The sequence below is a fragment of the Streptomyces sp. NPDC012637 genome (assembly GCF_042954805.1).
GTDB lineage: Bacteria > Actinomycetota > Actinomycetes > Streptomycetales > Streptomycetaceae > Streptomyces.
The window spans coordinates 1-56,873 of sequence record NZ_JBIBDS010000009.1 but is presented as its reverse complement, the minus strand read 5'-3'; the positions used below and the strand labels follow the sequence as shown (position 1 = coordinate 56,873).

Sequence of the window (56,873 nt, the reverse complement as noted above, 5' to 3'; positions counted from 1 at the left end):
GCCCACGTGCGAGAACGGCTGCATCCGCCAGTCCAGGCCCTGAGGCAGCGTCAGGAGCAGGGCGGTGTCCTGCTCCTGCGCCTCCAGGGTGTCGTCGGCGGGGCCGGCGGCGGCCGCGGGCCGGCCGGTGCCGGTGCACACCGTCAGGACGAAGGGGTTCCACGGCGTCGGGCAGAGCGCGTGCTCCGGCAGGACGTCCTCGTCCGCGAGCAGCGCGATCGGCTGCTCGCAGTCCGGGCAGATCACCCGGTACATCTCAAAGGTGTCGTAGGCGTCGAGCTCGTCGGCGGTCTCGACGGAATCAACAGGCTCCTGCATGGAGAATCTCCCCCTCGGACGGGTCGGCCGGATCTGAGTGGCCTCGACCACAGCAAGCAATTCCCATGCGGCCCCCCGCATAACCGTGAGGTCACGCCCGAGAAGCCGGTATGCCTGTGGTGTTCGTCACATGCCCGGCGTAAGTGCCCCGCAGATGCGCCGGAGATGCCGCGAAAAGCGCCCCGCGCGCCGGTCCGGGCGCCCCGGCGCCGGCGCACGAGCCGCCCCGGCTGTGCCCCGGGACCGCCGGGGCAATAGGGTCACCGCATGGAGGAGCTGGATCGTCAGATCGTCGAGTTGCTCGTCAAGGACGGGCGCATGAGCTACACCGACCTGGGCAAGGCCACCGGCCTGTCCACCTCGGCCGTGCATCAGCGCGTCCGCCGTCTTGAACAGCGCGGCGTCATCCGCGGCTATGCCGCCGTCGTCGACCCGGAGGCCGTCGGCCTGCCGCTCACCGCCTTCATCTCGGTGAAACCCTTCGACCCCAGCGCCCCCGACGACACCCCGGACCGGCTCGCGGACATCCCCGAGATCGAGGCCTGCCACAGCGTCGCGGGCGAGGAGAACTACATCCTCAAGGTGCGCGTCGCCACCCCGCTGGAGCTGGAGCACCTGCTCAGCCGCATCCGCTCGCAGGCGCACGTCTCCAGCCGCACCACGGTGGTCCTCTCCACCCCGTACGAGTCCAGGCCGCCGCGCGTCTAGGCCGGCCCTTCCGGATCCTGGCCGGGTCCGCGGCCTGTCCGGCCCGACCCGGAAGAGGTCTGCCCGGCCCCGGCCCCGAAGAGACGGCCCAGGATGCCTGGACGCCACCCGTGTGAACCCACCGGTAAGGAGCGCGTCCGGTACGCCCTAGCCTGGTGGGATGAGCGCGAACGAACACCGCACCGTGCTGCTGCGCGGTGGAGAAGTCCACAGCCCCGCCGACCCCTTCGCCACCGCCATGGTGGTGGAGCGCGGGCACGTCGCCTGGGTGGGCTCGGAGGGCGCCGCCGACGCCTTCGCCTCCGGCGTGGACGAGGTGGTCGACCTGGAGGGCGCGCTCGTCACTCCGGCGTTCGTCGACGCCCATGTGCACACCACCGCGACCGGTCTCGCGCTGACCGGCCTCGACCTGTCCTCCGCCGCCTCGCTCGCCGAGGCCGCGGACCGGATCCGCTCGTACGCCGCCGCCCGCCCCGCCGACCGGATCCTCCTCGGCCACGGCTGGGACGCCGCCCGCTGGCCCGAGCGCCGGCCGCTGACCCGTGCCGAGCTCGACGAGCTCACCGGCGGCCGCCCGCTCTACCTCACCCGCATCGACGTCCACTCGTGCGTCGTCACCACCGCGCTGCTCGACCTGGTGCCGGGCATCCGCGACCTCGACGGCTTCCACGACGGGCAGCAGCCGCTCACCGGCGACGCCCACCACGCCGTCCGTGCCGCGGCGTACGCGGCGCTCTCCCCGCAGCAGCGCACCGAGGCCCAGCGGGCCGCCCGGAACCACGCCGCCTCGCTGGGCATCGGCACCCTGCACGAGTGTGGCGGGCCCGAGATCTCCTCCGAGGACGACTTCACCGGCCTGCTGGACCTCGCCCGCAGCGAGCCCGGCCCCCGCGTGGTCGGCTACTGGGCCGACCTCGACATCGAGCGGGCCCGCGCCCTCGGCGCCCTCGGCGCGGCCGGAGACCTGTTCGCCGACGGTTCCCTCGGGTCCCACACCGCCTGCCTGCACGAGCAGTACGCCGACCACTCCGGCTCCGGCACGGCCCACCTCGACGCGGCGGCCGTCGCCGCCCACGTGGTCGGCTGCACCGAGGCCGGGCTCCAGGCCGGTTTCCACGCCATCGGCGACGCCGCCGTCGACGCGGTCGTCGAGGGCACCAGGGCCGCCGCCGAGAAGCTGGGCCTGGCCCGGATCCGGGCCGCCCGGCACCGCGTGGAGCACGCCGAGATGCTCAGCCCCGAGGCGATCGCGGGCTTCGCCGAGCTGGGCCTCACCGCCTCCGTGCAGCCTGCCTTCGACGCGTACTGGGGCGGCGACGAGGGCATGTACGCCGACCGCCTCGGCGTCGAGCGGGCCCGCGCCCTCAATCCGTACGCCGCGCTGCTGCGCGCCGGCGTGCCGCTCGCCTTCGGCTCGGACAGCCCGGTCACCCCGCTCGACCCGTGGGGCACCCTGCGCGCCGCCGCCTTCCACCGCACGCCCGAGCACCGGGTCTCGGTCCGCGCCGCCTTCACCGCGCACACCCGGGGCGGCTGGCGGGCCGTCGGCCGCGACGACGCCGGCACCCTGGTGCCCGGCGCGCCGGCCGACTACGCGGTCTGGCGCACCGGCGAGCTGCTCGTTCAGGCGCCCGACGACCGGGTGGCCCGCTGGTCGACCGATCCGCGCTCCGGAACGCCCGGTCTGCCTGATCTGTCCCCTGGTAGTGATCTTCCGGTGTGCCTGGAGACGGTCGTCTCCGGGCAAACCGTGTTCGTACGGCCGAACGAGTGACGTCGGGACATTTCGAGCCCCCGCTCGAACTTCTCCGGACTCGCCCGCGACCTGCGGATCTTCCGCGTTGTCCTGCAGAGACGGTTCATCACCGCAGGTCAAACGGGTGTTGACAGCGGGCCGCCACCGGCCGGTAGGTTCGGCGCGTCCACCAAGGACGTCCGACCGGTTTCAAACCTCCACGCAGGCACCGAACGCCGCCCGCGCCTCGGGGGCGAGGGAAGGTTTTTCCGGCGGAGGGTGCGACCCGGGTGGGGCCCCGGCGTTCAGTAGACAACGGCCTCGGTCGATCCGCAGCCAGCGGGTCCCGGGTCGGCCCGAAGGACGCCGGGCCCCGATCCCGCACCCCGTGCGTGCGGCTCGCTATGGTGGGGGCTCGCGTATGTATCCGAAGGGGCAGTAGTGAACGACGGTGGCCAGAGGCGTTACGGCCCGCTCGGCAAGGCCTTGGTGATCATCCCGACCTTCAACGAGGCGGACAACATCAAGCCGATCGTCGCGCGGGTACGGGAAGCCGTTCCCGAGGCGCACGTTCTCGTCGCCGACGACAACAGCCCCGACGGCACGGGCAAGTTCGCCGACGAGCTCGCCGCGGACGACGACCACGTCCACGTCCTGCACCGCAAGGGCAAGGAAGGGCTCGGCGCCGCGTACCTGGCCGGCTTCCGCTGGGGCATGGACCACGGCTACGACGTCCTGATCGAGATGGACGCCGACGGCTCCCACCAGCCCGAGGAACTGCCCCGGCTGCTCACCGCCCTCAAGGGCGCCGACCTGGTGCTCGGCTCCCGCTGGGTGCCCGGCGGCCGGATCGTGAACTGGCCCAAGTCCCGCGAGTTCATCTCGCGCGGCGGCAGCCTCTACTCCCGGCTCATGCTCGACGTGCCGATCCGCGACGTCACCGGCGGCTACCGGGCCTTCCGCAAGGAGACCCTCCTCGGCCTCGGCCTCGACGACGTGGCCTCGGCCGGCTACTGCTTCCAGGTCGACCTGGCCCGGCGCGCGGTCGCCGCGGGCTTTCACGTCGTGGAGGTGCCCATCACCTTCGTCGAGCGGGAGATCGGCGACTCCAAGATGAGCCGGAACATCGTCGTCGAGGCACTGTGGCGGGTCACCGGCTGGGGGCTCTCGGCCCGGGCGCAGAAGGTCGGCAAGCTGCTCGGCCGCAAGTCGTCCTGATCCTTCCTTTACGACGTTCCCACAGGCCGCCAGGCACACTGGGGGCATGACGACCGGCGCACCGCCTCCCCTCGCCCCCAAGCGCTCCCGCGCGCGCACGTTCCTCCCGCTGGGCCTCGCGGTCTGGCTGGTCCTGGAGATCTGGCTGCTCACCGTCGTGGCGAACGCGGCGGGCGGGTTCACCGTCCTCCTGCTCCTGGTCGGCGGGGGCGTGCTCGGCGCCGCCGTGATCAAGCGGGCCGGCCGCCGGGCCTTCGTCAACCTCACCGGGACCTTCCAGCGGGCCCAGGAGGCGGCGCAGCGCGGCGAGATGCCCACGGCTCCCGACAAGACCGCCGCGGCCGACCGCAACGGCTTCCTGATGCTCGGCGGCCTGCTCCTGATGATCCCCGGTCTGATCTCCGACGCGGTCGGTCTGCTGCTCCTCGTCCCGCCGGTGCGCGCCGCCGTCGGGCGGCTCGCGGAGCGCGCGGTGGAGCGCCGGATGGCCGCCGCTCAGCCCGGCAGTCTCCAGGACGCCTTCCAGCAGGCCCGTATCCACCGCCCGGACGGGAAAGTCGTCCAGGGCGAGGTCATCCGCGAGGACGCGGCCCAGGGGCCGCCCCGGGCCCAGGAGTCCCGCCCGCCGCTGACGCCTTGAGCCGACACCCTGAGCCGACACCCTGAGCCGACACCGTGACGCCGTCCGGCGTGACGCCATGACGCCGTAACGCGTAAGGGCCGGCGCGCAGGCTGCCGGCCCTTACGACACGTGCGGCGCCTCACGCCTCCCTACGGCCTCCGTCGCCTCCGTACGACGGGGAAGGCCGGCTCCCACGCGGCCGTACGCCGCGGACAGGGACGCGAACGCCGCGGGGCCCGGTACACGATGTGTGTACCGGGCCCCGCGGCGTTGCTCTGTCAGGCCGTGCGGCCGTCCGTCAGGCGGACTTGCGGCTGTCGCGCGGATGCACGGCGATGTTCATGGCGCCGGACCGAAGGACCGCCAGCCGCTCGGCCAGCACCTCCTCCAGCTCCTCGCGGGTACGCCGCTCCATGAGCATGTCCCAGTGCGTACGCGCCGGCTTGCCCTTCTTCTCCTCGGGGCCGTCCCCGTCCACCAGGAGTGCCTGGATTCCGCAGACCTTGCACTCCCACTCCGGCGGAATTTCCGCTTCCACGGAGAAGGGCATCTCAAAACGATGGCCCTTCTCGCATGCGTACTCCACGGCCTGGCGCGGGGCCAGATCGATGCCGCGGTCGGTCTCGTAGCTGGTCACCACGAGGCGCGTGCCGCGAAGAGCTCGCTCACTCATGAATCGTGCCTCCCGGGCTTGTCGCCCACAGGACAGGTGTCGCTGTCGTCGTCATCCGGTCAACGTCCGGTCGGCGGTAAAGATTCCCGTTCCGGGTCATGCGTCGCCCGTCGTGCCGCCCCTTTTTGTACCCACCAGTGCCCGTTTTGTCACATCTGGCAGCGGATGTCACCTAACGTCTTCACCAAGTCAGCACGCAGTAACGGTCCGCCTGGCAGGCCAAACGCGTACACTACCGCCCTTTCACTCCTGCGTCTAAATCCGGGCAGGTACGGGGTTGCCCGCGGCGGCCACCGCGGCCCGGACCGGCACCCTCGCCAGGAGCACGAAACCGATGCCGAAGAAGATCACCAGAGAGATGATGGCATCCCGATAGCTTCCGGTCAGCTGATACGCGAGACCGAACACCAAAGGACCCAGCCAGCTCAGTCCCCGGTCGCTCATCTCGTAGGCCGAAAAGTACTCCGCCTCCTTGCCGCGCGGCACCAGATGCGAGAACAGGGACCGCGACAGCGCCTGGCTGCCGCCCAGGACCAGACCGATCGCCGCGGCCAGGCAGTAGAAGAAGACCGGCGCGCCGGCCGGCAGGAAGTAGCCGGCCCCCAGGATGGCCGTCCACAGCGCGAGCGAGGCCAGGATCGTCCGCTTCGCGCCGTACACCCGCGCCATCCGGCCCATCCCGAGCGCCCCCGCCACCGCCAGGACCTGCACGAGGAGGACCGCCGTGATCAGCGTCGTCTGGTCGAGGCCCAGTTCCTCGGAGCCGTACACCGAGGCCTGTGAGATCACCGTCTGCACGCCGTCGTTGTAGATCAGGTACGCCAGCAGGAAGGACAGCGTCAGCGGATGGCGTCGCATGTCCCGCAGCGTGGCCCGCAGCTGCTTCCAGCCGCTGCCGACCGCGCCCTCGCCGGCCGCGCCGCCGGTGCGCGCGATCCGCCGGTCCCGCAGCCTGCGCAGCGGCACCAGCGTGAAGGCCCCCCACCACAGACCGGCGGAGGCCAGACAGATCCGCACGGCCATCCCCTCCGAGAGGCCGAAGGAGTCGTGCCCCGAGTACAGGACCAGGTTGAGCACCAGGACCAGCGCGCCGGAGGTGTAGCCGAAGGCCCAGCCGCGCGAGGAGACCGTGTCCCGCTCGTCCGGCTCGGCGATCTGCGGCAGGTACGCGTTGTACAGCACCATCGAGACCGACAGCGAGGCGTTCGCCACGATCAGCAGGAACGTGCCGAGGAGATAGCGTTCGCCCGCCAGGAAGAACATGCCCGTCGTCGCCGCGGCGCCCGTGTACGCCGCCGCGGCGAGCAGCGGCTTCTTCCGGCCCGTGCGGTCCGCCACCGCGCCCACCAGCGGCATCGCGAGCACCGCGACGACGATCGAGGCCGACACGGCGTACGCGAAGAGGGAACCGGCCCGCACCGGCACGCCCAGCGGGTGGACGAACCCTTCGGCGTCCGCCGCGGCCTTCGCCACCGAGGTCAGGTACGGCCCCAGGAACACGGTCACGACGCTCGTGGAGTAGACCGAGCACGCGAAGTCGTAGAAGTACCAGCCGCGCTGCTCGCGCCGCCGCTCGGCCGGATCGGCGGCGTGGCCGTCCGGCTGCTCGGTGGTGTCGACATCGGTCAAGGCCGCGCCCCCTCGTTCGTCCCCGTGGTGGTACGCGCGCCGGGTCACGTCCGGCGGATCGTGGTCAGGTCCGTCGGGCAGGCCCTAGGCCCACGTTCCCCGGTCGGTCAGGACGGCGCGCAGCGTCTCCAGATGATCGGTCATGATGCCATCCACGCCAAGGTCCAGGAGGGCGTGCATCCGGTCCGGCTCGTTCACCGTCCACACGTGGACCTGCAGACCGCGCGCGTGCGCCTCGCGCACGAAGCGCCGGTCCACCACCGGGATGCCGGCCTGCCGCTCCGGTACCTGCGCGGCCACCGCGCCCGCGCGCAGCGCCGCCGGGATGCCCAGCGAGCGCAGCCGCAGCCCGAGCACGCCCGTCACGCCGTAGGAGGTGGCGAGCCGCGGGCCGGCGTGCTTCTGTGCCCGGGCGATGCGCCCCTCGGTGAAGGAACTCACACAGACCCGGTCCCATGCGCCGGTCCTGCGGATGAGGTCGAGCAGCGGTACGAGCGCCGACTCGGTCTTCAGGTCCACGTTCCAGCGGGCCTCCGGGAACTCCTCCAGGAGCTCCTGGAAGAGCGGCAGCGGCTCCTTGCCGGCCACCCGGGCCTCCTGGACCGCAGCCCACGGCAGGTCCCGTATCCGGCCGGCGGCATCCGTGACCCGGTCGAGGGTCGAGTCGTGGAAGGCGACGAGCCGGCCGTCGGCGGTCGTGTGGACGTCGGTCTCGAAGTACCGGAAACCGGCCGCGGCGGCCCGCCGGAAGGCGGCCGCCGTGTTCTCCAGGCCGTCCGCCGTGCCGCCGCGGTGGGCGAAGGGGATGGGCGCCGGGTGGTCGAGGTAGGGGTGGCGTACGCGAGTCACCGCCGCAGTATCGCCTGCTCCGGTGTCCCCGAGGCAACGACGGTGCTGACCCGGTCCGGCTCGGGGACGGCGAAGAGGCGCAGGAAGAACTGGGCGAGCGGGCCGATCGCCACCGCGTAGAGCACCGTCCCGGCGCCGACGGAGCCGCCGAGCAGGAAGCCGGTCGCGACGACGAGCACCTCGATCGCCGTGCGCACCAGGCGGATCGAGCGGCCGGTCAGCCGGTGCAGGCCGGTCATCAGGCCGTCGCGCGGGCCGGGGCCGAAGCGGGCCGCGATGTAGAGACCGGTCGCGACCCCGTTCAGGACGATGCCCGCCGCCATGGTCGCGATCCGCGCGGGCAGGCCGTGGACCTCGGGGAGCACGGCCAGCGAGACGTCCATCGCCGCACCGATCACGAGGACGTTGGAGACCGTGCCCAGGCCGGGCCGCTGCCGGATGGGTATCCACACGAGCAGGATCAGCGCCCCGAGGACGGTCGTCACCACGCCGATGCTCAGTCCGGTCCGCTCGGAGAGACCCTGGTGGAGGACGTTCCACGGCTCCAGGCCGAGCCCGCTGCGCAGCAGCAGGATCGAACTGAAGCCGTACAGCGCGAGCCCGGCGTAGAGCTGGACGAGCCGGCGGGTCAGGTGCCGGCCGCGGAGACCGGAGGCGATGGACAAAGGACTGCCCCCCTGTGTGACGGCCCGATCGAGGGCCTGGGTGGTGGATGTGGACTGGCTCATGACACTCTGTGGCGGGGGACAAGCGGCCAACCATGGCCAATTCGCGGAAGGTGGACTGATTTCCATGGCCCAGTGGACTTCGGCCGTGGGGCCTGCGCAGCTCGCCCGGCAGCTCCAGGCCCAGCAGCCCCGGCCCGCCGCGCCCGGCGCCCGCAAGCCGCCCGCCTACCGCGCCCTCGCCGACGGCATCCGGCTGCTCGTCCTGGAGGGCCGTGTCCCGGTCGCCGCCCGGCTGCCCGCCGAACGCGAACTGGCCCTCGCGCTCACCGTCAGCCGCACCACCGTGGCCGCCGCCTACGAGGCGCTGCGCGCCGAGGGCTTCCTGGAGTCCCGGCGCGGCGCCGGCAGCTGGACCGCTGTTCCGGCCGGCAACCCGCTTCCCGCGCGCGGCCTGGAACCGCTGCCGCCCGAGTCGCTCGGCTCCATGATCGACCTGGGCTGCGCGGCGCTGCCCGCGCCCGAGCCCTGGCTCACCCGCGCCATCCAGGGCGCCCTGGAGGAGCTTCCGCCGTACGCGCACACCCACGGCGACTATCCGGCCGGACTGCCCGCGCTGCGGCAGATGCTCGCCGACCGCTACACCGAGCGCGGCATCCCCACCATGCCCGAGCAGATCATGGTCACCACCGGCGCGATGGGCGCCATCGACGCGATCTGCCACCTCTTCGCGGGCCGCGGCGAGCGGATCGCCGTCGAGTCGCCCTCGTACGCCAACATCCTCCAGCTGATGCGCGAGGCCGGCGCGCGGCTCGTGCCCGTCGCCATGGCCGAGGGGCTCGCCGGCTGGGACCTGCCGCGCTGGCGCCAGGTGCTGCGCGACGCGGCGCCCCGCCTCGCGTACGTCGTCGCCGACTTCCACAACCCGACCGGGGCGCTCGCGAGCGAGGACCAGCGGCGGCAGCTCGTCGAGGCGGCCCGCTCGGCCGGCACCGTCCTCGTCGTCGACGAGACGATGACCGAGCTGTTCCTCGACGACGACCTGGAGATGCCCCGCCGGGTCTGCGCCTTCGACCCGGCCGGCGCCACCGTCCTCACCGTCGGCTCGGCGAGCAAGGCCTTCTGGGCGGGCATGCGGATCGGCTGGGTGCGCGCCGCGCCCGACGTCATCCGCTCCCTGGTCGCCGCCCGCGCCTACGCCGACCTCGGCACCCCCGTTCTCGAGCAGCTGGGCGTGAACTGGCTGATGCGCACCGGCGGCTGGGAGCAGGCCGTCGGGCTGCGCCGCAGCCAGGCCCGCGAGAACCGCGACGCGCTGGTGGCCGCCGTCCGCAGGGAGCTGCCCGACTGGGAGTTCGAGGTGCCGCGCGGCGGCCTCACCCTCTGGGTCCGCACCGGTGGGCTCTCCGGCTCGCGCCTCGCCGAGGTCGGCGAGCGCGTCGGCGTCCGGGTCCCCTCGGGGCCACGCTTCGGCGTGGACGGCGCCTTCGAGGGCTACGTCCGGCTGCCGTTCACCGTCGGCGGCCCGGTCGCCGAGGAGGCCGCGTCCCGGCTCGCCGCCGCGGCCCGCCTCGTGGAGTCGGGCGCGGGCGCGGGCGGCGAGGCACCGCGGTCGTTCGTGGCGTAGTCCGGGCGGCGAGGCACCGCGGTCGTTCGTGGCGTAGTCCGGGTGAGAGGGCCGGAGAACGTTCGTGGCGTAAGCCGGGCGAGAAGGTTCGAGAAGGTTCGTGTCCTGGTCCGGGCGAGAAGGCACGAGAAGGGCGGCCGCACCTCCACGGGTGCGGCCGCCCTTCCGTGTGTGCGCGGGCTCCGGTCGCTCAGCCCTCCGCCGGGACCGGCGAGGGCACCGGGGCCGGCCCCGCGTCCTTGCGGGGCGTCGGCGCGGTGTCCGTGTCGAGGTCCGGCACCGGGGCGGGCTCCGGGGCCGGGACGGGCGCCGGCTCGATCGCCGCGATCGTCGCCGTACGGCGTTCCGGCAGCAGCTCCAGGACGGCGCGGCGGTGGGCCTCGCTGGTGGCGTCGTCGTACGGGTCGGGCGTCGCCGGGACCTGGAGGCGCAGCACCGGACCGGTGCCGAGGCGGGCGTAGCCGCGGCCGGGCGGGACGTCGGGCACCGGTGTGGTGTGCGGTCCGGCGCCCAGGACCGCCGCGATCTGCTCCGGCGAGGCGGGCCCGAGCACGACCCGGGCCCGGGTGTGGCTGCGGACCGTCTCGCCGAGCGCGTCCAGGCTGTCGAACTGCTCCGCGACCACGACCGTCACGGACGCGGCCCGGCCGTGCCGCAGCGGCACCTGGAGCAGGTCCTGCGGGTCGGGCCGGCCGTCGGCGGCGGCCAGGTGGCCGAGGACGCTCGGCCGGTCGAGGAGGATCCACAGCGGGCGGCGGGTGTCCTCGGGTGCGGGGCGGCCCGACTGGCGGGCGCGGTTCGCGGCGATCAGCCGCCGCTCGGTCTCGTGCGAGGCCCATTCCAGGCTGGCCAGGGCGCCCGAGAGCCCGCACTCGACGGCGAGCACGCCGTCCCGGCCGACCAGGCACGCGTACTCGCCGGTGCCGCCGCCCTCGACGATCAGCACGTCGCCGTGCGGCAGGGCCTGGAGCGCGACGGAACGCAGCAGGGAGCTGGTGCCGCTGCCCGGCTGGCCGACGGCCAGCAGGTGCGGCTCGGTGGAGCGGGGGCCGGTGCGCCACACCACGGCCGGGGCGTCCTCGGTCCCGTCCGAGGCGCGGACCGGCACGGTCCGCTGCACGGCGTCCGCGTCGGTGAAGCCGAGCACGGTCTCGCCGGGCACGGTGACGAAGCGCTGGGCGGCGATGGTCGTGGGCAGTGCGGGCAGCACTCGCATGGTGAGCCGGTTGCCCTCCTCGTCCCAGTCGAAGTGGTACTCGCGGCCCCGGCCCGACTTGGCGTGCAGCAGCTGCTCGATCCGGGCACGGGCGGCCGGCTCGCCGTCGGTGAAGTAGGGAGGGTAGGAGATCCGCAGCCGGGTGAGCCGGCCGTCCTCGTCGAAGGCGTGGTCCCCGAAGGCCGCGCTCCAGTCGCCGCCGTGGGCGAAGAGCGGCTCGGGGTCGTCCGGCAGCGAGAGGTACGGCACCAGCGCCTCGTAGAGGCCCTTGAGCCGGGCGATCTCCGCGTCGTCGGGCCCGGTCTTGACGACCGGGCGCTCACGTCCCTGCCAGGCGGCCGCTCCCATCAGCGCGACGAGCGCGAGGAGCGGGCCGTACGGCACGAGTGCGACGACCAGGACGCAGGCCGCGACCAGGAACAGCGTGGGACCGCGCCGCTCCTTGGGGGTCGCGGCCCACTTGGCGCGCGCGGTCGCGGCCAGCTTCCGCAGACCACGCGAGATGGTGATCAGCGGGTGGAGCACGTCGGTGGCGCTGTCGGCGGCCGTTCGCGCGATCTCTCGGCTGCGAGCGATCTGTGCGCTGCCGCTGCTCAGAATGCGGGGAAGTGGTCGCCGGGCCACGTCGTACTCCTGAGGTGGTGGAAGGGGATGAGGGCCGTCAGAACTTGATCCCGCCCAAGAGGCTGGCGAGGCTCTGGCCGCCGGCGGTGATGCTGGGGGCGATCGCGGTGCCCGCGAGGTAGAAGCCGAAGAGCGCGCAGACGAGGGCGTGCGAGGCCTTGAGTCCGTCCTTCTTGAAGAACAGGAAGCAGATGATGCCGAGCAGGACCACGCCTGAGATGGACAGGATCATGAGGTGTTCTCCTGGTTGAGGGGACAGTCACCTTGAGTCCTTCCAGGTTCACAGCAAGTATCTATGTGATTAAAGGTGCATATGGGTGAATCGCTGGCGATTTCACTTGACCGGCGGACGCGGGTGTCCCTCCGGGTGGCGAAACGCGCCGGGTGCGGTAGTGCACCGGCCGGGGACGGGCCGCGGTTGATCCTTGCCGCGCAGGAGCCCCCTCATGTCGTCCGACGGGCAGTACCCTGTCGATTCACTCGTACGGCCGCGCCCGCCGTGCGGGCCGAGCACGAAGGGTTGTGAACGATGAGCGAGAACGAGACGCCGGACCCCGAGGTCGTCGAGCTGGCCTCCAAGGTCTTCGACCTGGCGCGCGCCGGGGACGCGGTGACCCTGGCCGCCTACCTCGACGCGGGCGTCCCGGCGGACCTCACGAACGGCAAGGGCGACTCGCTCGTCATGCTCGCCGCCTACCACGGCCACGCCGAGGCGGTCACCGCCCTGCTCACCCGCGGCGCCGACGCCGACCGTGCCAACGACCGCGGCCAGACCCCGCTCGCCGGCGCCGTCTTCAAGGGCGAGGACGCGGTCGTCCGCGCCCTCCTCTCCGGCGGCGCGAATCCGGAAGCGGGAACTCCGTCCGCCGTGGATACCGCGCGGATGTTTGGGAAGACGGAACTCCTGGAGCTCTTCGGAGTTCGCTGACACCCCAGGTGAACGACGTGTGAACCCCAGGTGAGACGGCGCCGTAAATGTGGTCGCGGTGGCGAAATGGGTGGGTCATCATGACGTCGGGCCCGCAGGGGGCCACCGACGAGAGGCAGAGGAAGATGGTCACTGGCAAGCGCAGGACGACGGGCGGCCCGACATGTTGCCGCGCGGCCTAGGCGAACAGCCTGACCCGGTTCATCCCGGATTCCCCCCGGTCGTGTCGACAGCTTGATGTGAGGCGTCTTCCATGTTCGATCCAGTCATAGCGCCGAGCGGCACCTTGCTCGGTCTGCTGCAGCGGGGCCGCGGCGACGGCACCCTCCACGCGCTCGCCGCACCACGTGCCGAGGCCCTCGCGGCCCTCAACCACTGCGTGCTCGCCGACCCCCGTCACGACTGGCGGGTCGAGAACCGCTCCCTCTACTACGCGCGGCTCTACCTGGACCTCCACGGAGGTCTCGAGGAGATCGAGGCGCACCTCTTCGGAGCCGAGGACCACCTCGACGACGAGGAGTCCAGGACCGGGCTCGCGCTCGCAGTCCTCGGCCACCTCGCCGCCTACGGACGCCGCGACGCCCTGCTGCTCCTGCGCCGCTACGCCGCCGACGGCAGCAACTGGGCCTGGGCGCTCGACGAGCTCGCGCTGCGCGACGACGACGCGGGCCTGCGCGCCCTCGCCGAGCCCGTGCTCGCCCGCTTCCCGGCCACGCCCGAGGGCGAGGCCGAGCTCGCCGCCACCGTCCGCGACGCCTTCGAGCCGCGGCCCTGGCGACTGTGGGCCGACGACCCCCGCGAGTCCGTCGGCGCGCGCATCCGGGCCGCCCGCGAACAGGGCTCCTTCGACCGCTGGCAGCGCCAGCTGCGCCCCAGCGGGCCCCGGCCCGGCTGGAGCGTCCAGGCCGTCCTCGACTGGGCCCAGGAAGGGCACGAGCGCGGCGCCGAACTGCACGGGCCCGCCGCCCGCTGTCTGGTCGCCGTCGCCGGACCCGACGACCGCGAGACGATCCTCGCGGCCGCCCGCAGCGGCCCGGACGGTGCCCGCTGCGCCGCCCTGCACTACCTCGCCGAGGCACGGGACCCCGCCGTCCTCGACCTCGTCGAACGCGCCGTGGGCGACGGCTCCCGCGTCGTCGCCGAGGCCGCCGTCACCGCGTACCGGCGCATGAGCGGCGAAGCCGCCGTCGACCGCGCCCGCGGCTGGATCCACCGCCCCGACGAGCTCGGCGCCGCCGCCGCCGGGACGCTCGCCTGCCGCGGCGGCTCCGAGGACTCCCCCCTCGTCCTCGGCGCCCTCCGCGAGACGGTGCGCTCCCAGGGCCCCGACGCCCCCGCCCTCTACTCCCTCGTCGACGGCGCCGGACGCCTCGGCATCGTCTGCGCGGCCCCCGTGCTGCGCCACGTCTACCGCGAGACCGCCTCCTCCCACCTCCGCGGCCGCACCGCCCGTGCCCTCGCCGCCACCGACTCCGGCTTCGCGACCGGCTTCGCCGTCGAATGCCTGTGGGACTGCGAGGAGACCACCCGCGAGGTCGCCGCGCTGCACGCCGAGACGGGCGACGTGCGCGTCGCCGAGCGCCTGCGCAGGCTGGCCGCCGATCCCGCCGAGGAGGCGGAGGTCCAGGACGCGGTGCGCAACCGGATAGGGCCGGACCTCGACCTCCAGGTCTGACCTCCGCGGGTGACGTCCCGGCGTCGGACCGTCGTACGGGGGTGGCCCACCGGGCCGCCCCCGACGCCGTCCGCACCCGCCGGGCCGCCGCCCGGGGAAAACGCTCATGGGACGTTTCCCGGCCGTCCAGATCCACTTTGACGGGGACACGCCGGGTCCGACGACAACACGGGTATGCGTGTCGTCATCGTCACCGAGTCCTTCCCGCCCGATGTCAACGGTGTGGCCCACACGGCCCTGCAGACCGCCCGCCACCTCGTCCGCCGCGGCCACGACCCCCTCGTCGTCGCCCCCGCGGCCCCCGCATCCGCCCCGGGAACGGACGCCGACGCGCCGTGCCCCGTGATCCGGGTCCCGTCCCTCCCGCTGCCCGGCTATCCCCAGGTCCGGGTCGCCCTGCCCAGCCGCCGCGTCGCCGCCGCCATCGCCGCGCACCGGGCCGACCTGGTCCACCTCGCCAGCCCCTTCGTCCTGGGCGTGCGCGGCATGACCGCCGCCACCCGTCTCGGCCTGCCCGCCGTCGCCGTCTACCAGACCGACCTCGCCGGATACGCCCGCACCTACATGGGCGCCGGAGAGGCCGCCGCATGGCGCCGGCTGCGCGCCGTGCACGGCGCCGCCGACCGCACCCTCGCCCCGTCCACCGCCGCCGTCCGGGACCTGGAGGCACACGGCATCGAGCGGATACGGCTCTGGGGACGCGGGGTCGACACCGCACGGTTCCGGCCCGGGCTGCGCGACGGGGCTCTGCGCCGAAGACTCGCTCCCGGCGGCGAGGTCCTCGTCGGCTACGTGGGGCGGCTCGCGCCCGAGAAGCGCGTCGACCTGCTCGGCGGGGTGTGCGGGATGCCCGGCGTCCGGGTCGTGGTGGTCGGCGACGGCCCCAGCGAGCCCGGCCTGCGGACCGCCCTGCCGGGCGCCGCCTTCCTCGGCCGCCGCACCGGAGACGAGCTGGCGCGGATCTTCGCCTCGCTCGACGTGTTCGCGCACACCGGGCCGTACGAAACCTTCTGCCAGACCGTCCAGGAGGCCATGGCCAGCGGCGTGCCCGTCGTCGCCCCGGCCGTCGGAGGCCCGCTCGACCTGGTCGCGCACCGCCGCACGGGCCTGCTCGTGCCACCCGGCGATCCCGACGAGCTGCGCACGGCGGTGGCCGCGCTGGCGGCCGCGCCGGAGCTCCGGGCGGTGTACGGGGCGGCCGGCCGGGCCGCGGTCGGGCGCCGCACCTGGGAGGCGATCGGCGACGAGCTGATCGGCCACTACCGGGAGGTGCTGCGCGAGCGGACGGTGGTGGCGGCGTGAACCGCACCGGCACGCGGGTCCCCGGCGCGCGGGGGAAGGGCGCCGAGCAGCGGGAGAAGGGCGGCGGGCTGCGGATCGTCCGGCTCGCCAACTTCGTCACCCCGACCTCCGGGGGACTGCGCACCGCCCTCGATCAGCTCGGCCGCGGCTACCGGGCGGCGGGCCACGAACCCGTCCTCGTCGTACCCGGCGACACGGCCGGCGACGTCGAGACGGAACAGGGCCGGGTGATCACCCTGCCCGGGCCCGCGGTACCCGGCACCGGCGGCTACCGCGTCCTCTCCGACCGGCGCGGCCTGCGCCGGCTCCTCGAGGAACTCGCGCCCGACCGCCTGGAGGTCTCCGACCGGACCACCCTGCGCTGGACGGGCGAGTGGGCGCGCCGCGCCCGGGTGCCGTCCGTGATGGTCTCGCACGAGACCGCCGACGGAGTGCTCCGCACCTGGGGCGTCCCGCCCGCGCTCGCCGCACGGGCGGCGGACCGGCTCAACCGCCGTACCGCGTGGGCCTATTCGCGGATCGTGTGCACGACGGAGTGGGCGGAGCGGGAGTTCGTACGGATCGGGGCGCGGAACGTCGTCCGCGCGCCGCTCGGGGTGGACCTGGACCGCTGCCGGCCGGAGCGGCGCGGCACGGCCCCGCGTGACCGGTACGCGGACGGCGAGCGGGTGCTACTGGTGATGTGCTCGCGCCTCTCGGTCGAGAAGCGCCCGCTCGTCGCGCTCGACGTGCTGGCCGTGCTGCGTGCCGAGGGCGTGCGGGCGGCGCTGGTGGTCGCGGGAGAGGGGCCGCTGCGGGGCGCGATGGAACGCCGTGCGCGGGAGCTGCGGCTGCCGGTGCGGTTCCTCGGCCACGTCGCCGACCGCGAGGCCCTGGCCGACCTCCAGGCCGCGGCCGACGTGTGCCTGGCGCCGGGACCGGCCGAGACGTTCGGCCTCGCGGCCCTCGAAGCCCTCGCCTGCGGCACGCCGGTCGTCTGCAGTGCCTCCTCCGCACTCCCCGAGGTCGTGGCGGACGCCGGTGCCTGTGCCGCCGACGACCCGGCCGCCCTCGCCCGCGCCGTCCGCACGGTCCTCGACCGCCCGGAGCCCTTTCGCCGCGCCGCCGCCCGCGCCCGTGCCGAACTCTTCTCCTGGCCCCGCGCCACCGCGGCCTTCCTGTCGGCCCACGACGCACCCCCGAACCCCGTCCTCGGCGCCCCGCGGCAGGAGCTCGCCCGATGACGACCGAGGCCGAGGCGTCGACCGGGCGGGCTCCCACGGGAGTGCCGGGCCGGCCCGGCACCGACGCGACGCGGCCCTCCGCCGCCGTTCCCGCCGTCACCCGCTTCGTCGTGCTCGGGGACTCCCTCAGCGAGGGGGTCGGCGACCGGGTCGGGGCCGGCTGGCGCGGGTGGGCGGCGCTGCTGGCCGAGGGGATCGGGGGCGGCCGGGAGGAGGTCGCGTTCACGAACCTCGCCGTCAGCGGGGCGCAGAGCCGGGACGTGGCCGAGACGCAGCTGGGCCGAGCGTCGGCGCTGCGGCCGCAGCTCGCGTCCGTCGTCGTCGGGGTCAACGACACGCTGCGCCGCACCTTCGACATCGGGCTGCTCGCCCGCCGTCTCGACCGGGTGTGCGCCGAGCTGGCGGCGGGCGGCGCCGTGCTGCTCACCGCCTGTCTGCCCGACCCCGGCCGGATGCTGGGGCTGCCCGCGCCGCTGGCCCGGCCGCTGGCCCGGCGGCAGCGGGCCGTCAACGCCGTGGTGCACGCGCTGTCCGAGCGCCACGGCGCCGTGCACCTGCACCTCGACGCGCCCGCGTGGACCGCGGACCGCTCGCTGTGGAGCGCCGACCGGCTGCACCCCGGCGAGCGCGGCCACCGCGCCATCGCCGCCGCCTTCCACCGGCTCCTCGCGGAACGGGGCCTCGCCCACGGCACGGCGCCCTCCACCGAACCCGAGGAGCCGCCGCCCACCCGCGCGGACGCACTGCTCTGGCTCGCGACCGCCGGCACCGCCTGGGTCGTACGCCGCTGCGGCGACCTGCTGCCGCAGCTGCTCCTGCTCGCCGCCACCGAGATCCGGCACGACGCCACCGGCTCCCGCGCCCTGCTCGACGCCCGCGCCGAAGCCGCCCTCTCCCACGCCCTCGCCGCCACAATGAGGGCATGACCGGACGCTGGGAGTTCTGGATCGACCGGGGCGGCACCTTCACGGACGTCGTGGGCCGGCGCCCCGACGGGCGGCTCGTCACCCGGAAGCTGCTCTCGCACGACCCTGCCCGCCCCCACGACGCCGCCGTCGCGGGCATCCGGCTGCTCCTCGGCCTCGGACCCGACGAGCAGGTCCCCGCCGAGCGGGTCGCCGTGGTCAAGATGGGCACCACCGTCGCCACCAACGCCCTCCTGGAACGGCGCGGCGAGCCCACCCTCCTGCTCGTCACCACCGGCTTCCGCGACGCCCTGCGCATCGCGTACCAGAACCGCCCCCGCATCTTCGACCGCCACATCGTGCTGCCCGAGGCGGTGTACGCGCGCGTGGCCGAGGTCCCCGAGCGGGTCGACGCCCACGGCGCCGTCGTCACCCCGCTCGACGAGGACGCCGTCGCCGCCGCCCTGGCCGCCGCCCACCGCGACGGCCTGCGCTCCGCCGCCGTCGTCCTCCTCCACGGCTACCGCCGGCCCGAGCATGAGCTGCGGGTCGCGGAGCTCGCCCGGGCCGCAGGTTTCACCCAGGTCAGCTGCTCCCACGAGGTCAGCCCGCTGATCAAGCTCGTCCCGCGCGGCGACACCACCGTCGTCGACGCCTACCTCTCGCCGATCCTGCGCCGTTACGTCGACGAGGTCGCCCGCGAACTGGCCGGAATCCGCCTGATGTTCATGCAGTCCAACGGCGGACTGCGCGAGGCCGCGCACTTCCGCGGCAAGGACGCCGTCCTGTCGGGACCGGCGGGCGGCGTCGTCGGGATGGCCCGCACCTCGCGGCAGGCCGGTCACGACCGGGTCATCGGCTTCGACATGGGCGGCACCTCCACCGACGTCTCGCACTACGCGGGCGAGTTCGAGCGCGAACTCGGCACCCAGGTCGCCGGGGTGCGGATGCGCGCCCCGATGATGAGCATCCACACGGTCGCCGCCGGCGGCGGCTCCGTGCTCCATTACGACGGCCAGCGCTACCGCGTCGGCCCCGACTCCGCCGGCGCCGTGCCCGGCCCCGCCTGCTACCGCCGCGGCGGCCCGCTCACGGTGACCGACGCCAACGTGATGCTCGGCCGGATCCAGGCCGCGCACTTCCCGGCCGTGTTCGGCGAGCACGGCGACCAGCCGCTCGACGCCGACGTCGTCCGGGAGCGCTTCACCGCCCTCGCCGCCGAGATCGGCGGCGGCCGCACGCCCGAGCAGGTCGCGGCCGGATTCCTGGAGATCGCCGTCCTCAACATGGCGAACGCCGTCAAGAAGATCTCCGTGCAGCGCGGCCACGACGTCACACGCTACGCCCTCACCTGCTTCGGCGGCGCCGGCGGCCAGCACGCCTGCGCCGTCGCCGACGCACTGGGCGTCGACACCGTCCTCGTACCGCCGCTCGCCGGGGTCCTCTCCGCGTACGGCATCGGGCTCGCCGACGCCACCGCCATGCGGGAGCGGTCCGTCGAGGCAGGACTCGACGCCGAGGGCACCGGCGAGAGCGTCACCCGCCTCTGCGAAGAACTCGCCGGCCACACCCGCGAGGAGCTGCGCGCCGACGGACTGCCCGACGACGCGATCACCACCCACGCGCGCGTGCTGCTGCGTTACGCGGGCACCGACGCGAGCCTCCCGGTACCGCTCGCCGGGCCGGAAGAGATGAGGACCGCGTTCACGGCCCTTCACCGCAAGCGCTACGGCTTCACCATGGACGCGCCGCTCGTCGTCGAGGCCGTCTCCGTGGAGGCCGTCGGCAGCGCGGGACCGCACGGGCCCGTCGCCGTACCGCAGGGCACGCGGGAGGGCGGCCTCGCGCCCCGGGACACCGCCACCGCGTACAGCGGGGGAGCGCCCGCCCCGACACCGCTGCACCGCCGTGAGGACCTGTGTCCCGGTGACGGCGTCACCGGCCCCGCGATCCTCGCCGAGGCCGACGCCACCACCGTCGTCGAACCCGGCTGGCGGGCCACCGCCACGGACACCGGCCACCTCCTGCTGCGCCGCGTCGCGCCCCGCCCCGCGCGCACGGCCGCGGGCACGGACGTCGACCCCGTCCTCCTGGAGGTCTTCAACAACCTCTTCATGGCGATCGCCGAACAGATGGGCGTGCGCCTGGAGAACACCGCCCACTCCGTCAACATCAAGGAACGGCTCGACTTCTCCTGCGCGCTCTTCGACCCCGAGGGCAACCTCATCGCCAACGCGCCCCACATCCCGGTCCACCTCGGCTCCATGGGCGAGTCCATCAAGGAGGTGCTGCGCCGCAACGAGGGCGGGCTGCGCCCGGGCGACGTGTACGCCATCAACGACCCGTACCACGGCGGTACCCACCTGCCCGACGTCACCGTCGTCACCCCGGTCTTCGACGACGCAGGCGCCCGGCTGCTGTTCCTCGTCGCCTCGCGCGGCCACCACGCCGAGATCGGCGGCATCACGCCCGGTTCCATGCCCGCCTTCAGCCGCACCGTCGACGAGGAGGGCGTCCTCTTCGACAACTGGCTGCTCGTCCGCGACGGACGGCTGCGCGAGGCGGAGACCCGCGCCCTGCTCACCGGCGCCCCGTACCCCTCGCGCGACCCCGACACCAACATCGCCGACCTGCGCGCCCAGATCGCCGCCAACGAGAAGGGCATCGAGGAACTCCGCAAGACGGTCGACCAGTTCGGCCTCGACGTCGTCCACGCCTACATGCGGCACGTGCGCGCCAACGCCGAGGAGTCCGTCCGCCGCATCGTCGCCGGCCTCCGCGACGGCTCCTGCCGCTACGAGACCGACGACGGCTCCGTCATCCAGGTGGCCGTCACCGTGGACCGCGAACGGCGCTCCGCCGTCCTGGACTTCGCCGGCACGTCGGCGCAGCGCCCCGGCAACACCAACGCGCCCACGTCCGTGGTCATGGCCGCCGTCCTGTACGTGTTCCGCACCCTCGTCGACGACGACATCCCGCTCAACAGCGGCTGCCTGGAACCCCTCGACGTGCGCGTCCCGCCCGGCTCGATGCTCGCCCCCGCCCACCCCGCCGCGACCGTCGCCGGCAACGTGGAGACCTCCCAGGCCGTCACCGGCGCCCTCTACGCGGCCCTCGGCGTCCAGGCGGAGGGCTCCGGCACGATGAACAACCTCACCTTCGGCAACGACCGCGTGCAGTACTACGAGACCGTCGCCAGCGGCTCCGGCGCCGGCGAGGGCTTCGACGGCGCCGACGCCGTGCAGACCCACATGACCAACTCCCGGCTCACCGACCCCGAGATCCTGGAGTGGCGCCACCCGGTCCGGATCGACGCCTTCACCGTCCGCGAGAACGGCGGCGGACGCGGCCGCTGGCACGGCGGGGCGGGCGTCGAGCGCCGCATCCGCTTCCTCGAACCCATGACGGTGGCCCTGCTCACCGGCCACCGTCGCGTCCCGCCGTACGGCATGGCGGGCGGCGAACCGGGCGCGCTCGGCGCCAACACGGTCGAGCGCGCCGACGGCACCGTCGACCGCCTCGCGGGCGTGGACACCACCCGGGTCGGCCCGGACGACGTCCTCGTCGTCCGCACCCCCGGAGGGGGAGGCTACGGCCCGCCGCCCCTGTGAACCCCGTCGCCGGCGGTCGAACCCGTCGTCAGCGGTACGGGACGAAGCGCACCGGCGTCCCGGGCACCGCCTGCGCCGCGGCCGCCAGGTCCGCCTCGCGGACGACGGCGACGACCGGATAGCCGCCGGTCGTGGGATGGTCGGCGAGGAAGACCACCGGGCGGCCGTCGGGCGGCACCTGCACGGCGCCCAAGGGCATGCCCTCGCTGGGCAGTTCGCCGTCCACGGCACGCTCCAGGGCGGGTCCCTCCGTGCGCAGCCCGATGCGGTTGCTCGCCGAGGACACCCGCCACGCGCGCGTGGCGAAGGACTCCAGCGCGCCGGGCGTGAACCAGTCGTCGCGCGGACCGAGCCGGACCCGCAGGACGAGTTCGTCCGGCGGGCCCGGCCACGGCGGAGCGTCGACCGACCCCCGTACGGCCGTGTCCGCTCCCAACGGCAGCACCGCCCCGTCCGCCAGCGGCGCCGGACCCAGTCCGGACAGCAGGTCGGTGGAGCGGCTGCCGAGCACCGGGTCGACGGCGACCCCGCCGCCGAACCCCACGTACGAGCGCAGCCCGCGCACGGCCGCGCCCACCTCCAGGAGCTGCCCGGCGCCGACCCGTACCGCCGTGCCCCAGGCGGCCGCCCGGCCGTCCACCCGTACCGGACACGGCGCGCCGCCCACCGCCACCGTCACGGCGCAGCGCGGCCGCACCGCGCACCCGGTGAGCGTGGTCTCCAGGACGGCGGCACCCTCGTCGTTGCCGAGCAGCCGGTTGACGAGCCGTGCCGCGCCCGGGTCGAGCGCCCCCGAGCGCGGCACGCCCAGATGGGCGTGGCCCGTCCGTCCCAGGTCCTGCACGGTGGTCAGCGCCCCGGCCCGTACGACGGCGAAGGCACGATCCGTCATCGGCCCGCCGCCGTGAACCGCACCCGAGTCCCGGGCGAGAGCAGCGCCGCGGGCTCGCGGGCCGTGTCCCACAGCACCGCGTCCGTGGTGCCGATCAGCTGCCAGCCGCCCGGCGAGGACCGCGGGTACACCCCGGTGTACGGGCCCGCCAGGGCGACCGAGCCGGCCGGCACGGCGGTGCGCGGGGTGGCGCGGCGCGGGACCTCGTACCGCGGGCCGAGACCGGTGAGATAGCCGAAGCCCGGGGCGAACCCGCAGAACGCCACCCGGAACTCGGTGGCCGAGTGGATCCGTACGGCCGCCTCCACCGACACGTCCCACAGCGCGGCGACCTCGGCCAGATCGGGTCCGTCGTAGCGCACCGGCAGCTCCACGGCCGCTGCCGCGCGCGCGTGGAGCGCGGGAACGTCCCAGGAGCGCAGCTCGGCCGCCAGCCGGTCGGGGACGGCCACGCCTTCGAGCAGCACGGTCCGCGCCGCCGGCACGATCTCCCGCACGGCGGGCAGCGCGCCGGCCTCCCGGCGGCGCAGCAGCTCGGCGTGGAAGGCCTCGGTCGCCTCCCCGCTCACCAGCTCGACGAGCAGCCCGCGTTCGCCGACCCGGTACACCTTGCGGGCCCTCATGCGAAGGCCTCCACCCGGATCCCGGCGGACTCCAGGCCGGAGCGCACCCGGCGGGCGAGCTCCACGGCACCGGGCGTGTCGCCGTGCAGGCACAGCGAGCGGGCCCGAACCGGCACGGCACGTCCGCAGTGCGCGGTCACCACCCCGAACCGGGCCACGGACACCGACCGTTCCACCACCTCGGCCGGCTCGTGCAGGACGGCACCCTCCTGCCCCCGTGGCAGCAGGGTGCCGTCCGCGCGGTACGCCCGGTCGCCGAACGCCTCGCCGACGACGGGCAGCCCGGCCTTCTCCGCGGCCTCGTGCAGCCGCGAGCCGGGCAGCCCGAGCACCGGAAGACCGGCCGAGGCGAGCAGCACCCCGGCCACGACCGCCGCCGCCTGCTCCTCGTCGTGTACCACCCGGTTGTAGAGGGCGCCGTGCGGCTTGACGTACGCCACGGTGGCGCCGGCCGCGCGGGCGAACACCTCCAGGGCGCCGATCTGGTACGCGACCTCCGCGGCCAGCTCGTCCGCCGGCACGTCCATGGCGCGCCGCCCGAAGCCGGCCAGGTCGCGGTAGGAGACCTGGGCCCCGACGCGTACCCCGCGCTCCGCCGCGAGCGCGCACACCCGCCGCATGGTCGCCGCGTCTCCCGCGTGGAAGCCGCAGGCCACGTTGGCGCTGGTGACCACGGACAGCAGCCGCTCGTCGTCGGTGAGCGTCCAGCGTCCGAAGCCCTCGCCGAGGTCGGCGTTGAGGTCGATCGAGACCCGGGTCATGAGAGGTTTCCTTCCTTGTCCCGCGCTGAAGGGCGCGTCTTCCGCTCCGGTCACGCGGCGACGCGGTACTCCGCGTCCCGCACGTCCGTCACGAGCATCCGGCCCGGCGCGTGGCTGATCGCGAACGGCGGCCGGGAGGCGGTCACCGCCGCCTGCGGTGTGACCCCGCAGGCCCAGAACACCGGCACGTCACCGGGTTCGGCGGCCACCGGGTCGCCGAAGTCCGGCCGGTCCAGGTCCCGGATGCCGAGCGCCGCCGGGTCGCCCGCGTGCACGGGCGCCCCGTGCACGGCGGGCAGCAGACCGCTGATCCGGTGCGCGACGGGGACCAGCGCGGCCGGGACCGGCCGCATCGACACCACCATCGGCCCGTGCAGCCGCCCGGCCCGCCGGCAGGCCCGGTCGGTCACGTACATCGACACGTTCCGGCCCTGCTCGACATGGCGCAGCGGCACGCCCGCCTCGGCCAGCGCTCCCTCGAAGGTGAAGCTGCAGCCGATGAGGAACGAGACGAGGTCGCCGCGCCAGTACGAGGTGACGTCGGTGGGCTCGTCGACGAGCCGGCCGTGCTCCCACACCCGGTAGCGCGGGATGTCCGTGCGCAGGTCGGCGTCCGGGGCGAGCGCGGTCCGCCAGGAGCCCGGGTCGGTGACGTCGAGGACCGGGCAGGGCCGCGGATTGCGGGTGCAGAACAGGAGCACGTCGTACGCCCAGTCCGCGGGCACCGCGATCAGGTTGGCCTGCGTGTGGCCCGGGGCCCAGCCGGCCGTGGGACCGCTCGCCCCGGCACGGGCACGCGCGCGTGCCGTACGGGCGTCGGGGACGGCGGGGCCGTGCGCGGGAGTCGTGCTCATACGAGTTCCCTCCCGCGGGTCTCCGGAAGCCCGAACAGGGCGATGACGGCGATCCCGTAGCCGACGGCGCCGAACACCAGCGCCCCGCCGACGCCCCAGCTCTCGGCGAGATAGCCGACCAGCGTGGGGAAGAGGGCGCCGACGGCGCGCCCGGTGTTGTAGGTGAGTCCCTGCCCCGTGCCGCGCACCGCCGTCGGGTACAGCTCGGCGAGGAAGGAGCCGAAGCCGCTGAAGATGGCGGACATGCAGAAGCCGAGCGGGAAGCCGAGGACGAGCAGCAGGTCGTTCGCTCCCTCGGGGATGCGGGTGTAGGCGAGGACGGCGACGGCCGACAGCACCGCGAAGAGGGCGATGTTCTTCTTCCGGCCGAGCCGGTCGGTGAGGTAACCGCCGGTCAGGTAGCCGACGAAGGCCCCGGAGATGAGGAAGGTGAGGTATCCGCCGGTGCCGACGACCGTGAGTCCGCGCTCGGTCTTGAGGAAGGTCGGGACCCAGGTGGCGAGCGTGTAGTAGCCGCCCTGGACGCCGGTCGACAGGAGGGTCGCGAAGAGGGTGGTGCGCAGCAGAGGGCCTCTGAGGACCGCGGTGAAGGAGCCCCGCTCCGCGCTCGCCCGGCGCACCTCGTCGGCCCGCGGGGCGTCCTGGACGTTGCGCCGCACGTACACGACGAGCAGCGCGGGCAGGGCGCCGGTCCAGAACATGACCCGCCAGGCGGTGTCGGCGTCGACGAACTGGAAGACCAGGGTGTAGACGATCACGGCGAGCGCCCAGCCGGCCGCCCAGGCGCTCTGGATGCCGCCGAGGGTGCGGCCCCGGTGCCTGGCGGAGGCGTACTCGGCGACGAGGATCGCCCCGACCGCCCACTCGCCGCCGAAGCCGAGGCCCTGCAGGGCGCGGAAGACCATCAGTGTCTCGTAGTTCGGCGCGAAGCCGCACAGGACGGTGAAGAGCGCGTACGTGACGACCGTGATCATCAGCGCCCGCACCCGTCCGATGCGGTCGGCCAGGATGCCGGCGAGCGCGCCGCCGACGGCGGAGACCACCAGGGTGACGGTGGTGAGGAGTCCGGTCTGCCCCTTGTCGAGGTTGAAGTAGGCGGCGACGGCCACCATCGACAGCGGCAGCGTGAAGAAGTCGTACGAGTCGAGGGCGTAGCCGCCGAACGCCCCGCCGAAGGCGCGCCTGCCGCGCGGCCCGAGGGCGCGGAGCCAGGCGAACGGGCCGGTGTCGTCGGGCCGTTCGCCCGAGGTCCGCCGCTGGGTCTGGGTCGTGCTCATCTGCACCTCGCAGGAGGAAGAGGAGGGTGCGGGAGAGACGTGCTGAAGAGCGGTGCGGTGTCGTTCAATGTAGGGATCGTTCAACGATCCGACAAGAGTCGTGTCGTCACGTTCTTGTTTCCGGCCGGGGTCCTGCGCTTGACTCGACGCGATCGACGGAGGGAACGAGGCACGATGGACGCAATCGGCGAACTGGCGGACGACCGCGCCCTGCTGGGACGCACGAGCACGGCGGAACGGGTCGCCGACATCCTGCGCACCCGGATCGCCGAGGGCTTCTTCCCGCCCGGCACCCGCCTCTCCGAGGAGAGCATCGGCGGCGCGCTCGGAGTCTCCCGCAACACCCTGCGGGAGGCGTTCCGGCTGCTCACGCACGAGAGGCTGCTCGTCCACAAGCTCAATCGGGGCGTGTTCGTGCGGGTCCTCAGCGTCGACGACGTGACCGACATCTACCGCACCCGACGGCTCGTCGAGTGCGCCGTCGTGCACGCCCTGGGCGAGCCGCCGTTCGCCGTCGACGGGCTCGCCGCCGCCGTCGCCGAGGGCGAGCGGGCGGCCGGGCGCGGGGACTGGAAGGGTGTGTCCACGGCCAACATCCACTTCCACCGCGAGCTCGTCGCCCTGGCCGGCAGCGCCCGAACCGACGAGCTGATGCGGGGCGTCCTCGCCGAACTCCGCCTCGCCTTCCACACCGTGGCCGACCCGCGTGCGCTCCACGAGCCTTATCTCATAAGAAACCGGGAGATTCTGGACGCTCTGCGGGAGGGGCGGGGGGACACCGCCGAGCTGCTCCTCGCCCGCTATCTCGACGACTCCCGCGCCCGGATCGTCGACGTGTACGCCAAGGCGGTCGACGACCCGGAGCCGTGACGGTCCCGGCAGCCGCCGGCCAGGGCGGGCGCGGCAACGGGCACGGCGGCCGGCTGTCCGCGGGCGCGGGCCCCGGCGGATGCGGTGCGGGGGGACTGGTGTACGGGAGGAGCAAGCGGCTGGGGCGTGTGGCTGGGGCGTGCGGGGCGGTCGTATAAGCGCCGTTTCGACCGTTGTCATGGCGAGGACCTACTCTGTGCACCGTGACTTCGCCTGCCTCGACGGACCTCGCTCCGCCCCAGCTCAGCGCGGGGCCGCGGCCCGCGCAGGGCCCGGCCGCCGACGAAGGGCTCGCGCGGCGGCTCCGCGCGCTCGCGTGCACCGCCCCGCTGCACGACCTGGACGCCCGCAAGGCCAACCTGGCCGGCGAGTACTCGGTCTACGCGATGGCCGAGGTCGCCCTCGCCGCGATCGACCTGGTCACCCTCAACATGGACTTCGACACCGGTGCCGACAGCGAGCAGATAATCGCCCGGCTGCTGCCCCGCGTCGCCGCCCAGGCCCCCGAGCGCCCCGCCGCCGAACACGAGCGGGTCGCCCGCTGGGTCCTGGAGAACCTGATCAACGTCGGCAGCGTCGACCGCGGCTTCCGCGCCGTCTACGGCACCTTCGGCACCGACGGCGTCTACACGCGTCGCGACTACGACTTCAAGCTCATCGAAGAGGTCCCCGGCTACGGCGGCGGCATCTACCTGCGCACCACCGACGAGGCCGTCAACGTCCTCGTCGGCGCCCTCGACACCGACGTCACCAGCGCCCAGATCGCCGCCGAGGTGAAGCTGGAGGTCCTGATCAACCGCGGCCGCCTCGCCGACGCGCAGCTCGCCGCCGAGCAGGCCCGCTACCGGACGGTGCAGTACGCGGAGACCCTCCGCAAGACCCTCGAGGCCACCCGGCGCAACGTCCGCGCGGTCGACTGGCTCAACACCGTCCCCGACATGATCGCCGAGGCGCTCGACCACGTCGCCGACCGCTACCGCCACGAGAACGCGATCCTCACCAACATCCGCAAGGCCCGCGACGAGGCCGAGGCCGCCTCCGACGCGAAGACCGCCGAGCACAAGCGCCGCGCCGCCGAGCTCGTCGACATCGTCAAGGACTGCATCCGGCGCCACACCCAGCTGCAGTCCCGCCTCCTGGAGGCCGGCCCGCTCTTCCGCGCCGAGCAGGACCGCCAGGCCTTCGCCGCGCCCACCTCGTACACCGGCCTCGACCTCTACGGGCAGCTGGTCGCCCCGATCCTGCCGCTCCCCGTCGAGCAGGCCACCAAGGTCACCGACGCCTTCTTCGCCCACGGCACCGGGCTGCGCACCCCCGCCTCCGTCCGGGTCGGGGACCTCGTCGACCTGCTCCTCACGCCGCCCGTGGAGCGCCAGCACCTCGGCGCCGAGATGCCCGAGCCCGACCTCATCGCCACCCCGGACGACAGCCGCTTCAGCGAGGAACAGCTGGCGGCCGCCATGGAGCTGCTCGACCTGGAGCACGACGCCCCGCGCCGGCTCTCCGGCCTCCTCGCCGAAGCCCGCCGCGGCGGCGACCCCGACCTCGCCTACCTCGTCGCGCTGCTCGCCGTCCACGCCGCGAGCCCGCCGGTCGGCACCGCCTACCGCCAGGGCGAGGAGCGGCTGCTCTTCGCCGTCGACGACGGCACGCCCCTCGACGACCCCGAGTTCGGCGGCGCCGACCTCATCGTGGGCACGGCCCTCCTGGACGCCCTGGGCATGGCCGCCGACCGTACGGAGGCCACGTGACAGCGCCGTCCACCCCGGCGACGGACCCCGCCGACGAGCCGGCGCCGCCGCCCGCCGTGCCTCCGGCACGGCGCGAGGGCGACGCCGGCCGGGCCCCCGGCCCGCGCGTCGGCCGCGTCACCGTCGGGCGGCCCGCCACCGAAGCGCAGGAGCCGACGGCCGACGGCCCCCGCGTGGGAATCGTCGAGACCGGGGCCCCCGCGCCCGCGGACCCGCCCCGGCCGTTCGTACGTGCCGTGCCGCTGCCGCAGGGCGGGCAGCCGGCCGCCGAGGCCTCGCCCGCCGTACCGGCCGTCAGCGTCACACCCGTACGCCTGCCCCTGTCCCCGCCCGAAACCGCCGCACCGACACAGCAGCACCGTCCCGAGGAGCCCCAGCCGTGAGCGAACACCACGTCGAGCACACCGACGCGTGGAGCGAGCCGGAGGCCCCGCGGGCGGCCGCGCCCACCGCCCTCACGCCCGCCGACGCGGCCGACGCGGCACGGCTCGTGTCCTTCGGGCTCCAGCCCAAGCTGCTGCCCGCCCGCGACGCCGAGTACGCGGAGCTGCTCCGCCGCTACCGCGAGGACCCCGGCTTCGCGCGGCTCGCCGACGCCGTCGCCACCGGACTCGGCCTCGTCGTCCTGGAGGTCTCGCCGCGCGCCGGCATGGCCGTGACCGCCGGCGAGGACTCGGTCTTCGCCGTGCGCATGGGCGACTACGCGCGCCGCGCCTCCACCGACTCCGCCGACCGCTTCCTGCACGGCCTCGCCCACCTCGCCGTCGCCGCCATGGCCTTCCCCCGCCCGGAGGACCTCGCCGACGACGGCTACATCGGCCGCCTCACCGTGAACGGCGTGGACGCCTTCGTACGGCAGGCCTGCCGCCGCCTCGAGGAGCGCGCCGAGGAGCAGGGCGAGAACACCGACCCCGAGACCGACGCTCCCGGCCTGGAGGCCGCCTGGCGGATCTACGCCCGCCGCAGCGCCACCGGGGCCACCAAGGACGCCCGCCGCCTCGCCGGCTCCACCACCGGCATCGTCGGCAAGGCCGTCGCCTTCCTCACCGACTCCGGCTTCCTCCAGCGCACCGGTGACGAGTCCGGCGGCTCCTACCGCACCACCGCCCGCTACCAGCTCCAGGTCCGCGACATGGCCGGCAGCGCCGCCATGGCCGAGCTCCTGGAGCTGGGCGTCGTCCCCGTCAGCGACGGCTCCGCGACCCTCCTGCCGCCGCCCGAGGGCGACGACCTGGAGATCGCCGCCGACGCCGGCCTGCCGTTCCACGCCTGACCCGAGCCACCAGAGAGACGACGAGAGTCCGCCCCATGTACGAGCTGTCCCGGGTACGCCTCTACTCCATCGGCCCGGCCGGTGCCCGCTACGCCGACACCGTCCTTGACCTGCGCGGAGTCGGCGCGCCGGTGCCCCGCCCCGCGCCCACCCAGGCGGAGTTCTTCGAGGAGGAGCCCGTCGGCCCGCCGCGCCGCCCCGCTCCCGCCGGCGTGCTCTTCCTGGAGAACGGCGGCGGCAAGTCCGTCCTGCTCAAGCTGATCTTCTCGGTGATGCTCCCGGGCCACCGCAACACCCTCGGCGGCGCCAGCTCCGGCGTGCTCCGCAAGTTCCTGCTCGCCGACGACTGCGGCCACGTGGCCCTGGAGTGGCAGCACACCCTCACCGGCGAGCTGGTCGTCGTCGGCAAGGTCAGCGAGTGGCGCGGCCGCCAGGTCTCCAACGACCCGCGCAAGTTCGCCGAGGCCTGGTACTCCTTCCGCCCCGGCCCCGGACTCAGCCTCGACAACCTGCCGGTCGCCGAGGCCACCTCGGTCCGCCCGCCCGTCGAGGGCGCCTCGGGCGCCACCGGACGCCGCCGCACCATGAAGGGCTTCCGCGACGCGATCACCGAGGCCGGCAAGGCGTACCCGCACCTCGAGGTGTCCTGGGAGGAGATCCACGACCGCTGGAACGAGCACCTGGGCGACCTCGGCCTCGACCCCGAACTCTTCCGCTACCAGCGGGAGATGAACGCCGACGAGGGCGAGGCCGCCGGCCTCTTCGCGGTCAAGAAGGACTCCGACTTCACCGACCTGCTGCTGCGCGCCGTCACCGACACCCGTGACACCGACGGCCTCGCCGACCTGGTCAGCGGCTTCGGCAACAAGCTCGGCCGGCGCGCCGAGCTCACCGCCGAGCGCGACTTCACCGCCGGCTCCGTCGACCTCCTGAACCGCATCGTCGAAGCCGCCGGGACCCGCGCCCGCGCCCGTGACGTCCACGCCGCAGCCGAGCGCCGCACCCGCACCCTCGCCCGCCGGCTCTCCGCCCGCGCCGCGGCGGAACGCGGCCGCACCGCCGAACTCGCCCAGCAGGTCACCTCCGCCGCCCACGCCGTCTCCGAGGCCGAGACCGCCCGCGACCGCAGCGCCCTGATCGCCTCCGAACTCGCCTTCCGGCACGCCTCGCTCGCCCTGGCCGCCGCCGAGAAGGGCGCGGCCGCCCAGCGCCGCGAGCTCACCGACGCCCGCACCCTCCACTCCGCGTGGCAGGCCGCCGAGTCCGTGCTCCGCCACCGCGCCGCGAGCGACCGCTCCGCGCGCGTCGCCGCCGCCATCCGCGAGGCCGAGCGGGACGCGGCCCCGGCCCTCGCCGCCCGCGCCAAGGCCGCCGCCGACCTCGTACGGGCGCTCGCCGCCGCAGCCGAGGAGGGCGAGCGGCACGCCGCCGAGGAGGAGGAGCGTTCCGCGGCCCTCCAGGAGGCCGGCGAGGCCGCCCACCGTGACGCCACGGCCGCCGCCACCGAGGCCCAGCGCGCCCGCAGCGAGGCCGGCCACCTGCGCCAGCGGCTCGCCGAGGTCGAGCAGGAGACCGCCGAGGCCGTCCGGGCCGGCTGGCTCGACGACACCGCCCCCGACGCCGACCCCGCCCGTGCCGCGCTCGCCGCCAGCGACGCCGAGAAGACCACCGTCGCCGCCTGGGACGCGGCCCGCGAGGCCGCCCGCACCGCCACCGAACGCGCCCGCGAGGCCGCGGCCGCCGAGTCCCGCGCCGAACTCGCCGCCGCCCGTGCCGCCGACGCGGCCGAGGCCGCCGAGAACGCCTACGACGCCGAGCGCCGCGCCGCCGAGTCCCTCGCCTCCGACCCGCGCCTCGCCGAACTCCTCAGCCTGCCGGACACGCCCGCGTCCGCGCTGCCGGGCCAGCGGTCCGGCGCGTGGGGCGACGACGGCACCGCCGCGCCGGCGGTCGGCTCCGGCACCGACGGCACGGCGGCCGCCGCGCCGGACCACCCCGGCTCGCCCGACACCCCCGCCACGGGCACCGGCGCGGCGTTCGGCGCGACCCAGGGCGCCCACCGGCCCCAGGGCCCCCTCACCGTCACCGACTTCGACCGTTACGCCGACGAACTGCGCGGACTGCTCGACCGCTCCATCGCCTCCGCCGAGCGCCAGCTCTTCGACCTGCGCACGGCCGCCGCCGACGACAACCGCATCCTCGGCGCCCTCGGCGACGGCGGTCTGCTGCCGCCCGGTCCCGACGTCCTGGCCACCGTCGAGTACCTCGGCGAGCACGGCATCCCGGCCCTGCCCGGCTGGCGCTACCTCGCGCAGGCCGTCGACCCCGTCGACCACGCCGCCGTCCTCGCCGCCCGCCCCGAGCTGGTCGACGGCGTCGTGATCACGGACCCCGTGTCCTACACCCGGGCCCGCGAGGTGCTGAGCGGCGCCGCACTGCTGCCGCGTTCCACCGTCGCCGTCGGCACCGCCGCCGCGCTGCTCGCCCCCGTACCGGCTCCGGACGCGGGCCAGGACGGTGACGTCTTCCTCGTGCCGCCGAACCCGGCCATGCACGACGAGCACGCCGCCGACGAGGAGCGCCAGGCGCTGCGCGCCCGTGCCGCCGCCCGCGACGAGGAGATCCGCACCCTCGCCGCCCGGCTCACCGGCGACCGTTCCCTCGCCGCCCGGATCGGCGCCTGGCGCGCCGACTGCCCGCCCGGCATGCTCACCGAGCTCGCGTCCGTCGCGGCGTCGGCCCGCACCGCCGCCGAGACCGCCGAGGCAGCCCTCACCGAGGCCCGCACGGTACGGGCCGAGGCCGACGAGACCGCCGCCGACGCCACCCGGGTCCGGGACGAGCGCCAGGAGGCCGCCCAGCGCGCCCGCCGCGTCGCCGACGCCCTGGCCGGCCTGGCCTTCCGGCTGCGCGAGCGCTCCGCCTGGCAGGCGAAGCTGCGCGAACTCGCCGACGAGGCCGCCGAGTGCGAGGCGCGCGCGCAGACCTGCCTGGAGCGCGCCCGCGCCGCCGACGAGGACCGCCGCGCCGCCCAGCGCACCGCCGACGACGCCCATCGCACCGCCCGCGCGCTGCGCGCCGAGCGCGCCGAGATCGCCGGCGCGCCCGAGAACCTGCCGGAGGAGGACGCCGACGCGCCGCGCGCCGCGCTGCCCACCCTCCGCGAGGCCTACCGTGCCGCCTCCCAGGTGTACGAGAAGGTCGGCGTGGGCGCCGACCTGCGCGCCGAGCAGGCCCGCGCCGAGAGCGACGAGTCCGCCGCCCTCGCCGAACTGGACCGGCTCACCAACAAGGTCCGCACCCGCGCCGAGCAGCTCCTGGAGTCGACCGACGGCGCCGACGGCCCGTCCCGGCAGGCCGCCGCCGCCCGCGCGGAAGCCCTGGTGCAGAAGCTCGAGACGCGCGCCTCCGAGGCCAGCGAGAAGCTGGGCCGGCTCCGCGGCGAGGCCGAGCGCCTGGCCCCGGAGGACGGCGAGGCGCACACCGAGCTGCCCGAGGAGCTGGTCCCGGCCGACGCCGAGCAGGCCCAGATCCTGCTCCGCACCGCCACCTCCGAGCTCGCCGCCCGCACCGACGCCCTGGAGGCCGCGCGCTCCGCGCACACCGGTCTGCTCCAGGCGCACCGGGCCGCCGAGGACGCCGCCGGCGGCTTCGACGAGACCGCCGCGCTCCTGCGCGACCTGCTCCGCGACCACACGGAGGAGGAGCAGGAGGAGCCGGAGCCGTACCCGGGTCCGCTGGCCGAGGCCCGTGAGTCGGCGTCCGAGGCCCGGCGTTCGCTGCGCGGCTGCGCCGCCGACCTGTCGGCCGCCGACGCCTCCGTCCGCGAAGCCGGCGACATCCTCGTACGGCACGCCAACTCCACCCGCTTCGAGCAGGTCCGCACCCCGGCCCGGCAGCAGATCCGCGAACTGCCCGCCGCCGCGCTGCCGGAGCACGCCGCCAAGTGGGCCGAGGCCTTCGCGCCGCGGCTCCGCGTGCTCACCGACGAGCTGGCGCAGCTGGAGCGCAACCGCGACTCGATCGTGGACCGGCTGCGCGGCCTGGTCGAGTCCGCGCTCGCCACGCTGCGCTCCGCCCAGCGGCTGTCCCGGCTGCCCGAGGGCCTGGGGGAGTGGTCGGGGCAGGAGTTCCTGCGCATCCGCTTCGAGGAGCCCGACCAGGCCACGCTCACCGAGCGTCTGGGCGAGGTCGTCGACGAGGCGACCCGCGCGGCCCTGAAGAAGAACTCCGACCTGCGCCGGGACGGCATGTCCCTGCTGCTCCGCGGTGTGCAGGCCGCCCTCGAACCCAAGGGCGTCGCCGTGGAGATCCTCAAGCCGGACGCGGTGCTGCGCGCCGAGCGGGTGCCCGTCGGGCAGATGGGCGACGTCTTCTCCGGCGGCCAGCTGCTCACGGCCGCCATCGCGCTCTACTGCACGATGGCCGCGCTGCGCTCCAACGACCGGGGCCGGGACAAGCACCGGCACGCGGGCACGCTGTTCCTCGACAACCCGATCGGCCGCGCCAACGCCACGTATCTGCTGGAGCTCCAGCGGGCGGTGTCGGACGCGCTCGGCGTCCAGCTGCTGTACACCACGGGCCTGTTCGACACCACGGCGCTCGCCGAGTTCCCGCTGGTCATCCGGCTGCGCAACGACGCCGACCTGCGGGCGGGCCTGAAGTACATCAGCGTGGAGGAGCACCTGCGGCCCGGTCTTCCGCAGCCGAGCGCGGAGGGCGAGACCATCCACGGCGAGATCACGGCGACCCGGGTGTTCCGCCGTACGCCGGTGGACACGGCTCCGGCCGTCGTCGAGCAGTAGCGGCCCTCGGCCGGGCCGGAGCGGCGACCGGAGCGGCGACTGGCACGGCGGCGGCGACCGGAGCGGGACCGGACCGGCGACTGGCACGGCGGCGGCGACCGGAGCGGGACCGGACCGGCGACTGGCACGGCGGCGGCGACCGGAGCGGGACCGGACCGGCGCCGGCGACCGGAGCCGCCACCGGACGGTCACCGGAACGGAAAGGGCCCGGCCCCCACAGGGGACCGGGCCCTTTCGGCTGACTCCGGCTCAGGCCGCTTCGGAGAGGGGCGTGTGCTCCTCCCGGCGCCGCTCGCGGCGCGGGCCGCGGACCGCGCTGCTCGGCTCCGACACGACCCCGTTGCGCTGGCGCCACACCTGGCGGGTGATCCAGACGTCGAGCACGCTCCAGGTCGCGACCACGGTGCCCGCGAGCGCCGTGACGGTCATCGGGAACGCCAGCCACGACCCCGAGACCGAACAGAAGAAGGCGACCATCCCCTGAATCAGCGTCACCGACGTGATCAGCACGGCCCGCACCGCGGCCCTGCGCACCGGATCGGGCATCCGCCGCCGGCCCCTCTCGTCCTCCACCCACAACTGCCGCACCGGTCGCGCCTCGTGTCCCATCGCGCTGTCTCTCCCCACCACCGACGTCTCCAAGGTGGCTGCTGCCCGTCTTGCGTCGCTTTACGCGGACACAACCCTCCCCGGTACAGAATGACGTACGACAGCGGGAAAAGGTTTCGCCGGGGTACCCCTCACGCCGTTGCGGAACGAACAGTTCCAGCCATCTGTCCGGAGGCGATGAAACCCCGGCCGTCAGGTGTCCTACGCCACACTGCCGGAACCCAACTCCCCGAATACCGGGACATCTCATGATCAACACTCACTCGACCGGCTGAAAATCGCCCGGACGCATCTTCGAGATGGCTGTGATGCAGTAGTAGGCTCACGCCGCCGTTTGTTGAAGCTGAAGGTTGACGCCGCGTGTTGACGCCGGGCGTGACGACGTGAAGGACCTCCGTGGCCGCGGAGGCCGAGCTGGGGGAGGCCATGCGCTTTCGCGGGAAGTCCATCCGCAGGAAGATCGTGGCCTTGCTGCTCGTGCCGCTCGTCTCCCTCACCGGGCTCTGGGGCTTCGCCACCGTCCTGACCGGACGTGAGGCACGCCAACTCCTGGACGTCAGCTACATCGTCGACAAGGTCGGCTACCCCATCGAGGACACCGCGCGCGTCATCCAGAAGGAACGCCGCCAGTCCCTCGTCTACCTCGCCGACCCCCGCGCCGCCGAGGCCCTCACCGACCTGCGCGTGCAACGCGAGGCCACCGACCGGCAGATCGCGCTGATCCGCCGCAACGCGGCAGACCCGGGCGTACGCGGCGAGATGAGCCCCGTCACCACCCAGCGGCTCAACTCCCTGCTCGCCGCGCTCGACGGACTCTCCTCGCTGCGCCGCTCCGTGGAGAACCGCAGCATCGGCCGCATGCAGGCCCTCGAGTTCTACAACCGGCTCGTCGACCCCGCCTACAGCTTCCTCATGACGCTCCACGCGCTGGAGAACGTCGAGATGGACAAGCAGGGCCGTGCCCTCGTCGGCGTCACCCGCGCCCGCGAACTCCTCTCCCGCGAGGACGCCCTCGTGGTCTCCGCGCTCATCGCCGAGCGCGTCACGGCCGAGGAGGCCCGCACGGTCACCGACCTCGTCGCGGGACGCAAGCTGCTCTACGAGGCCAACCTGGAGATCCTGCCGGGCTCCGAGCGCGACCGCTTCGAGAAGTACTGGTCCGGGGCCGAGACCGCGCCGCTGCGCAAGGCGGAGGAGGCGTTCATCGCCCAGGGCGCCACCGAGCGCCCGCGCTCCGTCACCGCCGACCGCTGGCAGGAGCAGACCACTCCCGTCCTCGACGACCTCGCCCGTGACAACACCGCCGCGGGCGACCGCTACAAGGACCGCGTCCAGCCCGCCGCGTACAGCGTGCTGCTGAAGGCGGGCATCGCCGGCGTCCTCGGCTTCGTCGCCCTCCTCGTCTCCGTCGTCGTCTCCGTCCGCGTCGGCCGCGAACTCGTCCGCGACCTGCGCCTGCTGCGCAAGGAGGCCCAGGAGGTCTCCGGCGTCCGGCTGCCCAGCGTCATGCGCCGCCTCGCCGCCGGCGAACACGTCGACGTCGAGACCGAGGTGCCGCACCTCCGTTACGACGACGACGAGGTCGGCCAGGTCGGCCAGGCCCTCAACACCCTCCAGCGCGCCGCCGTCGAGGCCGCCGTCAAGCAGGCGGACATGCGCCGCGGCGTCTCCGAGGTCTTCGTCAACCTCGCCCGCCGCAACCAGGTCCTGCTGCACCGCCAGCTGACCCTCCTGGACACCATGGAGCGGCGCACCGAGGACACCGACGAACTCGCCGACCTCTTCCGGCTCGACCACATGACCACGCGCATGCGCCGCCACGCCGAGGGCCTGGTGATCCTCTCCGGCGCCGCGCCCTCCCGACAGTGGCGCAAGCCCGTCCAGCTCATGGACGTGGTCCGCGCGGCCGTCGCCGAGGTCGAGGACTACGAGCGCATCGAGGTCCGCCGGCTGCCCCGGCTCGGCGTCGGCGGCCCCGCCGTCGCCGACCTCACCCACCTCATCGCCGAACTCCTCGAGAACGCCACCGTGTTCTCGCCGCCGCACACCGCCGTCCAGGTGCTCGGCGAACGCGTCGCCAACGGCTTCACCCTGGAGATCCACGACCGCGGCCTCGGCATGAACCCCGACGCCCTGCTCGACGCCAACCTCCGGCTCGCCGAGACGCCCGAGTTCGAGCTCTCCGACACCGACCGGCTCGGCCTGTTCGTGGTCAGCCGCCTCGCCCAGCGCCAGAACGTCCGCGTCTCGCTCCAGCCCTCGCCGTACGGCGGGACCACCGCGGTCGTGTTCATCCCGGCCGCCCTGCTCACCGACGCCCCCGAGACCCAGGGCGCCGGCTTCCGCCTGGACCGCAAGAACCTGGACCGGCCGCACCTCGACCGCGCCGTGCTCGACCGCGAGGGCGGCAGCGGACCGGACGGCCTGCCGTCCCGGCGTCCGGCCCTCACCAAGGTGCCCGACCCGGCCCTCGAACCCGCGGGACCGCTCCTCGACGGCCCCGTCGAGCTGGAGGCCCCGCTGGGCTCCGAGAGCTTCTCCGGCCTCCTCGGCGCCGACGACCTCCTCGACACCGAGAGCGAGCGCGGCGGACTGTTCCGCGCGCGCGAGCACCGCCGCCGCGGCGAGCAGCACCAGCAGGCCCCCGACCGCTCCCGCGGCGACCGCGACGACGACACGCCCGCCCGGCCCGTGGCACTGCCCCGCCGCCGCCCGCCGACGCTCGTCGTCGACCGCGGCCGGCGCCTCGACGAGGAGGGCCGCGCCCATCCCGCCGGCGCGCCGTCCGACGAGGCAGCCCCCGGCGGCGCCAGGACGGACGACACCATGGAGCTGGCCCGGGTGCGCCCCGCGCCCACCCTCGTCCCCGTGCCGGAGGAGGGCGGCCCCGCGCCGTTCGCCGGGCTGCCCCGCCGCGTACGGCAGGCCAGCCTCGCCCCGCAGCTGCGGGCCGCCGGAGACCGCGCCGACGACCAGCCGGCCGGGACGGCCGTACCGGCCCCCGCCGACGGAACCGACTCCTTCGAGCGCGACGCCGAGGAGGTGCGCAGCCGCATGGCCTCGATGCAGCGCGGCTGGCAGCGCGGCCGTCGGCAGAACGCCGAAACGACAGCACCAGGAACGACACCCGAGGGGGACGGTCGATGACCGCACCGAACGCCGCAGCCCACAGCTCCGCCCACGGCAACGGGGAGCTGAACTGGCTCCTCGACGAACTGGTCCAGCGCGTCGGCTCCATCCGCAAGGCCCTGGTGCTCTCCAGCGACGGCCTGCCCACCGGCGCCTCGCAGGACCTCTCGCGCGAGGACGGCGAGCACCTGGCCGCCGTCGCCTCGGGCTTCCACAGCCTCGCCAAGGGGGTCGGCCGCCACTTCGAGGCGGGCAGGGTCCGCCAGACCGTGGTCGAGCTCGAGGACGCCTTCCTCTTCGTGACCGCCGCGGGCGACGGCAGCTGCCTCGCCGTGCTCGCCGACGCCGACTCGGACGTCGGCCAGGTCGCGTACGAGATGACCCTCATGGTCAAGCGGGTCGGCGCACATCTCGCCACGGCGCCCCGGTCCGGGCTGCCCACCGGAGGATGAGGAGAGGGGGGACGGCATGACCGAAGCAGACCAGAGCCGCGAGGAGCCGGCCGCCCGCTGGTTCGACGACGAGGCGGGCCCGGTGGTCCGCCCGTACGCGATGACCCGCGGCCGCACCAGCGCCGCGACCCGCCACCGGCTCGACCTGATCGCGCTGGTGGTGCCCGAGCCGGCCGCCGACGACCCGGGCCGCGACCAGACGCTGTCCCCCGAGCACGTGGAGATCGTCGAGCGCTGCGCCGAGCAGCCGCAGTCGATCGCCGAACTCGCCGCTGGACTCGACCTCCCCGTCGGGGTGGTACGGGTCCTCGTCGGTGACCTCGTCGACGACGAGCTCGTGCACGTGACCCGCCCCGTTCCGCCGGCCGAGCTGCCGGACGTGAGCATCCTTCGCGAGGTGATCAATGGCCTTCGGGCGCTCTAGCTCCAGCCGCAGGCAGCCGCCGGTCGAGCCGGTGACGCTGAAGATCCTGGTCGCGGGCGGCTTCGGAGTCGGCAAGACCACCCTGGTGGGCGCGGTCAGCGAGATCCGGCCGCTGCGCACCGAGGAGATCCTGAGCGAGGCGGGCCGGCCGGTCGACGACCTTCATGGCGTGGAGACCAAGTCGACCACCACCGTCGCCATGGACTTCGGCCGGATCACCCTGCGCGAGGACCTGGTCCTGTACCTCTTCGGCACGCCCGGACAGGACCGCTTCTGGTTCCTGTGGGACGAGCTCGCGCAGGGTGCCCTGGGCGCGGTCGTCCTCGCCGACACCCGGCGCCTGGAGGACAGCTTCGCCGCCATCGACTACTTCGAGCGGCGCGGCATCCCGTTCACGGTCGCCGTCAACTGCTTCGAGGGCGCCCGTCGTTACCCGGCGGAGACGGTCCGGGGCGCGCTCGACCTCGATCCCGAGGTCGAGCTGGTGATGTGTGACGCCCGCGACCGCGAGTCGGTCAAGAACGTCCTCGTCGCGGTGGTCGAACACGCCCTGGTCCTGGCCGGCCCGGACCCGGCCGGCGTACCGGGCTGACCGGCCGACCGACATGCTGACCGGCCGGCCGGCCGACACGCTGGCCGGCCGGTCGACCGGCGACCGCTTGACGGCCGGGACGCCCTCCGGGGTTCAGCGCACCGCCACCACCGCCGAACCATGGCCGAACAGGCCCTGGTTGGCGGTGATGCCGGCCCGCGCGCCCGGCACCTGGCGGTCGCCGGCCGTGCCGCGCAGCTGCCAGGTCAGCTCGCAGACCTGGGCGATGGCCTGCGCCGGTACGGCCTCGCCGAAGGACGCGAGCCCGCCGCTCACGTTGACCGGGACCCGGCCGCTGAGCGCCGTGGCGCCCTCCCGCAGGAGCTTGGCGCCCTCGCCCGGCGCGCACAGCCCGATGTCCTCGTACCACTCCAGCTCCAGGGCGGTGGACAGGTCGTACACCTCCGCCAGGGACAGGTCCTCGGGGCCGAGCCCCGCCTCCTCGTACGCGGCGCGGGCTATGGACGCGCGGAAGGTGTGCGGGGCGGGGGAGGCCGTCGTCGCGGAGTCGGTGGCGATGTCCGGCAGGTCGAGAACCGTCCTGGGATAGGTCGGGGTGACCGTGGACACCGCGCGGACCCGGACGGGGTCCGGGTGCCCGTGCCGCCGGGCGAAGTCCATGCTTGACAGGACCAGGGCCGCGCCGCCGTCGGAGGTCGCGCAGATGTCGAGCAGCCGCAGCGGGTCGGCGACCATCGCCGACGCGGCCACCTCCGCCGCGCTCACCGGCTTGCGGTAGCGGGCCAGCGGGTTGAGCGCGCCGGCCGCCGCGTTCTTCACCTTCACCTGCGCGAAGTCCTCGGGCGTGTCCCCGTACAGCGCCATCCGGCGGCGCGCGTAGAGCCCGAAGTACGTGGGGTTCGTCGCCCCGAGCACCCGGAAGCGCAGCCAGTCCGGGTCGTCGGGACGGTCGCCGCCCGCCGGGGCGAAGAAGCCCTTCGGCGCCGCGTCGGCGCCCACCACCAGGACGACGTCCGCGAGGCCGGCGAGGATCTGCGCCCTGGCCGTGCCGATCGCCTGCGCCCCCGAAGCGCAGGCCGCGTACACGCTGGTCACCCGCGCGCCCTGCCAGCCCAGGGCCTGCGCGAAGGTGGCTCCGGCCACGTAGCCGGGGTAGCCGCCGCGCACGGTGTCCGCGCCGACCACCGAGCCGACGTCCCGCCAGTCCAGCCCGGCGTCGGCGAGCGCGGCCCGGGCGGCCGCCGCCCCGTACGAGACGAAACTCCGGCCCCACTTGCCCCACGGGTGCATTCCCGCCCCGAGCACGGCGATGTCGTTCACGCGCCCGCCTCCCCGCTGCCCTCGGCCACCGGCCGCCAGTGCCAGGTGGTCCAGACGTGCTCCTCGTCCTCGCTGAGCACGCCCGGCACGAGCTCCACCTCGGCGCCGACCGTCAGATCGGCCGTCCGCACGCCCGGCGCCGCCTGCCCGAGGACCACCATGGCCTCGGCCGCCAGCTCCACCGCCACCAGGGTGTACGGCTCCCAGGGTGCGTCCGGGTCCGAGACGTACGGCGCGGGCGGCCGGTAGCGGCCGTCGGTGTACGACCAGACCCGGCCGCGCCGGGAGAGCGGCGTCTCGACGAGCTCGCCGCCCGGGCAGCCGGGGTTGCGGCACCAGTCGTCCTCGCGCGGGAAGAAGACCGCGGCGCAGGCGGTGCAGCGGGTCCCGAGGAGCCGGAACTCCCCGTCGGGGACCGTCCCGGCGGCTTCGCCGGTGCAGTCGGTGAACCAGCCGGCCACCACCGGCCTGCGCGTCCGTGCCATCCGCCACCCCTCCCGGGATCTGACGATGCGTCAGAAGTGTGTGCCGGAAGTCTGGCACGGGCGGACCGGCGGGGGAAGACGTCAGTGCCCCGCCACCGAGCTCCGCGCCACCGGGAAGTCGAAGAAGGTCGAGGGGAACGGCTCCGGCTTGAAGGTGAAGTGCCACCACTCCTCGGGGAGGTTGACGAAGCCCTGCTCCGCCAGCGCGCCCCGCAGCAGGTCGCGGTTGGCCCGCTGCGCACCCTGGATCCGCGGGTCGTCGGTGTGCGAGAGGGTGTCGAAGCAGTCGAAACCGGTGCCCATGTCGAGGGAGTTGTCCGGGAAGCGCTCCTCCTGCGGCCGGAAGCACTCCACCTGCGGCTCGCCCGGCACGTACGGCCGGGTGGGCGCCGCCGGCAGCCGCACGACCGTCACGTCCAGCGTCGAACCGCGGCTGTGCCCGGACTTCTCCGCGATGTAACCGTCCGCGAACAGCCGCGACTTGTCGACCAGCGGGTAGAACTCCTTCTTCATCCGCTCGTCGTCCAGGTCCTTCGCCCAGCGCACGAAGTGGTCCACCGCCCGCTGGGGCCGGTAGCAGTCGTACACCTTCAGCGTGTAGCCCCTGGCGAGCAGCCCCACCTGGGCCCGGTGCAGGGCCTCGGCGGCGGGCCGGGTCAGGATGCACACCGGCTGGCGGTAGCCGTCGATCCGCTCGCCCACGAAGTTGTGCTCCGTGGTGTAGCGCATCTCCTGAAGGATCGTCGGGTCCACCCGGTCCAGCGCCACGAACTCCTTCGGAGCCTTGGGCTCCGGCGCGGCACCGGCCGCACCGGCCGCACTGGCGGACGGCACGGCGGCGGTGGCGGCGAGCAGCCCGGCGGCGGCCAGGGCCCCGAGGGCACGGAGAGCGGAGGCAAGTCCTGTCAGTCGCTTCAGTCCTGTCATGTGCACCGTCTATCAGGTACGGCAGCGGCGGGAAAGGGTGATCGCGTACGGTCGGCCCGTGACCGACTCCGCACCGCACTCCCACTGCTCCTCCTGCGGCGCCCGCCACCCGGCCGACGCCGGCTGGCCGCGCACCTGCGCCGCCTGCGGCTCCACCGCCTACCGCAACCCGCTGCCGGTGGCCGTCGCCCTGCTGCCCGTGACCGACGCGGGCGGCACCGCGCTCGTCGTGATCACCCGCACCATCCCGCCGCAGTCCGGGCAGGTCGCCCTGCCCGGCGGCTTCGTCGACTTCGGCGAGGACTGGCGGACGGCCGTGGTGCGCGAACTGCGCGAGGAGACCGGCATCGAGGCCGCCGCCGAGGACGTACGGCTCGCCGACGCCCTCAGCTCGCCGGCCGGCCACCTGCTGGTCTTCGGCCTGCTCCCGCCCCGCCCGGCCGCCGACCTCCCGCCGCCGGCCGCCACGGACGAAACCAGCGGCCACCATCTGCTGCGCGCGCCCGAGGAACTGGCCTTCCCGCTCCACACGGAGGCGGTACGGCGCTTCTTCGCGGGCGACTACACCTGACCGGCGGCCTCCGACCGCCTGCCTCTGAATCGGCGGCCTCCGACGGGCGGCCTGTGACCGGCGGCCTGTGACCGGCGGCCTCCGACGGGCGGCCTCCGACCGCCTGCCTCTGAATCGGCGGCCTCCGACGGGCGGCCTCCGACGGGCGGCCTGTGATCGGCGGCCTCCGACGGGCGGCCTCCGACGGGCGGCCTCCGACCGGCTGGCTCCGGTCGGCTGACTGCCGACGGCTGCCTCTTACCGGCCGGCTCCGACCGGCTACGCCTGACCGCGCACCCGGACCGGCAGCCCCGCCTCCCGCACGCCCCCGTCGGTGACCCGCTCCACCACCACCCGGCCGTCCACCACGCGCGACTGGTAGCGCTCGATCTCCGCCGGCTCCCACCCGTCCCCGGTGTCCCGCACCACCAGCCCGCCGCCCGTACGCCCCGCGGCAGGCGCCCACACCTCCAGGACCAGCTCCCCGGCCCCGCCCTCGTCGCCGTCCCCGCGCACCGGGATCACCGCGCCCGCGCGGGCCAGCACCGGCACCCTGGAGAGCGGCGCGTCGAGCAGCACCTGCCCCGGGCCCTCGTACGCCTCGCCGGTCGCCGTGTCGTACCAGCGGCCGCGGGGCAGCCGCACCGCCCGCCGGTCCGTGCCCCGGGACAGCACCGGAGCGACCAGCAGCGAGTCGCCGAGCAGGAACGAGTCCTCGCAGTCCCGCAGCGCCCGGTCCTCCGGCGTGCCCCACCAGACCGGACGCACGTACGGCGCGCCCGTCATCCGGGCCAGCCGTGACAGCGTCACGAAGTACGGTCGCAGCCGCTCCCGCTCGGCCAGCGCCACGCGCGCGTGCGCCAGGACCTCGGGGCCGAACTCCCACGGCTCGCGCCGCCCGGCGTCGATCGCCGCGTGCGTACGGAACAGCGGCAGCCACGCCCCCAGCTGGTACCAGCGCAGGAACAGCTCCGGCGACGGGCTCCCGTCGAAACCGCCCACGTCGGGACCCGAGTACGGCACCCCGCACAGCCCCAGCCCCAGGACCAGCGCCAGCGAGGCCCGCAGCCCCGGCCACCCCGTCGACACGTCGCCCGACCAGGTCCCGCCGTACCGCTGCATCCCCGCCCACCCGGAGCGCGAGAACAGGAACGGCCGCTCCTCAGGCCGCAGCCGGCGCAGCCCCTCGTACCCGGCGCGCGCCATCGCGAGCCCGTACACGTTGTGCGCCTCGCGGTGGTCGCCGCCCCGGCCCTCCAGCGCGTGCCGGGCCGAGCGCGGCAGGGTCCGGTCGCCGAACGGCGCGAAGGACACCGGCTCGTTCATGTCGTGCCACACCCCGGAAAAGCCCTGCCGCAGCCGCTCCTCGTACAGACCGCCCCACCACTCCCGCGCCGCCGGGTCGGTGAAGTCCGGGTAGGCGCACTCTCCGGGCCACACCACGCCGTGGACTTCCTCGCCCCGGTCGTCCCGGACGAACGCCCCGGCCGCTCGCCCGCCGTCGTACACCGGGTTGCCCGGCTCCGCCTTCACCGCCGGGTCGACGATCGACACGAGGCGCACCCCGCGCCCGCGCAGCTCCTCGGCGAGCCCCGGCAGATCGGGGAACCGCTCCCGGTCCACGGTGAACACCCGGTGCCCGTCGTAGTGGTCGATGTCCAGGTGCAGCACCGACAGCGGAAGACCCCGGTCCCGGTAGCCGTCCACCACCCGCCGCACCTCCCGCTCGCTGCCGAAGCCCCAGCGCGCGTGCTGCGGCCCGAGCGCCCAGGACGGTGGCAGCGCCGGCGCACCGGTGAGCGCCGCCCAGCCGTGCAGCACGCGCGCGGGGGTGCCGACCACGACCCAGCAGCGCAGCGGGCCGCCCTCCATCCGGACCTCGCTGCTGCCGGGCCGGTCATGGCCGGAACCCGCGCCCTCCTCGCCCTCGGCGAGGACCACCCGCCCGTCCCAGGTGTTGTCGTAGAAGGCCAGGTGCGTGCCCGCGTCCGCGACGACCAGCTGCACGGGCATGGTGATGTACAGCGGGTCGTCACCGGGGTCGAAGGCGGCCGAGGGGTCGGTGTTCCACAGCCGGTACGAGCCGTCGCGCAGCCGCGGCCCCGACGCCCTTCCGCCCAGCCCGAAGAACCGGGCGTCCGCCGGCACCTCGCCGCGCTGCACCCAGCGTGCGGACCTGCCGCCCTGCACCGGCTCCCACCAGCGCGGCGGCAGGTCACGGCGCAGCATCACCCCGCCGGGGGTGCGCACCTCCACCGCGCCGTTCCGGGACACCGCGACCGTCACCCGCTCCGACACCACCCGCCAGCCGCCGTCGGTGTCCGGCTCCAGGACGGCACGCGGGTCGGGCTCGGGCGGCTTGCCGGCGAGCGCGTACGAGGGCAGCGGCTCGGCTCCGTCCCAGCCCCAGAACACGGTGCCGCCGGCCGACACCGAGATCCGCAGCTGCGAGCGGGCGAAACGGATGATCCCGCCGCCCGGCGCCGGCTCCGCCCCACCCACCGGCCCCGGCACCCGGGCCCGCTCCGCCCCCCTCGGCGGCAGCGCCCGCGCGTCGGCACGCCGCTGCCGCCACGCCGAGCGGACCGCCCGCAACCCCTGCACCGAACCCATCACCTTCACCGAGCGCACCAGCTCACGACCGTCCATGCGGCTCACCCTGCCATCCGGGACAGGCCGTGCGCGGTTCGTTCAACTGCCGTTCACCCGTGGTGGGAGCACACATTCAGCTGGCGGACCATGGGCGGGGAACCCTGGTGCGAAATCGGATCACATGGCATCGTCCCTGTCAGCCGCGTCACGCGCACACCCCCGCACGTGCGCGCGACACACGCAGACCCGCGTACAGCCAGGGAGCCGACCCACATGACATCGCAGACCGAGCCGCTGTGGCAGCCGGATGAGGACCGCGTCTCCGCGGCCGCCGTCACCCGCTTCCAGGCCTGGGCGGCCGAGCGCCACGGCGCTCCCGCCGACGGCGGCTACGAGGCCCTGCACCGCTGGTCCGTCGAGGACCTCGAGGGCTTCTGGGCGGCCGTCGCCGAATGGTTCGACCTCCGCTTCGCCACCCCGTACGAGCGCGTCCTGGGCGACCGCTCCATGCCCGGCGCCGAGTGGTTCCCGGGCGCCACCCTCAACTACGCCGAGCACGCGCTGCGCGCCGCCGAGGAGCGTCCCGACGCCACCGCGCTGCTCCACGTCGACGAGACGCACGAGCCGCGTCCGATCACCTGGGGCGAGCTGCGCCGTCAGGTCGGCTCGCTCGCCGCCGAGCTCCGCCGCCTCGGCGTGCGGCCCGGGGACCGCGTCAGCGGCTACCTGCCCAACATCCCCGAAGCCGTCGTCGCCCTCCTCGCCACCGCCGCCGTCGGCGGTGTGTGGACCTCCTGCGCCCCGGACTTCGGCGCCCGCAGCGTCCTCGACCGCTTCCAGCAGGTCGAGCCCGTCGTCCTGTTCACCGTCGACGGCTACCGCTACGGCGGCAAGGAGCACGACCGCCGCGACACCGTCGCCGAACTGCGCGCCGAACTGCCCTCGCTGCGCGCCGTCGTGCACATCCCGCTGCTCGGCACCCCGGCCCCCGAGGGCGCCCTGGCCTGGTCGGAGCTGACCTCCGCCGACACCGAGCCGGTCTTCGAGCACGTGCCGTTCGACCACCCGCTGTGGGTGCTCTACTCCTCCGGCACCACCGGTCTGCCGAAGGCGATCGTGCAGTCCCAGGGCGGCATCCTGATCGAGCACGTCAAGCAGCTGGGCCTGCACTGCGACCTCGGCCCGGAGGACGTGTTCTTCTGGTACACCTCCACCGGCTGGATGATGTGGAACTTCCTCGTCTCCGGCCTGCTGACCGGCACGACTGTCGTCCTGTACGACGGCAGCCCCGGCTACCCCGACACCGGCGCCCAGTGGCGCGTCGCCGAGCGCACCGGCGCCACCCTGTACGGCACCTCCGCGGCGTACGTGATGGCTTGCGCCAAGGCCGACGTGCACCCCGGCCGCGACTTCGACCTCTCCCGCGTGAAGTGCGTGGCCACCACCGGCTCCCCGCTGCCGCCCGACGGCTTCCGCTGGCTGCACGACGAGGTCCGCGAGGACCTGTGGATCGCCTCCGTCAGCGGCGGCACCGACGTCTGCTCCTGCTTCGCCGGCGCGGTGCCCACGCTCCCGGTGCACATCGGCGAGCTCCAGGCCGCCTGCCTCGGCACCGACCTGCAGTCCTGGGACCCGTCGGGCAAGCCGCTCGTGGGCGAGGTCGGCGAGCTCGTCGTCACCAACCCGATGCCGTCGATGCCGATCCGCTTTTGGAACGACCCGGACGGCAGCCGCTACCGCGACAGCTACTTCGAGATGTTCCCCGGCGTGTGGCGGCACGGCGACTGGATCACGATCACCGACCACGGCTCCGTCGTCATCCACGGCCGGTCCGACTCCACCCTGAACCGCCAGGGCGTCCGTATGGGAAGCGCCGACATCTACGAGGCCGTCGAGCGCCTCCCGGAGATCCGCGAGTCGCTCGTCATCGGCCTGGAGGAGCCGGACGGCGGCTACTGGATGCCGCTGTTCGTCCACCTCGCCGAAGGCGCCGCCCTGGACGACGAGCTGGTCGGCCGCATCAAGAGCACGATCCGCGCCGAACTCTCCCCGCGGCACGTCCCCGACGACATCATCGAGGTCCCGGCCGTCCCGCACACCCTCACCGGCAAGCGCATCGAGGTCCCGGTCAAGCGGCTGCTCCAGGGCACGCCGATGGCCAAGGCCGTCAACCCGGGCTCGGTCGACAACCTCGACCTGCTGCGCTTCTACGAGGAGCTCGCGGCCGAGCGCCGCAAGGCCTGAGCCCTGCCGGTCCGGGCGCCGCCGGGCGCCGGCCGGGCTAACCCCGTCCCCGCCGCCCGTCCTCAGGGCGGGGGGCGAGGCGGCGGACCAGGTCCACGGCCTCGTCCGTGCGCCCCGCGCCGCACGTGCGCAGGATCTCGGCGAGCCCCGGGTGCGGGCCGTCGAGGAGCGCGGCCGCCTCCAGGATCTCCGCGGCGCCGGCCCGCGCGTTGAACAGGTCCCGCAGACGCAGCGCGAAGGACAGATCACCGTCCCCCTCCGGCTCGCCGGCGGGGGACGGCTGCGTGACGGCCGCGCCGAGCGAGTCCTGCCCGGGCGTCCGGTTGGCCCGGATCGCCGCGAGGGCGTCCGCGACCTCCCCGGGCGGCACGGTGCCCGCGCGCACGTCGTGGGCGAGGTGGAGCACCGCCGACAGCCGTGCCGCGGCGTCGGGGTTGGCGATGCGGGCGCGCTGCCCGCGCATCACCAGGCTGAGCATGGCCGGGGAGACGCCGAGGATCTCGGCGAGCCCGGACTGGGTCACTCCGAACAGCCCGCACAGGTCCCGGCACAGCTCGCCGAGGGGAGCTCCGTACCACTGGCGCTGGAGCTCCTGATTGCGCTTCGTCGTGGCGTGGTCCATACCTGCACGTTAGGAGTGTGATTGACACTTGTCAAAGATAGTTTTCATGTGTCAATCTCCCGTCCGGAAGGCACGACCACTCTCATCCGACTGACGGGATGTCACCATGTCCTGGCACCGCGCCACTTCGCTCGCCGCCGTCGTCCTGATCGCCGGCCTCGGACTCACCGCCTGCGGCGGCAACGGATCGGACACCAAGGGCTCCGACAAGCCCGCCACCGCCTCGGCCGCCCCGGGCACCGCCGACGCGGGCACCCCCTCGGACGCCCCCGGCACCTCCGGCGGCGTCAAGGAGCCCGAGGACCTCCCGGCCGGCCTGCCCCTCCCCGACGGCACGCTCACGACCGTGACCGGCGACAAGGGCGCGTACGTGCTCACCTACCGCTCGGACGACCCGAAGGCCCTCATCGCCGACTACCGCACGGCTCTCGAAGGCGCGAGCTACACCGTGGTGGACATCGCCGGCGTCTTCACCGCCACCTCGGACAAGACCTCCGTCAGCATCGCCACCTCGGGCAACGACGTGATCCTCACGGTCGCCAGCATGTGACGCCGCCGCGCGGGTGAGGTCGTAGGGGGGACGGCGCCGGTACGCTGCGGCGCATGGAAGCAGGGGGGATGCTCGCCGACCGGTACCGGCTGGTCGCGCCCGTCGCGCGGGGCGCGCAGGGCACGGTCTGGCGGGCTGTCGACAGCCGCGACGGCACGGACGTGGCCGTGAAGGTCTCCGGCGGCGCCGACGTCGAGTCGCTGCTCCGGCTGGTGTGCGAGCAGTCGGTCCGCATCGGGCATCCCCATGTCCTCGCCCCCGTCGACTGGTTCGTCCGCGACGGCGAGGCCTGGCTGGTGCTGCCGCTGGTCCGCGGCGGCACCCTCGGCGGCCTCCTCGCCGACTACGGCGCACTCCCGCCCGCCGTCGGCCTGCTGATCGCCGAGCAACTCCTCGACGCGCTGGTGGCCGTGCACCTCCACGGCCTCGTCCACCGTGACGTCAAACCGTCGAACGTGCTCCTGGCCGCCTCCGGCGCGGGCCGCCCGCACGCCTACCTCGGCGATTTCGGCGTGGCCCGCGTCCTGCCCCACCTCCGGCTCACCGCGCCCGCCTTCGTCGCCGGCACCCCGGACTACCTCGCCCCCGAGGCACGCGCCGGGGCGGACAGCTCGCCCGCGCAGGACGTCTACGCGGCCGGACTCGTCCTGCGCGACCTCGGCGCCCCGGCCGGACTCGTCGCCGCCATGACCGCCGAGCGCCCGGAACAGCGGCCCACGGCCGCGGCCGCCCGCGACACGATCGCCGCCGCCCGCCACGCCCTCGGGCCCGAGCGGTGGCCGGTCCTCTGGGACGACGAGCCCTTCCTCGTCCCCGACCAGCTCGGCGACGTCCCCGGCCCGCCCGGTGACGTGCGAGGCCGCCGCCGGCGACCGCGGTGGTACGCGCTCGCCGCCGGGGCGGCGCTCCTCGTGGCGGCCACGGCGGTCGCCGTCGCGGCGGCCCTGACCGATGCCGGGCCGGGGGAGTCAGGCCCGGGCGCCGGACCGGCCGCGCCCGCCTCGCCCACCCGCACCGTCCCCGCCGACGCGGAACGCGGACCCGCGGACCCCACGGGCCCGGCGGTCTTCAGCCCGTGCCCGGCCGACCGCGAGCTCGACGCCGCCTTCAGCCCCGAGGGCTACATCCTGCTGTGCGACCACGTCCCCGGCACCCGGCGCTACGAATGGCTCCCGGCCACCGCCGAGGACTGACGCCGGACGTCCCTCCGACCGGACAACGCGACGGCGGGGCCTCAGTGCCTGCCTGCCCCGACCGTCCCGGACGTCCCTCCGACCGGACAGCGCGACGGCGGGGCCTCAGTGCCTGCCTGCCCCGACCGTCCCGGACGTCCCTCCGACCGGAAGTGCGGCGGCGGGCCTCAGTGCCTGCCTGCCCCGACCGTCCCGGACGTCCCTCCGACCGGAAGTGCGGCGGCGGGCCTCAGTGCCTGCCTGACCGCCCGGCCGGGCCCTAACCGCCGTACATGGCCTGCCGGTCGCCGAGGACGTCCGCGAAGTCCCGCGCCAGCCGTTCGGCCTCCTCCGGGACGAGCGTCGCCGTCGTGATCCGTACGCCCGTGGGTGCGCCGATCCGGAACCGGGCCCCGGCCGCCACCCACCAGCCGTGCGTGCGCAGCCCGTTCACCACCGCCGACTCGTCGCGCACCGGCACCCACACGTTCAGCCCGGTCGCCCCGACGGAGCGGATGCCGTACGAGCCGAGGGCGCCGATCAGAGCCCGGCGCCGCTCCGCGTACGCGGCCTCGCCGGACGCCACGAGCCGGGCGACCGCCGGGTCGGACAGCAGCCCGACCAGCGTCTCCTGCAGGACGTGGCTGACCCAGCCGGACGTCATGAGCATCCGCCCGTCGTGCCGGGCGATCGTCACGGGATCACCGGCGACCCCGGCCCATCGCAGGTCGACGCCCAGGCGCTTGGAGACGGTGCGCACCTGTGCCCACCGGTCCAGGCCCGCCGCGGCCAGCGTGGGTGCGACCGGGCCCTCGACCTCCACGGTGTAGTCGTCCTCGACGACGAGCACTTCGGGGAACTCCCGGAGCAGCGCCACGAGTTCGTCGCGTCGGGCGGGGGAGAGGGACGCACCGGTGGGGTTCTGGGCGCGCGGAGTGCACACCACCGCCCGCACCCCGGCCCGCAGCGCCGCGCGCAGGGCGTCCGGAGTCATCCCGTGGGCGTCCACGGCGACCGGCACCATCCGCAGGCCCAGGGCCGGCACGAGGTCCAGGAGGTGGTGGAAGCCGGGGTCCTCCACCGCCACCGCGTCGCCCGGCCGCAGCTCGACGGACAGCAGCCGTGCGATGCAGTCGAGCGCGCCGTGCGCGAAGGTCACCCGCTCCGAGGGCACGCCGTCCCGCGCGAACCAGGCCCGGGTCAGCTCCTCGAGGGCGGCGAGCCGGGGCGCCGCGCGGTGCGAGCCGAACGTCGGGCGGAGCTCGGCCGGTGGCCTGAGCACCGGCAGGAACGCGGGGTCGGGATGCCCGCCCGCCAGGTCCACGAGTCCCGCGGGCACGCGCGGCGGCCGGCGCGAGGCCACGGAGGGGGCCTCCGCGACCACCGTGCCGCCCCGGCCGCGCGTGACCACCAGACCGCGCCCCCGCAGTTCCTTGTACGCGGTCGCGACGGTGCCCGGGCTGACGCCGAGCTCGTCGGCGAGCCGCCGCACGGGAGGAAGCGCGTCACCCGGCGCGAGCTCGCCCTCGGAGATCCCGCGCTCGACGGACGCGGCAATCCCCTTGGCCGTCGTCCCACTGATCGAATATTGTGTTGCCACGTACTGAACTATGTATCAATACATAACTCGCGTCAAGGGGGAACCGAGTGAGCCGCCCGACTCCGTGGCACCGCACCGCACTCCACCGCATTCCCGGAGGCCGCGACGGCCGCCGCATGCTCCTGGTCAGCATCATCGACAAGACCGGCACCGGCCTCTGGGCCGGCTGCACCGCCCTCTACTTCACCTACGTCTCCGGACTCGGCCTCGCCCAGGTCGGCCTCCTCATGACGGTCTCCGGCGGCGTCGGCATCGCCGGCGCGCCCCTCGCGGGCCGCCTCGCCGACCGCTTCCCGCTCGTCCGCCTCATCGCCGCAGCCCAGCTCATGCGCGGTGCCGCCCTCCTCGCCCTCCTCACCACCGACAACTTCCTCCTCCTCACCCTCTACTCCGCCCTCGGCGCCCTCCCCGACCGCGCCGGCAGCGTCCTCATCAAGCTCTACGCGGCCCGCCTCGCCGGCTCCGAACGCGTCCGCTACCAGGCCATCCAGCGCACCACCGTCAACATCGGCTGGTCCATCGGCGGCCTCGGCGCCGCCGCCGCGCTCGCCACCGGCAGCACCCGCGCCTACGGCCTGCTGCTCCTCGGCAACGTCCTCACCTACGCCGTGATCGCCGCCCTCACCCTGCGCTGCGCCGAACCACCCGCCCCCGCCCGCGTCGCCGCCACCTCCGCCGACGCCCCCAAGGCCCGGCCCGCCAACCCCTGGCGCGACCGCACCTTCCTCGGCTACACCGCCACCGACGCCGCCCTCTTCCTCGACGACACGATCCTCCAGGTCGCCGTACCGCTCTGGATCGTCCACGCCACCTCGGCCCCCGTCGGCCTCGCCCCGCTGCTCCTCGTCCTCAACACCGTCCTCGTCGTCCTCTTCCAGGTCCCCCTCGCCCGCTTCGCCACCACCACTCCGGCAGCCCGCCGCCTGCTCGTCCCGCTCGCCGGTCTCTTCGTCGTCGGCACCGTCGCACTCGCCGCCTCCGCCGCCGGCGGACCCGCCGTCGCCATCAGCGCGCTCGTCCTCGCCGTCATCGCGCTCACCTTCGCCGAGATCCTCCACGCCACCGCCTCCTGGGAACTCTCCGTCGCCCTCGCTCCCGCCGAGGCCCAGGGCGCCTACCTCGGCGTCCACGGACTCGCCCACTCCACCCAGAGGTTCGCCGGCCCGCTCCTCGTCACCGGCGTCATGGCCGCGGGCCCGCTCGCCTGGCCGGTCCTGGGCCTCGCCCTCGTCGGCGCCGCAGCCGCCCAGCACCGGGTGACCCGTGACCGGCTCGCCGCACCCGACACGTCGTCACTGTCAGTGCCCGCGGTTACGGTGAGTGAGTAGTTCATGGCAGCACCCAGGGGGAGACATGACCGAGAACCGCACCGACCGGACCGACCACCGCACCGGCGACCACGCCGGTCACCGAACCACCGACACGGCCCTGCGCCGCGCCCTCCGCCGGGAGACCGCCGGCACCCTCGCCCTCCTCGCCGACGAGGAGGACTTCACCACCATGCGCCGGTACGAGACCTTCGCCTTCGACGACCACGCCCGCTACCTGCACCACGTCGAAGACCTCCTCGACACCCTCACCGCCCACGGCGGCCACACCACCGTCGCCCTCTTCGACCCCGAGGACTACGCCGACTACTGCGCCGACACCGCCCTCGACCCCGACCACCCCGCGAGCCGCGCCCGCTACACCGCCGAACGCGCCGCCACCGGACCCCGCGTCACCTACACAGGACAGCCCCTCGCCACCCTCGTACCCACCCTCATCGACACCGCCGTCCGCCGCGCCACCTGGGAGTACGCCACGATGCTCCTCACCGAGACCGGCCCGTGCGCCGACTGCGGCCAGGACATCGGCCGCGCCTCCTTCGACCGCGCGTCCCGGCTCCTGCTGCGCCTCCTCGACGCCGCCGGCCCCGGCACCCACCACCTCGTGTGCAGCGTCCCCGCCGACACGGAGCAGCTCATCGCCACCCTCCACGTCACGCGCGACACCACGGGACCCGCCCGCCTCGACTCGTCGGAAGGCGCCGAGTTCGTCACCGTCCTCGCCGTCGGCATCGCCCTGAGCACCCCCGGCGGCCTCGTCCTGCGCACCGCCACACCCGGCGCCCGGGACCGCCTCCACGGCTGGCGCCTCCACGCCGGACGGCTCCACCCGCTCACCGAGGCCGAGGTCTTCGACGCCTACTGCACCGACGCCCGCACCGGCGAACCCATCGCCCCCGAACCCGACGTCGACCACCGCCCCGGCTTCCCCCTCGAACCCCTCCCCGACGACCCCCACCCCCACTGACGCCGAAGGGGCTCCCCACCACCGCGGCGGGAAGCCCCTTCGACACTCTGCACGGCCCACGGCCCGGGATCACTCCCCGGACAGCACCGCCTGCGCGGCCATCCGCGCGTCATGCGCCGTGTCCGCGGCACGCGCCGCGGCCGCCGCACGCTCGCACTGCGCCAGCGTGTACTTGGCCAGCGTCGCCCGCACGTACGGAATCGACGCCGCACCCATCGACAGGGAGGTCACACCCAGACCGGTCAGCACACACGCGAGCAGCGGATCCGAGGCCGCCTCACCACAGACACCACAGCTCTTGCCCTCGGCCTTGGCCGCCTCGGCGGACAGCGCCACCAGGTCGAGCAGCGCCGGCTGCCACGGATCCTGCAGCCGCGACACCGCACCCACCTGACGGTCGGCCGCGAACGTGTACTGCGCCAGGTCGTTCGTGCCGAGCGACAGGAACTCGACCTCCTGCAGGATCGAACGCGCCCGGAGCGCGGCGGACGGAATCTCCACCATCGCACCGAACTTCGCCCGCAGCCCCGCCTCACGGCACGCGTCGGCGAACGCCTTCGCATCCGTGCGGTCGGCCACCATCGGCGCCATGACCTCCAGATACACCGGAAGCCCCTCGGCGGCCTTCGCCAGCGCCGTCAGCTGAGTCCGGAGCACCTCCGGGTGGTCGAGCAGCGTCCGCAGACCCCGCACGCCCAGCGCCGGGTTCGGCTCGTCCGACGGCGTCAGGAAGTCCAGCGGCTTGTCCGCGCCCGCGTCGAGCACCCGCACGACCACCCGGCCCTCGGGGAACGCCTCGAGCACCTTCCGGTACGCCTCGACCTGCTTCTCCTCGGACGGCGCCTTCGCGCTGTCGTCCAGGAACAGGAACTCCGTACGGAACAGACCCACGCCCTCGGCACCGGCCTCGACCGCCGCCGGAACGTCCGCGGGACCGCCCACGTTCGCGAGCAGCGGCACCTTGTGCCCGTCCGAGGTCGCACCGGGACCGCTGGAAGCGGCCAGAGCGGCCTTGCGCTGCTCGGCGGCCCGGGTCAGCTCCGCCTTCTTCTCCTCGCTCGGGTCCACGAAGATCTCACCGGTGGAACCGTCCACCGCGATGACCGTACCCTCGGCCAGCTCGCCCGCACCCGGCAGCGCGACCACGGCCGGCACACCCAGCGCACGCGCGAGGATCGCGCTGTGACTGGTCGGCCCGCCCTCCTCGGTCACGAAACCGAGCACCAGCGCCGGGTCGAGCAGAGCCGTGTCGGCGGGCGCCAGGTCCCGCGCGATCAGCACGTACGGCTCGTCGCTGTCCGGCACACCCGGCATCGGCACGCCGAGCAGACGCGCCACGATCCGGTTCCGCACGTCGTCCAGGTCGGCCACCCGGCCCGCCATGTACTCACCCGCACCGGCGAGCAGCTCCCGGTAGTGCGAGAACGCGTCGTAGATACCGCGCTCGGCGGTGCTGCCGACCGCGATACGGCGGTCGACGTCGGCGATGAGCTCCGGGTCCTGAGCGATCATCGCCTGGGCCTCGAGCACCGCCTGGGCCTCGCCGCCCGCCAGATTGCCGCGTGCAATCAGGTCGGCAGCCACAGCCTCCACGGCCTGACGGGCGCGCCCCTGTTCGCGCTCCGCCTCATCGGCCGGAATCTGCTTCGCCGGCGGCTCCAGAACCGCCGTGCCCATGTGCCGGACCTCGCCGATCGCCACTCCGTGGCTGACGCCGACGCCTCGCAGCGTTGTCTCCATCTCACCCGTCTCCGATAGAGCGGCGGCCGGGCCGCCGCGTTGAATGTCGTATGCGCGCTCGTCAGGAGGACGAGCCGGCGGTCAGCTCCAGGAGAAGAGCGTGTCGCCGGCCTTCACGTCCCCGTCCTCGCGGACATCGGAGAGGGAGTCGGCCGTGGCCTCCAGGGCCACGATCGGACAGATGGCGGACTTGCCGGCGGCCTCGACGTCGGCAGGGTTCCAGCGCACGACGGCCTGTCCGCGCGTCACGGTGTCACCCTTGTTCACGAGCAGCTCGAAGCCCTGCCCGTTGAGCTGGACGGTGTCGATCCCGAGGTGGGTCAGCACGCCGTGACCGTCGCTGTCCACGACGACGAACGCGTGCGGGTGAAGAGAGACGACGACGCCGTCGACGGGCGAGACGGCCTCGGAGGGCTCACGCACGGGGTCGATGGCGGTGCCGGGACCGACCATCGCGCCGGAGAAGACGGGGTCGGGTACTGCGGCGAGACCGATGGCGCGTCCAGCGAGTGGCGACGTCACGGTTGTCATGGGAAGCCTCCCAGGGGCGGAGATTGTGTGGCGCCGTCACTGCCTGTCCTGGACGGCGTACTGTTTCAGAAGCCTATGTCATAGGTAGTCCGGGTTCCGCACGAGACGTACCAGTTGGCGGACCTAGGGACTACCGGAAACGATTTGCCTCAGGTGACGTAGGGATGTACTGTCGTACTCCTGCCTGACCCCAACGCGGCATTGAGTCGTGGGTCGGCAGCACCTATCAAGCCAGATCCTAACCCCAGTGGTCTACACCTCTGCGTCCTCGCAGGGGGAGTGGTCAGGGAGACGGAAAAAGCCTGGTAGTGTTTGACCCCGCCGAAGGGCCCCGAAGGTGAATGCCTGGGAAAGGGACCGGAAAGCACCGAGGAAATCGGATCGAAAAGATCTGATAGAGTCGGAAACGCAAGAACGAAGGAAGCGCCCGGAGGAAAGCCCGCG

General features: G+C 74.4%; 47 protein-coding genes (1 of these 47 running past the window's edge). 26 read left to right on the top strand and 21 right to left on the bottom strand.

Annotated features, from left to right (window positions below; all coding sequences use genetic code 11):
* Nucleotides 1-318: the 5' portion of a hypothetical protein gene (locus ACFY8W_RS31010; protein WP_391112381.1), read on the bottom strand. The gene continues 51 nt to the left of window position 1, outside the view; the window shows 318 of its 369 coding nt (coding positions 1-318); its start codon is at nt 316-318; its stop codon lies off the left edge, out of view.
* Between the two features lie 267 nt (nt 319-585).
* Between ACFY8W_RS31010 and ACFY8W_RS31005 the strand changes: the two genes are divergently transcribed.
* The 4 genes from ACFY8W_RS31005 (at nt 586) to fxsA (ending at nt 4,619) form a co-directional block, all read left to right on the top strand.
* Nucleotides 586-1,026 (top strand): Lrp/AsnC family transcriptional regulator, encoded by a 441-nt coding sequence (locus ACFY8W_RS31005; protein ID WP_329418887.1) that lies wholly within the window; start codon nt 586-588, stop codon nt 1,024-1,026.
* A 160-nt stretch (nt 1,027-1,186) separates the two neighbouring features.
* Nucleotides 1,187-2,800, top strand: coding sequence for an amidohydrolase family protein (locus tag ACFY8W_RS31000; RefSeq protein WP_391112378.1), 1,614 nt, complete (start codon nt 1,187-1,189; stop codon nt 2,798-2,800).
* 402 nt (nt 2,801-3,202) lie between these two features.
* Complete coding sequence (locus ACFY8W_RS30995) at nt 3,203-3,979, top strand: glycosyltransferase (RefSeq protein WP_391112375.1); 777 nt, start codon at nt 3,203-3,205, stop codon at nt 3,977-3,979.
* Nucleotides 3,980-4,025: 46 nt separating this feature from the next.
* On the top strand, nt 4,026-4,619 hold the full coding sequence (gene fxsA / locus ACFY8W_RS30990) for an FxsA family membrane protein (protein WP_391112372.1): 594 nt from the start codon (nt 4,026-4,028) through the stop codon (nt 4,617-4,619).
* Between the two features lie 280 nt (nt 4,620-4,899).
* Here fxsA and ACFY8W_RS30985 read toward each other — a convergent pair whose 3' ends face one another.
* The 4 genes from ACFY8W_RS30985 to ACFY8W_RS30970 form a co-directional block, all read right to left on the bottom strand.
* A complete protein-coding gene (locus ACFY8W_RS30985) occupies nt 4,900-5,274 on the bottom strand; it encodes an RNA polymerase-binding protein RbpA (RefSeq protein ID WP_015032218.1) in 375 nt (124 codons plus the stop codon).
* 255 nt (nt 5,275-5,529) lie between these two features.
* On the bottom strand, nt 5,530-6,903 hold the full coding sequence (locus ACFY8W_RS30980) for an MFS transporter (protein WP_391112369.1): 1,374 nt from the start codon (nt 6,901-6,903) through the stop codon (nt 5,530-5,532).
* A gap of 84 nt (nt 6,904-6,987) precedes the next feature.
* Nucleotides 6,988-7,752 carry a glycerophosphodiester phosphodiesterase family protein gene (locus ACFY8W_RS30975; protein ID WP_391112366.1) on the bottom strand — a complete coding sequence of 255 codons (765 nt, stop codon included), beginning with the start codon at nt 7,750-7,752 and terminating at the stop codon, nt 6,988-6,990.
* Nucleotides 7,749-8,480 carry a YitT family protein gene (locus ACFY8W_RS30970; protein WP_391112364.1) on the bottom strand — a complete coding sequence of 244 codons (732 nt, stop codon included), beginning with the start codon at nt 8,478-8,480 and terminating at the stop codon, nt 7,749-7,751. Before ACFY8W_RS30970 ends, ACFY8W_RS30975 begins: the two co-directional genes overlap by 4 nt.
* Before the next feature lie 64 nt (nt 8,481-8,544).
* On the opposite strand from ACFY8W_RS30970, the gene ACFY8W_RS30965 reads away from it, so the two are divergent.
* On the top strand, nt 8,545-10,044 hold the full coding sequence (locus tag ACFY8W_RS30965) for an aminotransferase class I/II-fold pyridoxal phosphate-dependent enzyme (protein ID WP_391112360.1): 1,500 nt from the start codon (nt 8,545-8,547) through the stop codon (nt 10,042-10,044).
* A gap of 190 nt (nt 10,045-10,234) precedes the next feature.
* On the opposite strand, the gene ACFY8W_RS30960 is transcribed toward ACFY8W_RS30965, so the two are convergent.
* Together ACFY8W_RS30960 and ACFY8W_RS30955 are read right to left on the bottom strand one after the other, a co-directional pair.
* On the bottom strand, nt 10,235-11,884 hold the full coding sequence (locus ACFY8W_RS30960) for a hypothetical protein (RefSeq protein ID WP_391112358.1): 1,650 nt from the start codon (nt 11,882-11,884) through the stop codon (nt 10,235-10,237).
* A 37-nt stretch (nt 11,885-11,921) separates the two neighbouring features.
* Entirely contained in the window at nt 11,922-12,116 is a 195-nt protein-coding gene (locus ACFY8W_RS30955; protein WP_128976945.1) for a hypothetical protein, read from the bottom strand.
* A 297-nt stretch (nt 12,117-12,413) separates the two neighbouring features.
* Between ACFY8W_RS30955 and ACFY8W_RS30950 the strand changes: the two genes are divergently transcribed.
* The 6 genes from ACFY8W_RS30950 (at nt 12,414) to ACFY8W_RS30925 (ending at nt 21,528) form a co-directional block, all read left to right on the top strand.
* Complete coding sequence (locus ACFY8W_RS30950; protein ID WP_391112355.1) at nt 12,414-12,812, top strand: ankyrin repeat domain-containing protein; 399 nt, start codon at nt 12,414-12,416, stop codon at nt 12,810-12,812.
* A gap of 253 nt (nt 12,813-13,065) precedes the next feature.
* A complete protein-coding gene (locus tag ACFY8W_RS30945; protein WP_391112352.1) occupies nt 13,066-14,487 on the top strand; it encodes a HEAT repeat domain-containing protein in 1,422 nt (473 codons plus the stop codon).
* Between the two features lie 174 nt (nt 14,488-14,661).
* Nucleotides 14,662-15,789: a glycosyltransferase gene (locus tag ACFY8W_RS30940; protein WP_391112349.1), complete on the top strand. Its 1,128-nt coding sequence runs from the start codon at nt 14,662-14,664 to the stop codon at nt 15,787-15,789.
* On the top strand, nt 15,786-17,012 hold the full coding sequence (locus ACFY8W_RS30935) for a glycosyltransferase (RefSeq protein ID WP_391112347.1): 1,227 nt from the start codon (nt 15,786-15,788) through the stop codon (nt 17,010-17,012). Before ACFY8W_RS30940 ends, ACFY8W_RS30935 begins: the two co-directional genes overlap by 4 nt.
* On the top strand, nt 17,009-17,938 hold the full coding sequence (locus tag ACFY8W_RS30930; protein WP_391112344.1) for a GDSL-type esterase/lipase family protein: 930 nt from the start codon (nt 17,009-17,011) through the stop codon (nt 17,936-17,938). Before ACFY8W_RS30935 ends, ACFY8W_RS30930 begins: the two co-directional genes overlap by 4 nt.
* A complete protein-coding gene (locus ACFY8W_RS30925) occupies nt 17,935-21,528 on the top strand; it encodes a hydantoinase B/oxoprolinase family protein (RefSeq protein ID WP_391112341.1) in 3,594 nt (1,197 codons plus the stop codon). Before ACFY8W_RS30930 ends, ACFY8W_RS30925 begins: the two co-directional genes overlap by 4 nt.
* Nucleotides 21,529-21,556: 28 nt before the next feature.
* Here ACFY8W_RS30925 and ACFY8W_RS30920 read toward each other — a convergent pair whose 3' ends face one another.
* From ACFY8W_RS30920 to ACFY8W_RS30900, 5 genes are read right to left on the bottom strand one after another with little or no spacing between them, the layout of a single operon-like run.
* The gene (locus ACFY8W_RS30920; RefSeq protein ID WP_391112338.1) at nt 21,557-22,420 is read right to left on the bottom strand and encodes a 5-oxoprolinase/urea amidolyase family protein; all 864 of its coding nucleotides are present in this window, start codon (nt 22,418-22,420) and stop codon (nt 21,557-21,559) included.
* The gene (locus tag ACFY8W_RS30915) at nt 22,417-23,043 is read right to left on the bottom strand and encodes a carboxyltransferase domain-containing protein (protein WP_391112335.1); all 627 of its coding nucleotides are present in this window, start codon (nt 23,041-23,043) and stop codon (nt 22,417-22,419) included. The genes ACFY8W_RS30920 and ACFY8W_RS30915 overlap by 4 nt, the downstream gene beginning before the upstream one ends.
* Complete coding sequence (locus ACFY8W_RS30910) at nt 23,040-23,804, bottom strand: 5-oxoprolinase subunit PxpA (RefSeq protein ID WP_391112332.1); 765 nt, start codon at nt 23,802-23,804, stop codon at nt 23,040-23,042. The genes ACFY8W_RS30915 and ACFY8W_RS30910 overlap by 4 nt, the downstream gene beginning before the upstream one ends.
* A gap of 50 nt (nt 23,805-23,854) precedes the next feature.
* Nucleotides 23,855-24,658: a putative hydro-lyase gene (locus tag ACFY8W_RS30905; RefSeq protein ID WP_391112329.1), complete on the bottom strand. Its 804-nt coding sequence runs from the start codon at nt 24,656-24,658 to the stop codon at nt 23,855-23,857.
* Nucleotides 24,655-25,935 carry an MFS transporter gene (locus tag ACFY8W_RS30900; RefSeq protein ID WP_391112326.1) on the bottom strand — a complete coding sequence of 427 codons (1,281 nt, stop codon included), beginning with the start codon at nt 25,933-25,935 and terminating at the stop codon, nt 24,655-24,657. The genes ACFY8W_RS30905 and ACFY8W_RS30900 overlap by 4 nt, the downstream gene beginning before the upstream one ends.
* Before the next feature lie 174 nt (nt 25,936-26,109).
* Here ACFY8W_RS30900 and ACFY8W_RS30895 point away from each other — a divergent pair, with 174 nt between their 5' ends.
* From ACFY8W_RS30895 to ACFY8W_RS30875, 5 genes are all read left to right on the top strand, one after another.
* Nucleotides 26,110-26,805, top strand: coding sequence for an FCD domain-containing protein (locus ACFY8W_RS30895; protein ID WP_391112323.1), 696 nt, complete (start codon nt 26,110-26,112; stop codon nt 26,803-26,805).
* A 203-nt stretch (nt 26,806-27,008) separates the two neighbouring features.
* Entirely contained in the window at nt 27,009-28,556 is a 1,548-nt protein-coding gene (locus tag ACFY8W_RS30890; RefSeq protein ID WP_391112320.1) for a hypothetical protein, read from the top strand.
* Nucleotides 28,553-28,939 (top strand): hypothetical protein, encoded by a 387-nt coding sequence (locus ACFY8W_RS30885; RefSeq protein ID WP_391112317.1) that lies wholly within the window; start codon nt 28,553-28,555, stop codon nt 28,937-28,939. Before ACFY8W_RS30890 ends, ACFY8W_RS30885 begins: the two co-directional genes overlap by 4 nt.
* Nucleotides 28,936-29,829 carry a hypothetical protein gene (locus ACFY8W_RS30880; protein ID WP_391112314.1) on the top strand — a complete coding sequence of 298 codons (894 nt, stop codon included), beginning with the start codon at nt 28,936-28,938 and terminating at the stop codon, nt 29,827-29,829. Before ACFY8W_RS30885 ends, ACFY8W_RS30880 begins: the two co-directional genes overlap by 4 nt.
* Before the next feature lie 35 nt (nt 29,830-29,864).
* Entirely contained in the window at nt 29,865-34,634 is a 4,770-nt protein-coding gene (locus tag ACFY8W_RS30875; protein ID WP_391112311.1) for a hypothetical protein, read from the top strand.
* A 249-nt stretch (nt 34,635-34,883) separates the two neighbouring features.
* On the opposite strand, the gene ACFY8W_RS30870 is transcribed toward ACFY8W_RS30875, so the two are convergent.
* Entirely contained in the window at nt 34,884-35,243 is a 360-nt protein-coding gene (locus ACFY8W_RS30870) for a hypothetical protein (RefSeq protein ID WP_391112309.1), read from the bottom strand.
* A gap of 426 nt (nt 35,244-35,669) precedes the next feature.
* Here ACFY8W_RS30870 and ACFY8W_RS30865 point away from each other — a divergent pair, with 426 nt between their 5' ends.
* Genes ACFY8W_RS30865 through ACFY8W_RS30850 form a run of 4 tightly spaced genes read left to right on the top strand, consistent with a single transcriptional unit; the run spans nt 35,670 to nt 39,840 of the window.
* Nucleotides 35,670-38,390, top strand: a complete 2,721-nt coding sequence (locus ACFY8W_RS30865; protein WP_391113342.1) for a nitrate- and nitrite sensing domain-containing protein — start codon at nt 35,670-35,672, stop codon at nt 38,388-38,390.
* Complete coding sequence (locus tag ACFY8W_RS30860) at nt 38,387-38,824, top strand: roadblock/LC7 domain-containing protein (RefSeq protein WP_384420339.1); 438 nt, start codon at nt 38,387-38,389, stop codon at nt 38,822-38,824. Before ACFY8W_RS30865 ends, ACFY8W_RS30860 begins: the two co-directional genes overlap by 4 nt.
* Nucleotides 38,825-38,840: 16 nt before the next feature.
* Entirely contained in the window at nt 38,841-39,248 is a 408-nt protein-coding gene (locus tag ACFY8W_RS30855; RefSeq protein ID WP_384420336.1) for a DUF742 domain-containing protein, read from the top strand.
* Nucleotides 39,229-39,840 carry an ATP/GTP-binding protein gene (locus tag ACFY8W_RS30850; protein ID WP_391112304.1) on the top strand — a complete coding sequence of 204 codons (612 nt, stop codon included), beginning with the start codon at nt 39,229-39,231 and terminating at the stop codon, nt 39,838-39,840. The genes ACFY8W_RS30855 and ACFY8W_RS30850 overlap by 20 nt, the downstream gene beginning before the upstream one ends.
* Nucleotides 39,841-39,933: 93 nt before the next feature.
* On the opposite strand, the gene ACFY8W_RS30845 is transcribed toward ACFY8W_RS30850, so the two are convergent.
* The 3 genes from ACFY8W_RS30845 to ACFY8W_RS30835 form a co-directional block, all read right to left on the bottom strand.
* Nucleotides 39,934-41,121: a lipid-transfer protein gene (locus ACFY8W_RS30845; protein WP_391112301.1), complete on the bottom strand. Its 1,188-nt coding sequence runs from the start codon at nt 41,119-41,121 to the stop codon at nt 39,934-39,936.
* On the bottom strand, nt 41,118-41,606 hold the full coding sequence (locus ACFY8W_RS30840) for a zinc ribbon domain-containing protein (RefSeq protein WP_391112298.1): 489 nt from the start codon (nt 41,604-41,606) through the stop codon (nt 41,118-41,120). The genes ACFY8W_RS30845 and ACFY8W_RS30840 overlap by 4 nt, the downstream gene beginning before the upstream one ends.
* A gap of 81 nt (nt 41,607-41,687) precedes the next feature.
* On the bottom strand, nt 41,688-42,533 hold the full coding sequence (locus ACFY8W_RS30835; RefSeq protein ID WP_391112295.1) for a M15 family metallopeptidase: 846 nt from the start codon (nt 42,531-42,533) through the stop codon (nt 41,688-41,690).
* Between ACFY8W_RS30835 and ACFY8W_RS30830 the strand changes: the two genes are divergently transcribed.
* Nucleotides 42,532-43,104 carry an NUDIX domain-containing protein gene (locus ACFY8W_RS30830; protein WP_391112292.1) on the top strand — a complete coding sequence of 191 codons (573 nt, stop codon included), beginning with the start codon at nt 42,532-42,534 and terminating at the stop codon, nt 43,102-43,104. The genes ACFY8W_RS30835 and ACFY8W_RS30830 overlap by 2 nt on opposite strands.
* A gap of 258 nt (nt 43,105-43,362) precedes the next feature.
* On the opposite strand, the gene ACFY8W_RS30825 is transcribed toward ACFY8W_RS30830, so the two are convergent.
* Nucleotides 43,363-45,732, bottom strand: coding sequence for a TIM-barrel domain-containing protein (locus ACFY8W_RS30825; RefSeq protein ID WP_391112289.1), 2,370 nt, complete (start codon nt 45,730-45,732; stop codon nt 43,363-43,365).
* 216 nt (nt 45,733-45,948) lie between these two features.
* On the opposite strand from ACFY8W_RS30825, the gene ACFY8W_RS30820 reads away from it, so the two are divergent.
* Nucleotides 45,949-47,919: an acetoacetate--CoA ligase gene (locus ACFY8W_RS30820; protein WP_391112286.1), complete on the top strand. Its 1,971-nt coding sequence runs from the start codon at nt 45,949-45,951 to the stop codon at nt 47,917-47,919.
* A 37-nt stretch (nt 47,920-47,956) separates the two neighbouring features.
* Here the strand turns inward: ACFY8W_RS30820 and ACFY8W_RS30815 are convergent, their stop codons facing one another.
* Nucleotides 47,957-48,541 carry a DNA-binding protein gene (locus ACFY8W_RS30815; protein ID WP_391112283.1) on the bottom strand — a complete coding sequence of 195 codons (585 nt, stop codon included), beginning with the start codon at nt 48,539-48,541 and terminating at the stop codon, nt 47,957-47,959.
* A gap of 106 nt (nt 48,542-48,647) precedes the next feature.
* Between ACFY8W_RS30815 and ACFY8W_RS30810 the strand changes: the two genes are divergently transcribed.
* Entirely contained in the window at nt 48,648-49,091 is a 444-nt protein-coding gene (locus tag ACFY8W_RS30810) for a hypothetical protein (RefSeq protein WP_391112280.1), read from the top strand.
* Between the two features lie 53 nt (nt 49,092-49,144).
* Entirely contained in the window at nt 49,145-50,284 is a 1,140-nt protein-coding gene (locus ACFY8W_RS30805; protein ID WP_391112277.1) for a protein kinase, read from the top strand.
* A 259-nt stretch (nt 50,285-50,543) separates the two neighbouring features.
* On the opposite strand, the gene ACFY8W_RS30800 is transcribed toward ACFY8W_RS30805, so the two are convergent.
* Nucleotides 50,544-51,863: an aminotransferase class I/II-fold pyridoxal phosphate-dependent enzyme gene (locus ACFY8W_RS30800; protein ID WP_391112275.1), complete on the bottom strand. Its 1,320-nt coding sequence runs from the start codon at nt 51,861-51,863 to the stop codon at nt 50,544-50,546.
* A 47-nt stretch (nt 51,864-51,910) separates the two neighbouring features.
* Between ACFY8W_RS30800 and ACFY8W_RS30795 the strand changes: the two genes are divergently transcribed.
* Entirely contained in the window at nt 51,911-53,191 is a 1,281-nt protein-coding gene (locus ACFY8W_RS30795; RefSeq protein ID WP_391112272.1) for an MFS transporter, read from the top strand.
* 25 nt (nt 53,192-53,216) lie between these two features.
* On the top strand, nt 53,217-54,158 hold the full coding sequence (locus tag ACFY8W_RS30790; RefSeq protein WP_391112269.1) for a hypothetical protein: 942 nt from the start codon (nt 53,217-53,219) through the stop codon (nt 54,156-54,158).
* A gap of 69 nt (nt 54,159-54,227) precedes the next feature.
* On the opposite strand, the gene ptsP is transcribed toward ACFY8W_RS30790, so the two are convergent.
* Nucleotides 54,228-55,898: a phosphoenolpyruvate--protein phosphotransferase gene (gene ptsP, locus ACFY8W_RS30785; protein ID WP_391112267.1), complete on the bottom strand. Its 1,671-nt coding sequence runs from the start codon at nt 55,896-55,898 to the stop codon at nt 54,228-54,230.
* An 81-nt stretch (nt 55,899-55,979) separates the two neighbouring features.
* Nucleotides 55,980-56,429 (bottom strand): PTS glucose transporter subunit IIA, encoded by a 450-nt coding sequence (locus ACFY8W_RS30780; RefSeq protein WP_386868580.1) that lies wholly within the window; start codon nt 56,427-56,429, stop codon nt 55,980-55,982.
* Nucleotides 56,430-56,873: the final 444 nt, after the last annotated feature.

Bases quoted from the DNA above. Each gene is read 5' to 3' on its own strand.
- ACFY8W_RS30830 (WP_391112292.1), top strand. From the start codon at position 42,532: ATGTGCACCGTCTATCAGGTACGGCAGCGGCGGGAAAGGGTGATCGCG.
- ACFY8W_RS30820 (WP_391112286.1), top strand. From the start codon at position 45,949: ATGACATCGCAGACCGAGCCGCTGTGGCAGCCGGATGAGGACCGCGTC.
- ACFY8W_RS30850 (WP_391112304.1), top strand. From the start codon at position 39,229: ATGGCCTTCGGGCGCTCTAGCTCCAGCCGCAGGCAGCCGCCGGTCGAG.
- ACFY8W_RS30925 (WP_391112341.1), top strand. From the start codon at position 17,935: ATGACCGGACGCTGGGAGTTCTGGATCGACCGGGGCGGCACCTTCACG.
- ACFY8W_RS30920 (WP_391112338.1), bottom strand. From the start codon at position 22,420: ATGACGGATCGTGCCTTCGCCGTCGTACGGGCCGGGGCGCTGACCACC.
- fxsA (WP_391112372.1), top strand. From the start codon at position 4,026: ATGACGACCGGCGCACCGCCTCCCCTCGCCCCCAAGCGCTCCCGCGCG.
- ACFY8W_RS30915 (WP_391112335.1), bottom strand. From the start codon at position 23,043: ATGAGGGCCCGCAAGGTGTACCGGGTCGGCGAACGCGGGCTGCTCGTC.
- ACFY8W_RS30825 (WP_391112289.1), bottom strand. From the start codon at position 45,732: ATGGACGGTCGTGAGCTGGTGCGCTCGGTGAAGGTGATGGGTTCGGTG.
- ACFY8W_RS30790 (WP_391112269.1), top strand. From the start codon at position 53,217: ATGACCGAGAACCGCACCGACCGGACCGACCACCGCACCGGCGACCAC.
- ACFY8W_RS30840 (WP_391112298.1), bottom strand. From the start codon at position 41,606: ATGGCACGGACGCGCAGGCCGGTGGTGGCCGGCTGGTTCACCGACTGC.
- ACFY8W_RS30970 (WP_391112364.1), bottom strand. From the start codon at position 8,480: ATGAGCCAGTCCACATCCACCACCCAGGCCCTCGATCGGGCCGTCACA.
- ptsP (WP_391112267.1), bottom strand. From the start codon at position 55,898: ATGGAGACAACGCTGCGAGGCGTCGGCGTCAGCCACGGAGTGGCGATC.
- ACFY8W_RS30810 (WP_391112280.1), top strand. From the start codon at position 48,648: ATGTCCTGGCACCGCGCCACTTCGCTCGCCGCCGTCGTCCTGATCGCC.
- ACFY8W_RS30945 (WP_391112352.1), top strand. From the start codon at position 13,066: ATGTTCGATCCAGTCATAGCGCCGAGCGGCACCTTGCTCGGTCTGCTG.
- ACFY8W_RS30870 (WP_391112309.1), bottom strand. From the start codon at position 35,243: ATGGGACACGAGGCGCGACCGGTGCGGCAGTTGTGGGTGGAGGACGAG.
- ACFY8W_RS31005 (WP_329418887.1), top strand. From the start codon at position 586: ATGGAGGAGCTGGATCGTCAGATCGTCGAGTTGCTCGTCAAGGACGGG.
- ACFY8W_RS30895 (WP_391112323.1), top strand. From the start codon at position 26,110: ATGGACGCAATCGGCGAACTGGCGGACGACCGCGCCCTGCTGGGACGC.
- ACFY8W_RS30965 (WP_391112360.1), top strand. From the start codon at position 8,545: ATGGCCCAGTGGACTTCGGCCGTGGGGCCTGCGCAGCTCGCCCGGCAG.
- ACFY8W_RS30855 (WP_384420336.1), top strand. From the start codon at position 38,841: ATGACCGAAGCAGACCAGAGCCGCGAGGAGCCGGCCGCCCGCTGGTTC.
- ACFY8W_RS30985 (WP_015032218.1), bottom strand. From the start codon at position 5,274: ATGAGTGAGCGAGCTCTTCGCGGCACGCGCCTCGTGGTGACCAGCTAC.
- ACFY8W_RS30835 (WP_391112295.1), bottom strand. From the start codon at position 42,533: ATGACAGGACTGAAGCGACTGACAGGACTTGCCTCCGCTCTCCGTGCC.
- ACFY8W_RS30815 (WP_391112283.1), bottom strand. From the start codon at position 48,541: ATGGACCACGCCACGACGAAGCGCAATCAGGAGCTCCAGCGCCAGTGG.
- ACFY8W_RS30780 (WP_386868580.1), bottom strand. From the start codon at position 56,429: ATGACAACCGTGACGTCGCCACTCGCTGGACGCGCCATCGGTCTCGCC.
- ACFY8W_RS30900 (WP_391112326.1), bottom strand. From the start codon at position 25,935: ATGAGCACGACCCAGACCCAGCGGCGGACCTCGGGCGAACGGCCCGAC.
- ACFY8W_RS31000 (WP_391112378.1), top strand. From the start codon at position 1,187: ATGAGCGCGAACGAACACCGCACCGTGCTGCTGCGCGGTGGAGAAGTC.
- ACFY8W_RS30905 (WP_391112329.1), bottom strand. From the start codon at position 24,658: ATGAGCACGACTCCCGCGCACGGCCCCGCCGTCCCCGACGCCCGTACG.
- ACFY8W_RS30910 (WP_391112332.1), bottom strand. From the start codon at position 23,804: ATGACCCGGGTCTCGATCGACCTCAACGCCGACCTCGGCGAGGGCTTC.
- ACFY8W_RS30940 (WP_391112349.1), top strand. From the start codon at position 14,662: ATGCGTGTCGTCATCGTCACCGAGTCCTTCCCGCCCGATGTCAACGGT.
- ACFY8W_RS30875 (WP_391112311.1), top strand. From the start codon at position 29,865: ATGTACGAGCTGTCCCGGGTACGCCTCTACTCCATCGGCCCGGCCGGT.
- ACFY8W_RS30950 (WP_391112355.1), top strand. From the start codon at position 12,414: ATGAGCGAGAACGAGACGCCGGACCCCGAGGTCGTCGAGCTGGCCTCC.
- ACFY8W_RS30860 (WP_384420339.1), top strand. From the start codon at position 38,387: ATGACCGCACCGAACGCCGCAGCCCACAGCTCCGCCCACGGCAACGGG.
- ACFY8W_RS30955 (WP_128976945.1), bottom strand. From the start codon at position 12,116: ATGATCCTGTCCATCTCAGGCGTGGTCCTGCTCGGCATCATCTGCTTC.
- ACFY8W_RS30865 (WP_391113342.1), top strand. From the start codon at position 35,670: ATGCGCTTTCGCGGGAAGTCCATCCGCAGGAAGATCGTGGCCTTGCTG.
- ACFY8W_RS30930 (WP_391112344.1), top strand. From the start codon at position 17,009: ATGACGACCGAGGCCGAGGCGTCGACCGGGCGGGCTCCCACGGGAGTG.
- ACFY8W_RS30805 (WP_391112277.1), top strand. From the start codon at position 49,145: ATGGAAGCAGGGGGGATGCTCGCCGACCGGTACCGGCTGGTCGCGCCC.